34 protein-coding genes, 1 tRNA gene and 3 pseudogenes are annotated in these 47,381 nt (G+C 69.9%); 30 read left to right on the top strand and 8 right to left on the bottom strand.

The features are described 5' to 3' along the window. The first annotated feature begins 996 nt into the window (after window positions 1-996). The 3 genes from IE242_RS36555 (at window position 997) to IE242_RS36545 (ending at window position 3,545) form a co-directional block, all read left to right on the top strand. On the top strand, window positions 997-1,230 hold the full coding sequence (locus IE242_RS36555; protein ID WP_189867263.1) for a hypothetical protein: 234 nt from the start codon (window positions 997-999) through the stop codon (window positions 1,228-1,230). A gap of 8 nt (window positions 1,231-1,238) precedes the next feature. After that, complete coding sequence (locus IE242_RS36550; protein WP_189867261.1) at window positions 1,239-2,015, top strand: helix-turn-helix domain-containing protein; 777 nt, start codon at window positions 1,239-1,241, stop codon at window positions 2,013-2,015. Window positions 2,016-2,144: 129 nt separating this feature from the next. Beyond that, window positions 2,145-3,545 (top strand): HEPN domain-containing protein, encoded by a 1,401-nt coding sequence (locus tag IE242_RS36545; protein WP_189867259.1) that lies wholly within the window; start codon window positions 2,145-2,147, stop codon window positions 3,543-3,545. Between the two features lie 169 nt (window positions 3,546-3,714). On the opposite strand, the gene IE242_RS36540 is transcribed toward IE242_RS36545, so the two are convergent. Continuing rightward, window positions 3,715-5,802 (bottom strand): DNA methyltransferase, encoded by a 2,088-nt coding sequence (locus IE242_RS36540; protein WP_189867257.1) that lies wholly within the window; start codon window positions 5,800-5,802, stop codon window positions 3,715-3,717. A 119-nt stretch (window positions 5,803-5,921) separates the two neighbouring features. On the opposite strand from IE242_RS36540, the gene IE242_RS36535 reads away from it, so the two are divergent. Genes IE242_RS36535 through IE242_RS36520 form a run of 4 tightly spaced genes read left to right on the top strand, consistent with a single transcriptional unit; the run spans window position 5,922 to window position 14,836 of the window. Continuing rightward, complete coding sequence (locus tag IE242_RS36535; protein ID WP_189867255.1) at window positions 5,922-8,420, top strand: DISARM anti-phage system protein DrmE domain-containing protein; 2,499 nt, start codon at window positions 5,922-5,924, stop codon at window positions 8,418-8,420. Beyond that, window positions 8,417-11,977, top strand: a complete 3,561-nt coding sequence (locus tag IE242_RS36530; protein WP_189867252.1) for a helicase-related protein — start codon at window positions 8,417-8,419, stop codon at window positions 11,975-11,977. Before IE242_RS36535 ends, IE242_RS36530 begins: the two co-directional genes overlap by 4 nt. Next, a complete protein-coding gene (locus IE242_RS36525; RefSeq protein ID WP_189867250.1) occupies window positions 11,961-13,775 on the top strand; it encodes a DUF8724 domain-containing protein in 1,815 nt (604 codons plus the stop codon). The genes IE242_RS36530 and IE242_RS36525 overlap by 17 nt, the downstream gene beginning before the upstream one ends. Further along, window positions 13,772-14,836, top strand: coding sequence for a phospholipase D-like domain-containing protein (locus tag IE242_RS36520; protein ID WP_093600474.1), 1,065 nt, complete (start codon window positions 13,772-13,774; stop codon window positions 14,834-14,836). Before IE242_RS36525 ends, IE242_RS36520 begins: the two co-directional genes overlap by 4 nt. Before the next feature lie 149 nt (window positions 14,837-14,985). On the opposite strand, the gene IE242_RS36515 is transcribed toward IE242_RS36520, so the two are convergent. The 3 genes from IE242_RS36515 to IE242_RS36505 form a co-directional block, all read right to left on the bottom strand. Further along, window positions 14,986-16,137 (bottom strand): ATP-binding protein, encoded by a 1,152-nt coding sequence (locus IE242_RS36515; RefSeq protein WP_189867248.1) that lies wholly within the window; start codon window positions 16,135-16,137, stop codon window positions 14,986-14,988. A gap of 125 nt (window positions 16,138-16,262) precedes the next feature. Continuing rightward, on the bottom strand, window positions 16,263-18,614 hold the full coding sequence (locus tag IE242_RS36510; RefSeq protein WP_189867246.1) for a DDE-type integrase/transposase/recombinase: 2,352 nt from the start codon (window positions 18,612-18,614) through the stop codon (window positions 16,263-16,265). Window positions 18,615-18,631: 17 nt separating this feature from the next. After that, window positions 18,632-19,390: a TnsA-like heteromeric transposase endonuclease subunit gene (locus IE242_RS36505; RefSeq protein ID WP_189867244.1), complete on the bottom strand. Its 759-nt coding sequence runs from the start codon at window positions 19,388-19,390 to the stop codon at window positions 18,632-18,634. 685 nt (window positions 19,391-20,075) lie between these two features. On the opposite strand from IE242_RS36505, the gene IE242_RS36500 reads away from it, so the two are divergent. The 10 genes and pseudogenes from IE242_RS36500 to IE242_RS38415 all read left to right on the top strand — a co-directional run bounded on the left by IE242_RS36500 (window position 20,076) and on the right by IE242_RS38415 (window position 28,733). Continuing rightward, window positions 20,076-20,996 carry a hypothetical protein gene (locus IE242_RS36500; RefSeq protein ID WP_229859971.1) on the top strand — a complete coding sequence of 307 codons (921 nt, stop codon included), beginning with the start codon at window positions 20,076-20,078 and terminating at the stop codon, window positions 20,994-20,996. Window positions 20,997-21,062: 66 nt separating this feature from the next. Then, window positions 21,063-21,977, top strand: coding sequence for a hypothetical protein (locus IE242_RS36495; RefSeq protein ID WP_189867240.1), 915 nt, complete (start codon window positions 21,063-21,065; stop codon window positions 21,975-21,977). Window positions 21,978-21,985: 8 nt separating this feature from the next. Beyond that, complete coding sequence (locus IE242_RS36490) at window positions 21,986-23,011, top strand: ImmA/IrrE family metallo-endopeptidase (RefSeq protein ID WP_189867238.1); 1,026 nt, start codon at window positions 21,986-21,988, stop codon at window positions 23,009-23,011. Between the two features lie 144 nt (window positions 23,012-23,155). Continuing rightward, on the top strand, window positions 23,156-23,437 hold the full coding sequence (locus IE242_RS36485; RefSeq protein ID WP_093600492.1) for a DUF3892 domain-containing protein: 282 nt from the start codon (window positions 23,156-23,158) through the stop codon (window positions 23,435-23,437). A gap of 54 nt (window positions 23,438-23,491) precedes the next feature. Then, a pseudogene (locus IE242_RS38425) lies at window positions 23,492-23,738 on the top strand (transcriptional regulator NrdR); the annotation flags it as partial. A gap of 47 nt (window positions 23,739-23,785) precedes the next feature. Beyond that, window positions 23,786-25,102 carry an anti-phage 6A-MBL system MBL-fold protein gene (gene mblB, locus IE242_RS36480; protein WP_189867230.1) on the top strand — a complete coding sequence of 439 codons (1,317 nt, stop codon included), beginning with the start codon at window positions 23,786-23,788 and terminating at the stop codon, window positions 25,100-25,102. Next, window positions 25,099-26,442 (top strand): annotated as a pseudogene (locus tag IE242_RS38420) (ThiF family adenylyltransferase); the annotation flags it as partial. The gene mblB and the pseudogene IE242_RS38420, both read left to right, overlap by 4 nt. A 28-nt stretch (window positions 26,443-26,470) precedes the next feature. Then, window positions 26,471-27,637, top strand: a complete 1,167-nt coding sequence (locus IE242_RS36465) for a Mov34/MPN/PAD-1 family protein (protein ID WP_189867226.1) — start codon at window positions 26,471-26,473, stop codon at window positions 27,635-27,637. Further along, window positions 27,634-27,852, top strand: a pseudogene (locus tag IE242_RS39405) (patatin-like phospholipase family protein); the annotation flags it as partial. The gene IE242_RS36465 and the pseudogene IE242_RS39405, both read left to right, overlap by 4 nt. A 185-nt stretch (window positions 27,853-28,037) precedes the next feature. Continuing rightward, window positions 28,038-28,733, top strand: coding sequence for a hypothetical protein (locus IE242_RS38415; protein WP_229859969.1), 696 nt, complete (start codon window positions 28,038-28,040; stop codon window positions 28,731-28,733). Between the two features lie 89 nt (window positions 28,734-28,822). On the opposite strand, the gene IE242_RS36450 is transcribed toward IE242_RS38415, so the two are convergent. Beyond that, window positions 28,823-29,869 carry a hypothetical protein gene (locus IE242_RS36450; RefSeq protein WP_189867221.1) on the bottom strand — a complete coding sequence of 349 codons (1,047 nt, stop codon included), beginning with the start codon at window positions 29,867-29,869 and terminating at the stop codon, window positions 28,823-28,825. 191 nt (window positions 29,870-30,060) lie between these two features. Between IE242_RS36450 and IE242_RS36445 the strand changes: the two genes are divergently transcribed. The 7 genes from IE242_RS36445 (at window position 30,061) to IE242_RS36415 (ending at window position 36,705) form a co-directional block, all read left to right on the top strand. Next, complete coding sequence (locus IE242_RS36445) at window positions 30,061-30,324, top strand: helix-turn-helix transcriptional regulator (protein WP_189867219.1); 264 nt, start codon at window positions 30,061-30,063, stop codon at window positions 30,322-30,324. A gap of 169 nt (window positions 30,325-30,493) precedes the next feature. Continuing rightward, on the top strand, window positions 30,494-31,342 hold the full coding sequence (locus IE242_RS36440) for a DUF6083 domain-containing protein (RefSeq protein ID WP_189867217.1): 849 nt from the start codon (window positions 30,494-30,496) through the stop codon (window positions 31,340-31,342). After that, window positions 31,339-31,821, top strand: a complete 483-nt coding sequence (locus tag IE242_RS36435; protein ID WP_189867215.1) for a hypothetical protein — start codon at window positions 31,339-31,341, stop codon at window positions 31,819-31,821. The genes IE242_RS36440 and IE242_RS36435 overlap by 4 nt, the downstream gene beginning before the upstream one ends. Beyond that, window positions 31,818-33,287: a UvrD-helicase domain-containing protein gene (locus IE242_RS36430; protein ID WP_189867213.1), complete on the top strand. Its 1,470-nt coding sequence runs from the start codon at window positions 31,818-31,820 to the stop codon at window positions 33,285-33,287. The genes IE242_RS36435 and IE242_RS36430 overlap by 4 nt, the downstream gene beginning before the upstream one ends. Before the next feature lie 998 nt (window positions 33,288-34,285). Beyond that, window positions 34,286-34,573, top strand: a complete 288-nt coding sequence (locus IE242_RS36425) for a helix-turn-helix domain-containing protein (protein WP_138057182.1) — start codon at window positions 34,286-34,288, stop codon at window positions 34,571-34,573. Further along, entirely contained in the window at window positions 34,570-36,129 is a 1,560-nt protein-coding gene (locus IE242_RS36420) for a helix-turn-helix domain-containing protein (protein ID WP_189867211.1), read from the top strand. The genes IE242_RS36425 and IE242_RS36420 overlap by 4 nt, the downstream gene beginning before the upstream one ends. Next, window positions 36,130-36,705, top strand: coding sequence for a transcriptional regulator (locus IE242_RS36415; RefSeq protein WP_189867209.1), 576 nt, complete (start codon window positions 36,130-36,132; stop codon window positions 36,703-36,705). A gap of 68 nt (window positions 36,706-36,773) precedes the next feature. On the opposite strand, the gene IE242_RS36410 is transcribed toward IE242_RS36415, so the two are convergent. Then, entirely contained in the window at window positions 36,774-37,538 is a 765-nt protein-coding gene (locus tag IE242_RS36410) for a hypothetical protein (protein WP_229859966.1), read from the bottom strand. Window positions 37,539-37,727: 189 nt separating this feature from the next. On the opposite strand from IE242_RS36410, the gene IE242_RS36405 reads away from it, so the two are divergent. Beyond that, window positions 37,728-37,801 (top strand) — tRNA-Met (locus IE242_RS36405). A 55-nt stretch (window positions 37,802-37,856) separates the two neighbouring features. Here the strand turns inward: IE242_RS36405 and IE242_RS36400 are convergent. Next, a complete protein-coding gene (locus IE242_RS36400; protein ID WP_189867207.1) occupies window positions 37,857-38,894 on the bottom strand; it encodes a TniQ family protein in 1,038 nt (345 codons plus the stop codon). A 175-nt stretch (window positions 38,895-39,069) separates the two neighbouring features. On the opposite strand from IE242_RS36400, the gene IE242_RS36395 reads away from it, so the two are divergent. From IE242_RS36395 to IE242_RS36385, 3 genes are all read left to right on the top strand, one after another. Continuing rightward, window positions 39,070-41,445: a DEAD/DEAH box helicase gene (locus tag IE242_RS36395; RefSeq protein WP_189867205.1), complete on the top strand. Its 2,376-nt coding sequence runs from the start codon at window positions 39,070-39,072 to the stop codon at window positions 41,443-41,445. Between the two features lie 196 nt (window positions 41,446-41,641). Beyond that, window positions 41,642-42,145: a hypothetical protein gene (locus IE242_RS36390; protein ID WP_189867203.1), complete on the top strand. Its 504-nt coding sequence runs from the start codon at window positions 41,642-41,644 to the stop codon at window positions 42,143-42,145. Between the two features lie 157 nt (window positions 42,146-42,302). Beyond that, the gene (locus IE242_RS36385) at window positions 42,303-44,741 is read left to right on the top strand and encodes a DEAD/DEAH box helicase (protein ID WP_189867201.1); all 2,439 of its coding nucleotides are present in this window, start codon (window positions 42,303-42,305) and stop codon (window positions 44,739-44,741) included. A gap of 26 nt (window positions 44,742-44,767) precedes the next feature. Here the strand turns inward: IE242_RS36385 and IE242_RS36380 are convergent, their stop codons facing one another. After that, complete coding sequence (locus IE242_RS36380) at window positions 44,768-45,034, bottom strand: hypothetical protein (protein WP_093600532.1); 267 nt, start codon at window positions 45,032-45,034, stop codon at window positions 44,768-44,770. A gap of 791 nt (window positions 45,035-45,825) precedes the next feature. On the opposite strand from IE242_RS36380, the gene IE242_RS36375 reads away from it, so the two are divergent. Together IE242_RS36375 and IE242_RS36370 are read left to right on the top strand one after the other, a co-directional pair. Further along, a complete protein-coding gene (locus IE242_RS36375; RefSeq protein WP_143041108.1) occupies window positions 45,826-46,182 on the top strand; it encodes an HNH endonuclease in 357 nt (118 codons plus the stop codon). Window positions 46,183-46,333: 151 nt separating this feature from the next. After that, the gene (locus tag IE242_RS36370; RefSeq protein ID WP_189867199.1) at window positions 46,334-46,849 is read left to right on the top strand and encodes a hypothetical protein; all 516 of its coding nucleotides are present in this window, start codon (window positions 46,334-46,336) and stop codon (window positions 46,847-46,849) included. The last annotated feature ends 532 nt before the right edge of the window (window positions 46,850-47,381 follow it).

Here is a 47,381-nt window from a genome sequence, read left to right as displayed (position 1 = left end):
GCCATCTGAAGTGCGAGTTCAGTGATCGTTCCGGAATCTGGTGATCGTCGCAGGATTCGCTATTGCCGGGTGGATCAGGCGGAGCGAGTCTGTGCTGGTCAGGGGGGTGTGGTGGTGTTGGGGAGTGAGGTGGGCCAAGAGCGCGGCTGCGGCGTGGTCGGTGGTGACAGGCTGTTTGGCTGGCCTCGTGCAAGGAGGTTGATCTCTGTGTATCCGTGATCAGGAGGAGGACCTGGCAAGGTGCCCGTCGGACCGCTTCCCGGTGGGTGTCACTGCCAGCTCCTGGGCTGTGGACATGACGTCAGCGAGGTCCGAGCGACCGGCCGGTGAACTCCTGGGCGATCTCGCCCGGTTGCATCTGGGCGCCTGGGCGGTCGGCGACGCGGCGGGCTTGGACGAGGCATGGACCGACGGCATCCTGCCCGACTTGGGATCCCGGTACGGGGCTTACGAGTTCTGTACGAGTGGGGCTGCGCCGCCCCACCGCACGAGCACCCGCCCGCAACACCGTGCTGTCTTTCACCGTCTCCACGGCATGACAGAGGGCCGACCTGGTCACAGGTCGGCCCTCAGGGTTGGGCCGGGTGCTGCCACGCACGCCGGTGCCCGAAGGTTCTGTCCCGATCGGTAGGGAGGAGTCCGCAGCCGCCGGGGGAGTTGGAACCTGTCATTTGGAGCGTCGCATCCCTACCTGTAGGGGTGCAAGCGCGCCGTGCCGAAGCTGGGTCGCAGGCGCATCAACCGTACGGAGCTCCGTACACCGCGCCAGAACATTGCAGGTCAGCGGGACTGATCCGCGTGGATTGCTTACGGAGCCTGCTAACAGAACTGCCAAGGGGCCCGTAGACGCATCAACTGCTGGGGTCCCTGCAGGCGGTAGGGCACCATGGCACTTAGACCCCTTGGACGTGCCACCGTCCAGGTGTGGTGAGGAGTCCGCAGCCGCCGGCGGCAACACCCACGAGTGCAGCCGCCTGATCACAACAGGGAGTTCGCATGAGCCGCAAACGCCATGCCGCGGGGGGCTGTACGCCCGCCCTGCACCGTCTCACCGGAACCGAGACCGCCGTCATCATCGTCATCGTCCTGACCAGCGTCGCACTCGCGTGGGGCGGCATGGATCCGGGCACCGTCCTCCGACTGCTCGCCGGTGCCGGTCTGATCGCGGTGGGGGCCGTGGTGACACTGCGCTTCGGCCGCCGGGCCCCGCTGCCCCTGCCGATAGTTTGAGGGGCGTCATGGGACGTCCTGAGAAGCCGATCGCCACGCTCAACCTGGGGCTCCTGGCTCTCGCCGGGTGGCTGCGAGAGATCCGTACCAACGCCCAGCTCACGTATGCCGAGCTCGCGGCGAGGACCGGCAACGCGTACTCGGCCACCACGCTGCAGCGCGCTGCGAGCGGTGAGCGCGTCCCGCGCCTGCCGGTGGTGGAGGCGTATGCCGTGGCCTGCGGCCAATCGTTGGAGCAGGCCCGTCGCCGCTGGCGCCACGCGCGTGCCGTGGAGCACAGCATTATGCACGTGCTCGGCAGTGCTCCCCGACCCCGACTGGTCGAGAACGCGGCGGAACTACGTGCCGCTCTGCGCGAGATGTACCACCGGGCCGGTGCGATGCCACTGCGCGAGATGGAACGCCGGGCTGGCCTGGGGCGTCTGCCGCGCAGCACGATGCGCCGCATGCTCGACGGCACCACCATGCTCAGCAAGGACCAGATGCTGTCCTTCCTCACGGTCTGCGACGTGCCCGAGCGTGAGCACCAGGACTGGCTGGACGCTCTGTCCCGGGTGTGGGACAAGAGGCACTCCTGGTACGACAACGAACTCTTCAAGAACCTGAACGAGCCCGCCGAGCAGTTCATCCGGGACGAGCAGAACCACCGGATCAAACGCGAGCCCCCGTCAGGCCGGGGCCGCTCGACGAGCAACGCGGGCGCGCAGCGCTCGCAGTTCGCTCGCGGCGGCCCTACCAACAAGAACGGACAGCGGCTGAAGCTCGGTGTCACGACTACCGGGTAAGAGCGATTGAGCACGCCTGCGGGGGGCCTCTATCCAGAGGCCCCCCGCAGGCGACGCCGAACGCGACCGTCAGCGGTGGCCAGGTGGTTGGGTCTCGCGGGCGGTGAAGGTGCGCTATTTTCGTGCCGCATGGAAGACACCGCCCCACTGCGTCAGGCCGTCCTCGCCTGGCTTGAGCAGGCACGAGACCTGCCCTCGATACCCCAGGCGATCACCGATGCAGCGCTGTCGACGCAGCCGGAGTTCGATGCCGTGGTCAACGCGGTGGTGGGCGCTGCACCGAAATCCGAACACCGCGACCTGTACGGCAAGGCTGATGGTGACTGGGTGCCCCGATGGTCCACGCTCCTGGGCGGATCAGGGCTCGGGGACGCGACCCGTCTGGTTGCCCAGGGGGCGACGGTGCCGGTGGAAGAGGTTGCGGACAGCTTCGTCGCTTTCTGTACGGCGCCCGCGCCGGCAGTGGAGGACTGGCTGTTGCTGAGCGGCGAACTCCCCGAGGGGACACGGATCCCGCTGGGCCGGTACACCCTGCAGACCTTCACCGCCGACGAACTGAGGCAGTTGGGCCCGATGCCCGCCCTCCACGGCCTCCAGCCGGGCGGGCTCGACCTCCGTCTCCTGGCCGGCGCACCGTTCGTCCACGCCCCCGATCCGGACCGTACATCGGACCGCAGCGGCCTACCCTGGTTCGATTTCAGCGGCCCGCGGCCGGAAGCCCGGCACTGGAGGGCGCTGCTGCCACTGATCCTGTGGAGCCCTGAACTCCTCCATGTCGATGCGGTGTTCGACGTCGAGCGCGGCCGCGAGTTCGGGCTGCACCCAAACCACGTGCCCACCACTCTCCAGATCTACGAGAACCACGATGGCGGGTACAAGGAAGTCGAAGTCCGCGAGACGGGCAGCTTCGACGTTACGTGGGGACAACTCCCGCGCCTGCAAGCCTTCTGCGCCGCCGTGACTGCAAAGATCGACGCCGTCATGGACGGCACCACCAGCAGCCGAAGGCTGCCCAGGAGGCGCGCCCTGCGCTTGGAGCGCGCAGCCCGGCACCTGCTGCAGGCATACCAGCGCACCCACAGCGACTACGGCGTGTGGGAGCAGGAGGCCGACGAGCTGCACTTGGACTACGTCATCGCGCTGGAAGCCCTGATGGCCAGTCCTAACGACCAGCATGAGGGCATCAGCGAAAAGATCCGGTCCCGTGCAGCTGCCCTGTTCCTCACCCCGTCCCTGCGCGAGCAGGTCGAGACAAGCGTGCAGGAGGCGTACAGCGCGCGTTCCAAGTACGTGCACGGAGACGTCCTCAAGGATCAGGACGAGGGCAAGAAGCTGGCCGCCCTGCGTGAGCTCAGGCTGATCGTGCGGCAGGTCATCCTGCGCTGGCTCGTCCTCACCCCCTGCGGCACTGAAGACCTTGCACCCTTCCTCGACGCCGCTGCCTCCGGCACCGGCCGCGAAGGCGCCGTCGACGAACCCCTGGACGCCTTCTTCCGCGCAACGCCGCCGCAGGACCGCTTCCGACCCTGAGCCGGACCACGGCGATGGCCGTGAGCAGTGCGACGCGGCCGCCCATCCCTCGGCAGGCGACCGGCAGCAGTGCGAGGGCGGGGAGCCGCCTGGGCGCTCCGCGTGTTGGGGCAGTACCCGGTTCCCCCCGTTGGCCCGGGCGAGGCTGGCTGGCACCGGCTCGCAGGAGTCAGGTGGTGTGGAATTCCGCTACCGCCGCCGTGGCTCGCTGGTCTGCCTCTGCTTGCAGGGTCTCCCAGTCGGCGGCCACCTGGCGTGTTCCTGTCGCCAAGACCGCGGCGCGTACGGCGGTGCGGACATCGCCGGGACCCACCCGCAGCCCGGCTCCCCTAAGGCCCTGGATTTCCGACAGCGCCTGCGCGGCGGCCTGGTCGAGGTCGGGGGCTGCCCCTGCAGACGTGCCCGCGGCGTCCCGGCACAGCACGATGACGTCGATGCGGTTGGGCTCCGCCGCTGCGGTCTTGGAGAGACTGGTCGCCACTTCGGCGATCACGGCGCGGGTGGTGGTAACGGTGAAGCCGGCGTCGGACAGCGACCGCATAAGAGCGCACCAGCCCGTGGTCTGCGACTGGTGGAAGCTGAACAGGAGGCAGCCGCCGGGCTTGAGGACGCGCCGACACTCGCGCCAGACACGGGCTGCGGTGGCTTGGAATCCGTCAGGGGCGGCGTTCTGTACTTCCTGGACGGCCCGGGTGCTGGGCATGTCCGGGTAGCCCTGGTAGGGGCGCATGGCGCTGAGCCACGCGTGGAAGAAGTCGGCCAGTTCCGAGTAGTGGACGTTGTCGACGTAGGGGGGGTCGGTGACGATGAGGTCCACGCTGTTGTCGGGGAGATCCGTCTGTGAGGCGTCGCCGGTGGTGGTGTAGGCCGTTGCGGGATTCCGCACGAACTGCTGCCACGTCGTGCTCAGGGGGCGGGCGACGGGCAGCGAGGACTGGTCGACGGCGAGGATCCGGCCGGCCTCGGCCCTGAAGTCCAACGGGGTGCTCTTGTACTGGGCTGCTTTGTGCAGCCGGGTGAGCACCCCGGAGAACCCGGCCGATCCCCCCTGGGCGCCCCAGGGGTCTCCTTCGACGCTGCACCGCTCCGGTCGCAGTACGTGGTTGTGGAAGACCGAGCGGACCGGGCCGGTGCCCTCCCCCTTGTAAGAGCAGAACAGGTTGTGGTGTTCGACGGTTCTGCCGAACGATGCGATGAGCGCCTCGCGTTCCGCGGACGCCCCGGGGAGATCGCGCAGCGCCGCGCCGATCAGTCCCAGGCTGTAGCGCTGGCGCTCGTTGAAGAACCGCTCCCAGGAGTCGTACCCCCAGCGCAGCGCCTGGATGGTGCTGACGCCTTCCTCCAGCGCGCCGAGCGGGCGTACGAGCTCATCGGGGGATGTGTCGGCGAGGGACTTCGCTGCCTTGTCGTACAGGCAGAGGTCGAAGTCGTCGATCGCCCGGTACTCACGCTGGCCGTCGGCGCGCAGCACCAGCTTCGCGTACATGCGCCGCTCCGGGACGGCGCCGTTCAGCGCGGCAATGACAGGGGTGCGGTGACCGTGACGGCACGTCATGAATCGTCCACGGGCGGCCCCTTGGAACGAGAAGGCCATGCCGCAGGCGGGACAGTGCCCCCTCTCGTCCTTGCTCAGGTCGGTGACGCAGACGCCCCGGCAGCCCGGGCATACGGCCTGGGCGCGCGGGAATCGGCGCGGGTATGCATGGCGGGCGAACACTCGGGTGGTGAAGAGCTCCACGTCCTCGCCGCACTCCGGGCAGTACGCGAGGGCGACCCAGAAGTAGTGCAGAACCGGTTCGTTGGAGGCGGTGCGGTGCAATTCCTGGACGGGACGGGCGCACTTCCTGACGACCTGCCCGAAGAGGTCCGCGAGCACCTCTAGATCCCATGGTTGCAGCGCCTGCCGCTGGGTGAGCGTCGCGACGGGGTTGATGTCGCGACCGACAACGGCGGCCCCGAGTTTGGCCGCCTCGACGAGGGTGGTGCCCGATCCGGCGAATGGATCATAGACGACGAGCCCCCGCAGCCTGGCCGCGGCGTCCGCAACAGAGTCGTCCGGCCCGGACACCGCAGCCAACAGTAAGTGGCGTGCGACGCTGCCCAGGCGCCTCGCCCACCACTTGTGTACGTAGGTCGCGGGCCGGTGCACCTCCTTGCGCCACGACTCGTGCTCGGCGATCCGGCTCCACTCCACTGGCGCCGGCCCGGCCTCGAGAAGTGACACCGGGGGAAGGCCCGCCCCTGGCTTCTCGTTCATGTGTACGCCCCCGGTGGTCCGAACCCGGATCCACCGCCCTCGGATTGGGCAGGAGCAGGTGACGGCCTGTCAACGTGCGTTACTGTAGCGGCAGGTAGTGGGGGGATACCAGGTGGGTGATGGCACGCGTGACGTATCTGGACTGTCTCGTCCCTCCCGACGCAGACCCGGCCGACTTCTTCGAGCGCGTGCAGGCCCTTCGTATGACGGACCGCGGCCGCACCGTCGATCTCGGTCCACTGGACCGCGCCACCCTGACCCTGCTGTCCCGCGCCTTATCGAGCGACCAACACAGCGTGTACCTGGGACTCCCGCGCGGGCGGCACGACCTGGCCGTGCTGATCGGGATCTACCTCCAGCTCATACGGCGCGGCGCAGAGCTGACCGGCGGATCGCCCTGTCCGGTCCCTGACGGACCGGTGGTTGTCGTCGGATTGCGCACCAACGTCACCGTACGGCTGGCACAGCTCGCGATCGGCCGACAGAACCTCTCGCGAGCCCTGCGCATGCAGAGAATCCGCGGTGACGGGCGGGTTGTTGACCTCCAAGGAAGGATCACCAGGGCTGTCGACTCGCCCTCGGGACTGTTCTACCTCAACACCGCGCTCGGCAGGCCCTCGCTGGGGAGCAGCGTCGGCACCGTCGTCATCGACCGCACCAGCATGGCCAACGACCAGTCCTGGGAGCGCGCGTTGGCCTGGGCGAGCGAGCACGACGCCGCTCGCGTCGTAGGCGTCGCCGACCTGGGCACCCAGCCGGGCAGCAGCAGGGCCTGGACCCAATGGCCGTGGACTCCCGCGCTGCGCACCGACGTGCGGCACACCCTCGGACACCGCTCCGCATACGGCCCCCTGACCAGCAACGCCCTCCTCGCCCATCGCCCGGCAGCCGCACCAAGCGTGGCGGTATACCGCCACGAGCAGCTCGCCGAGCTGTACCGGACCGTCGTGGCGGGTGTGGTTGCAGCACGGCGTATCCATACGTCGGAGCCCTGGCCGCAGCCGATCGCCGACGCCGTGCGCCTGCTCAACCTGCTGTGGTGCAGCTGGGGTTCGATCGGAAAGCAAGACGCCTGGCAGGTGCTGATGGGGCGCGGCAGCGGCGCACGGGCGCTGGCCCGGTCGGTGTCCCGCGGGACATTGGAGGGCCGGGCCGGGCCGTGGGGGCTGTTCCGCGAAACCCAATGGCCCGACCTCCGGCGCAGCGTGCTGGACCTGTATGAACTGCTCTACGACGACAACCCCCGCCGGGACCTGCTGCTTGCGCTGATCGCCTGGGCACGGGCCGACCGGGCAGACGTCCCCGTTCTCGTCCGCACCCGCTCCCGCTCTGCCGCCGCCGCTGTCGCCGAGGAGCTGGCCGACACGCTCGGCGGTGACGCCGACTCCCTGCTGCTCGCTCCCCGGTCCGGGCCCGCCGCCAGCAGGGGAGCCGGAACGCTGCATGTGATGCCCTATACGGAACGCCTGCCCTGGGACGCCTCGCCGAGGCTCGAGCTCCACCTCGGTGTCCCCGCGGCCTCACGCACCGGCGTGCTGTTCTCCGGTGCTGCCGATGAACACCTCGCCGTTGTAGAGCAAAGCGAGTACACCTGGCTGGAGCGTTCAGCCGACCGCGCGCTGCACGGCTGGCACGAGCAGATACGCCAGACCGCCGCGGTGCTGAGGCTGGGCGAGGTACCAGAGCGGGTGACGCCCCCGCTGCCCGTCGCGTACGGCCCCGTCGACCTCTCCAGACCGTCCACCGCACCAGAAGAGCCGCCCCAGCACGACAGTCGGCTCGCCCTCGACCTCTCAGCGCTCTTCGAGGACTACGACGCCCCGGCCAGGGCCATCGGCACCTCGGCGGACTCCGGCCGCAGCGCCACAGCGGTGGCGGCTGCGGACGACCCGGTGCCGGCCACGGCCGTGCTCACCGAACCCGAAGGGGCAGTGCTCTGGCTGCGCAGCGACGAGCAGGTCGACGTCCTCATCGGCCAGCGCTACGCCAGGGTGCCCGTGACCGCACTCACCCCCGGCAGCCGGCTCCTGCGCGCACGCGGCGACGGGCAGTCCAGACTCCACGACCGGCTCGTCATGGTGATGCACGACAGCGCCGAAGTGACCGCCATGGACACGATGATCGGCTTCTTCCGCCAGGCCATCACCACCGTGCACGAGCAACGAGGGTCGTGGCCAAACGTGCTCACCGCCCTGAAGAACCTCGGGAGCGAGGTCTCGTCATGGCAGGCCGTGAGCAAATGGGCCGACGGCAGCGTCATCGCCCCGGAGGACCCGCAAGACATCCACCGGGTTGCCCTGCTGGCCCGGGACACCCGCCTGACCGCAGGAGGCACCTGGCAGCGCCTGGCCCGTATGGCGGAGGAACTACGCCGCTTACACCGGGCGCTGGGCCACACCGCGGCGGCGGCGATGACCGAGGCCGCACGGGGCACGGAAGGCCCCGCGCTGCGCCAGCTGAAGACACTGTGCTCCGGGATCGACGTCTCAGAGGTCCTCGAGGAGTTCGACCTGGTCGTCGTCCGCAGCGTCGGCGGCCAGAAGAGCGTGTCCACAACCGTCCTGGGCCGCGTGCCAGGCCCCCGCAGCGCAAGCAGCTCACCACAGGAGGCGCCGTGAACGATGCCCGCAACAACCCGCTGGCGCCGCACCCCGACAGCGCTGCGGACAATCAGCGGGAGACGGCGCTGATCGACCACCTGACGCAGGTCCTCGCCGACAGGCTCGCCGACCGCAGCGGCGCCCCGCACAAACCCCCGTGGACACCACGCGACCACGTCGTCGTCGGCGTGCTGCCCGCCGTCGCGGTACCGCCGCAGCAACCCCCGGCACCAGACGAGGCGACGGCCGACCCGGGCCGCCGGCCCGTCGAATCCCTGCGCGGCACGCAGGCGCCCCCGGTCCTGGCACTCGACTTCCGGGTGCGCACCGCCCCCGGCCGCAGGACCGCACAGCTCGCCGTCCACTGCCGATTCGCCCTGTACCTGGAGGACATCGCCAGCTACGCCGAGCACATGGAGTACCTGCGCGGCGACGAAGGCCCCTCCGGCGCACAGGCCCGGCCGGGAGAGCTGCTGGGCGTCTGGCGCCGCCGCGACGTTCACGTGCCGGACCTGGTGATTGAAGTGCCGCTCGGGGAAGGCGACCTCGATCCGCCCGCGCTCAGCAAGGCCCAGCAGGTGCTGGACCGGGCGGTCCGCCGCGCGGTGGACGCGCACTTCGCCCGCCCCGAGGCCCGTCGCCCGCTCACCGCGGGGCCGCAGGGTCGCCAGGGGCGGCGCAGGCGCAACGTGCTCCCCGCCGAGGCCATGGCCGACGAGGAGGCATTCCACCACCACGTCGCGGCACTGCTGGACCGCGACGCGGCCCCTTGCGCACCCCAGCTGGTGCTGTCCGCGCACGCCCAGGCCCTGGACGGCGGCGACCACCTCATACGCGTCTCCCTGCACAACCAGAGCGACACGGCGCAGAGCGACTGGCAGGACCTCTCCGTGTACGACTGCCGCTTCGCGGTCCTGCCCGGGGACGGCATCAGCATCGTGCCTCAGCGCTTCCACCTCGCCCCACGTGACTACCGCCTGGAGGAACTGGCGGAGGTGATCGGTCGCGGCACCGGCTGCGCAGCAGTTCCCCACGGCGTCGGCCTGCGGACCGAGACCCTGCCCGTCCACGTCCAACGCACCGTCGTGCCTCGCCAAGCCGGGGTGCGGCACCCGCGGTGGCGCGAGCTCGCCGACGACCCGGCCCCGATTCTGGACTCCGTCGAGGTCGCGATGGCCCGCTACGCCCGGGAGTTCGCCACAGCCTGCCGTGCTGCTGAGCAATTGCCGCACCACAAGGCCATCGAAGCCGACCGCGCCCAGTTCGACGACGAGGCCAGGCGGTTCGGCCTCGGCCGCGAGTGCCTGGACCTGGACCCGGACCTCAAGCGCGCCTTCCAGCTCGCCAACGAGGTCTTCGCCCGCGTCAACGACGGCCGCCCATACGACAGTTGGCGTCTCTTCCAGCTGGTCTACATCGTCTCCCACCTGCCGGCACTCGCCGTGCGCGAACACCCGCAGCGGGCAGACCTGCGCGCTGAACTCGACCACACCGACGTACTGTGGTTCCCCGCAGGCGGCGGGAAGACCGAGGCATACCTGGGACTGATCCTCACGGCCCTGTTCTACGACCGGCTGCGAGGAAAACACGCAGGGGTCACCGCCTGGCTGCGCTTCCCGCTGCGCATGCTCAGCGTGCAGCAACTCGACCGCACCCTGCGCATGCTGATCGCCGCCGAAGAACTCCGCGCCGAGCGCGGGATCGGATCCCCCCACGACGACCCCTTCGCGCTCGGCTACCTGGCCGGCGGGGCGGGCAGCCCCAACGACCTCCACTGGGAGCGGGGCTGGTGGCGCGGCTGGGAGACCGAGGCCGCCGCCACCCGGACGGGGACCTTCACCGAAGACCACCTGCGCGACCGGCTCGTGATCACCTGCCCCTACTGCGATCGCGACAGCGTAGAGCTACGCCTGGACACCGACGCGGTCCGTTTGCATCACGAGTGCGCCGCCTGCCAGCGGATCCTGCCCCTGCACGTGAGCGACGTCGAGGTCTATCGCACCCTGCCGGCGATCGTCATCTCCACTGTCGACAAACTCACCGGGCACAGCTGGTTCCCCGAGTTCACCGCGTTCCAGCACGGACCGAGGCACCGCTGCGCCGAGCACGGCTACTTCTCCTTCCCGCGTTTTGGAGCCTGCCTGGCCGGACCGAGCCACTGCACCGCGCCGAGCCAGGGCTACCCGCCGGCCCGCCCGATCAAGGACCCGGTACCGGCACTGACGGTGCAGGACGAGATGCACCTCCTCAAGGAGGAGCTCGGCGCGTTCAACGCGCACTACGAAGGCCTGATCGCCGAACTCCAGTCAGGAGCAGGCAGCGGCCTGCCCAGCAAGGTACTGGGCGCCTCCGCCACCATCGAGCAGTACCAGGACCAGCTCCGCCAGCTCTACGGCCGCCGTCCCCGCGCCTTCCCCGCACCGGGATGGACACTCGGCGAGAGCTTCTACACCACCACCCGGCCCGACTTCCGGCGTGTTCACATCGGCGTGCTCCCGCACAAGCGCCGCAAAGCCGATGTCGCCGCGATCGTGCAGGGCGAGCTCCTCACCGAGATCGCCCGGCTCCAGGAGGAGCCCAAGGCCCTGCGTGAGCGCCTCGCCCTGCACGGGCTACCCGACTCGGACCTCCCACGGCTCCTCTTCCCGTACGAGGTCTCCTTGGCCTATGTGAACAGCAAGCAGCACGGCACCCAGCTCGACGAGGAGCTCGGCCAGCTCTCCGACGACCTGCAGCACGCCGGACTCGACCGCGTCGAGCACGCGGTGCTCACCGGCGAAGTCCCGGTCCCCGACCTCGCCGCGGCCATCGCCCGGGTCCAACGCGAGGACCTGGACACCCCGCGAGGGGAGCGGCTGCGCGCCCTGGTCGGCACCAGCGTGCTCAGCCACGGGGTGGACCTCGAGCGTCTCAACCTCCTGGTCCTGGCCGGCATGCCGCCGACCGCCGCCGACTACATCCAGGTCACCGCCCGGGCCGGGCGCACCCACGCAGGCCTCGTCGTCACCGTCTACGACCCCGTCTCGCGCCGCGAACGCTCCATGTTCTCCAACTTCCTGAGCTACCACCGCCTGCTCGACCGCATGGTCACCCCCGTGCCCGTCAACAAGTACGCCTACTTCGCAGCCCGACGCACCCTGCCCGGCATCGTGCTGGCGCTGCTCCACGACGCCGCCCGCGACCCCGCGCTGAAGCCACCACCGGAAGGAGCTGACTACTCCAAAGACTTCAAGCGCTGGTGGAGCGCCCAACGACCACTTCTCGACCCCTGGCTGGAACGACGCATCCCAGCCTGCTATCGCGAGCGCGTGGAGGGCGTCAACGGGCGCGGCCTGGAGAACGACCTCGTTGCGCGGATCATGGACACCTGGCGGCAGGAGGAACGCCCCAACCTCAACAAGGGCGCAGAGGAAAAGCGCACCGCCTACCTGTTCCTCCAACAGCCGCTCACCAGCTTCCGCGACATTGACAAGAGCACAGAGTTCCAGTCACTGACCAGCAGCCAGGACGCCTTCAAGGCGCTAGCCACCAACACCGCCGACAGCAAGGGGGGCGAGGATGAACCGCAGCCGTAGCCAGGCCATGACCGCCTTCCTGCCCGGTGCGGTCTTCCGCCACGAACAGCGGCTGCGAGGCAGGGTCCAGGCAGTCGACGGGGACGTGGTCAAAAAACTCAACGAAGACGTCATCTACGACGAAATCTCCCGCTACCTGGAGCGCTGGAGCGAAGACGCCAGAGCTGCCCTGCCCGTGCCGCAGGGCCGACTACGGCAGAATTTCGTCCTGGTCAGTCCCGACCTCGTCCGCTTCGAGGTATTCCCGCTCGTCCTCGAATGCGTCCGCCGCTCCTGCCGCCGCGTGCGCACCTACGTGAAGGCCCAGCAACTCGCGGCCGACCCTCGGTGCCGCACCTGCAGCGCACCGCTGCGGCAACTCCCGTACTTCAACGCGCACAACTGCGGACGCATCCGCCCCATGTACGTGCCCAAGTGCCGTGTTCCCGCGCATGGCTACGACCACATCGTGTTCGAGAACACGGGAAGCTTCGTCACCGCCCTCTGGCGCTGCGTCGGGCCAGGCTGCGGCGGCGCGAAGCTCCAGGGCACCTCGCAGTCCCCCTGCGGCTGCGAATGGAAGGACGCCGCCGGCCGAGCCATGATGCGGGCAAGGACGTTCAACGACACCCGTGCCTACCAGGTCCACGCCCTCCAACTCGTCAACATCGACAACTCCGAGTTCCGGCAGTACCAGCGCCACCCCCAGCGCGGCCGGATCGCGGCCGCCCACTACCTCAACCTGATCGACTCCACGGCCCAGGGCCTCGGCGACGCCGCCCAGACCGTCACGGTGTCGCGCCTGTCCCCGCAGGAATGGCAGCAAAAAGAACAACAACTGCGCCAGATCCATATGGGTGAGGAGGCAATCGAGCAGATCCGAAGAATGATGGGCCCCGAGGAGAGCGGCCTGGCTGCTCTGCCCAGTACGGACGCCGACAACGCGCGGTGGGAACTGCTCGGTGCAGACCGCCCTTTCGTGGAACGCGCAGCCGTCTTCGACCCCGCCCAGATCCAGCGCATCACCCTCGACGACCAGTGTGCACGCTTCGCCGAACTCCAGGACCGGCTGGCCCAGCAGACCACGGAACGCGCCCGCGAGCAGGCCCGCACCCTGGGGATCGCAGAGATCGCGGTCACCTGGGAGTTCCCCGTAGCCCGAGTCGCCTTCGGCTACACCAGAGAAGAGCACGAGCCCGAACGGGGCGTCCTGACCGGCTTCCACAACAAGTACCACCACGACGGAAAGTACCCGGTCTACGTCGCAGCATCAGACACCGAAGCCCTCCTGGTCACCTTCTCCGCACGTTCCGTCCTGTCATTCCTGAACGCCAAAGGACTCACCGCCGGGGTGGCCGAAGACGAATCGGCGGCCCGCCGGCGGCTGCTGGAACTGTTCACGGACCAGGACGACCCGGAAGCCGCCCGCGCGGCAGCAACCGTGCACACGGTCATCCACACCCTCGGCCACCTCCTGCTTCGCTCCCTGGACGACGGCCAAGTAGGACTGGCCGAGAACACGCTCGCCGAATGGGTCGTCACGAAGGCACTCACCGTCGCCATCTACGCCGACAACGTCCGTGAATTCACCCTCGGATCACTGTGGACCCTGCTCAGCAACCGCGTGCTCAGCTGGCTGGAGAGCACCGCCGACTCCGTGCTCAGCTGCGAGAACGACCCGCTGTGCCATCAGTCCTCACCACGATGCTGCGAACGCTGCGTCTACCTCACCTTCGGCTGCCAGCTGTTCAACGACGACCTCGACCGGGGCCTCGCCGCAGAGTTCCTCCGCCACACCGCCGCCTTGAGCCACACATGACCGACGAACTGCGACCGCTGGTCCCGCTCGCCCAGCTCCTGGAGCGCCTCGCGGGCAGCTACGCGGCAGCCGCCGAATGGACACGGGAGATCGCCAGAGCCGACACCCTTGACGCCCTCCGCGTCCACGGGGTCGCAGACGATCACGCTACCGCCGTACGCCAGCTCGCCGCCGAGTGCGGCCTACTGGGCTCAGGCCGGCACGCAGGGCTCGTCCCTGCCCGCCTCTCCCAACTCCAGGTGCTCCTGGACGTCTTGGACGGCCTTGACCCACCGCCCGCAGCACCACCATCCGAGCGCCCCCTGGTGTTCACCACCCCCCGAGCCGCCGCCCACCTCGTAGCGCCCCCCGTCCGACGCCTGGACCTGCTAGTCCAGGACGTCATCGCCGGAGCCAACAGCGAACTCCACATCGGCGGCCCCTTCTGGAACCGCCACGGCTGCGACCTACTGCGCGAGGTCCTGCTGCCCGCCGTCGCCGAGCGCCAGGTCGCCGTCCACTTCTACGCCCACGACCCGAGCAGCCGGGCCCAACCCCTGACCGACCTCGTCAAAGACTGCGCCGACTACGGAAGAACGTCCTTGTACTGGTGGACCGGGGCCAACCCCGGCATCATGCACGCAAAGTTCGTGGTCGCCGACCGCGCCACCGGCTACTTCGGCAGCGCGAACCTGTCCTCCCTCGGTCTTCAAGAGCACTTCGAGATCGGCATGGAACTGGGAAGAACCCAGGCATCCTCACTGGTGGACCTGTGCACCCGGCTGCGCCAGGAAGGCTTCTTCGCCCAGGTCACCGAGGGACCGGGACGCGCACCGGACCCGCCCGTGTTCGTAGAGACCGCCGACGGGAAACGCCGCTTCGGCCAGTTGCGATCCTGGCACACCACCAGGGACGGCCGCCGTGAAGCGGACGTGCTGTGCCGCCTCTCGGACGACGCTCCACGGCCGGCCAGGGTCCGCGTCGATGAGAGCCGCATTAGGCTCTTTCCCGGGGTCGACTACGCCAACGTGCCGGCAGACGGCGCTCGTGCGGGCGACGGCGAAACCGGATCCACCGGGTAGTTCATGACACGAGGCGAACGGCCCGCTGCCCGCCATGTTTCAGGGTCGAGCGGGGCCGTTGCGGCGTCGATCTCCTCCAGCGCGATCCGCAAGCAGCCGCAACGCTTTCGGATCGCGATGACGGTGGCGGCGGTGGAGGCCGGCCGGCTTCACCGCACGCCTGCGGCTGGTTGCCAGGGGCCGAGCTGGGCTGTCGCTGCTTTGAGCTCTTTCTCGGTGATGTTCTCGCTGCCGCTGTGGATCGCGATGACGGCGGCGGTGGAGATGACGTAGGTGAGGGCTTTGAAGTAGCCGCCGGTGAGCTGGTGCAGTTGGGCGGCGTGCTTGCTGAGGGCGTTTTCCTCGAGCCGGTACAGGCTCAAGTCAGCCTCGAAGCTAGCCAGTACGCGCCGGAACATCTCCTGTTCCTCGGCCTTGGGGCCCAGGGGCAGGGGGTGCAGCCAGGTCACGGGCAGCAGCGCGGTGGGGGAGGGCGAGACGGGATCCGCCGGGCGGCCCGCCTGTTCGAGCCGTACCCGGTTCTCCGCGCTGACCCGGGTCAGGTCCTGGGCCAGGATGCGGGCCTGGTGCAGGAGGTGGCTGGCGCCGGTGCCGCAGAAGATGAGCGAGATGCCCAGCTTGTCGCGCAGGTAGTCGAAGTAGGGCAGCACGTTGGCCAGTTGCTGTGGCGAGGACCGGTCGATGTCGTCGACGAGCAGCAGACGGGTCTGCGCCGTCTCCAGGACGTAGTTGACCGACAGGGTCACGTCCTGGTGCCTGCGCATCTCCAGGACTTCCGTGAGGCTCTTCGGCTCGGGGTTGAGACCCAGGTAGGAGCCGATCTCCCAGATCCAGTTCACCCTCGGCTCCGGGTCCGCGGGGGTGGTGATGTGCACCACCGGGATCGTGTTGGGCTGCCGGCCGTTCGTGGCGACTTCGATCTCCTGCTGGGCGGTGCGTCCGATCGCCCGCAGCAGGCAGGTCTTGCCAGTGCCCGCGGGCCCGTCGATGACATGGTCCATCAGGCCCTCACGGCTCCCGCTGTTGCGGTGGACCGCCTCGACGACCGTCTTCTGCATGTGCGTCATCGCGTCGGTGGGCACCATCCGCAGGTGCCGGTGGTAGGCGATGGCCTGTTCGTCCGTCTTCCTGTCCTCGGCGGGACTGGTGCCTGCCGCCAGGACGGGCGGGTTCACCTCCTCGTCGACGAAGTGGGTCCAGCCGGTGAGCTGGAACAGCGGCAGAGGCCGCATCGGGGTGTCCCTCAGCTGCTGGCGCAGGCGGGCTTCACGCTTATCACGCAGTTCGACGGATGCCTTCATCACGCTTCTCCCTCATCACGGTTCCTGCCTCGACACCGGCAGACCGGCCCCGGGCCGGAGGACGCATCCGGCCCCCGCGGGGGCCGGATGCGGCTGCGTCGTTCACGGCCCCTGCCCCAGGTCGCCTACACATTCCATACGTCGTTCTCGGCCTCGTCATCGTCCGGATTGGGGTCGTCGAGGAGCTCTGCGTCGACGACCTCGTCTACAGATGCCGGTGCTTCGGCCGTGAGGGCCTGCGGCCCGCTGCCGTCGCCGTCGTCGGGGAAGAGCGCTGCGAGCGGATGCGGAGCCAGCCCGCTGCCCGAAGTCGGCCCCACGTCGTTGCTGCCCGCGGGCAGCAACGACGTGGCGGGTGCTGAGGGGGGTGCCATGGGGGAGATGGGCAGCGCCGGGTAGGGCCGCAGGGTCGACAGGTCGAACTCCTCCAGACCCGCGTACGGGTCCTGGGACGGCTGCTCCGTCTCCAACTCCAGCCCCCGGAAGGGCGGTTCGGCCCCGCTGCGCTTGGGCGGCGGCCTGCGACTGCGACGACGCCGGTCGCGCTGCGCCAGGGACAGGGCGATCGCCTCCTCGTCCTGCTTGCTGCCGCCGGCCGCCAGGTGCCGCTCTGCGTGTTCCTGCCACATGTCTGCGGTCCACGGATCGTGCAGCAGGTGCCGCAGCCGGAAGTCGCAGGTCACCCAGGTGCCGGCGGTGTGGTCGTACAGCCACACCCGCTCGGGGTGGTAAGGGTTGAAGCGGCATTCCCACTGGTCGCCTCGGCCGGGCAGTTTCGAGCCGCCGCGCAGAAGGATCTCGCGGTAGTGACCGGCGTCCTGCGCGATGGGCTGATAGATCCGATAATCGATCATGAAGCCGCCCTTGCCGGGGCGGACCCACTGCCGCAGCAGGAAGGAGCGGTTCTCGGCAGGGGAGAGCGGCACCGCCCGGTAGCCGCTGCGGGCCACCTGGACCGCATACATCTCGTTGGGCGACAGCACGACGTGGGGACGGAACGGGTCACGCAGCCCCGCGTCGGGGGTCTGCTGGTACTCGAGCGCCACCCACTCCTGGGCCATCTGCTGGAGCTCGGCAATCGTGTACAGCGGCATCCGGTCGATGCCGCGGCCGCGTTTCTTGTGGCTGCGGCCCTGCCAGCCGTGCGTCACGTGCTGACTGAAGCGGTGCGCGAGGGTGACGAAGAAGTGTTCGGGGAGCGGTTTGTCGGTCGGGGTCTTCTTGCGCGCCGGGCGGCGGGCGATGCGCAGCCGGTCGCAGACCTCGGTGAAGTGCTCGCTCACATAGGGGCTGCCCTGGTCGTAGATGATCAGCTCGGGGCGGATGACCGGGCGGGCGGCGGTGGCCTCGGTGAACCGCTCGTCCGCGGCCCGCAGCGCCCCGAACGGCAGACTGGAGGCGGCGGCCGCACTGAGCGGGTCCCAGCCGGGCATCACCGGCCAGGGCGCGAATGCCTGGGCCAGCATCAGGGTCAGGTCGATCGCCCGGGTTGCCTGGCCCGCCTGCCCGCTCTCGGCGTCCCGGGGGCGGCTGGGCGTGATCATCAACGCACACACGGTGTGGTTGGCCACATCGATGAGCGAGGTCAGCTCCGTCGCGGTGGGCCGGCCGTCGTCGCCGCGGGCCAGGATCCGCAGCGGCGTGGTGTCGGTCTGGGTCACCTGTCCCGGCCGCAGCACGACCTCGCGCCCGCCATGGGGCAGCGGCGGGGTGGAGGCCAGGGCGGCCCGGGACCGTGTCGGCTGGCCCAGGGCATCGGCCAGGCCGGACTCCTTCATCCGCAGGTAGAAGGTGGAACGGGAGGGCAGCAGAGCCGCCACGCCAGCCGAGCCGAGTTCCTTGGCGTACCGCGAGTGCAGCAGGTCCTCGACTTCCTCGCGGATCACGTCGATGGTCACATCCGACGCGTGGGCCCGCCGGGCCACCACCTCCTGCATGGCGGACAGGCACCGCGGATCGGTGAAGCCACCCGGCCGTTTCTCCCGCCCTGCGGGCAGCAGCACAACCGGGTTCTCCCCGGCCGCTTTCCACTTGCGCCGCTTGTCGGCGAGGGTGTGAGCGGAGCAGCGGATGCCGTCGGCGGCCAGCCGCGCCGACATCGCGGCGCACCGCTGGGCCAGCGTCGTGTCCGGCCCGAATCCCCGCGCATGCTCGCTTCGGCCCGGCGCCAGACCGGTATCGATCTCCACCATGCGGGCCTGCCACAGCTCGGCCTCCTCCTGCCCCTCCAGCCGCCCTCGCCCCTCAAGTGCCGCCCCGCCCGCGGCCGGTGCCGCACCGCCGCTGACAACAGCGAAATCCTCCGCGCTCACCAGCCACCGGAAGGACACCGCCCGGGGCGCCTCCGCACCGTCCTGCGGCACCAGCGTGACCAGCGGCCCCTGCCACTCCGCCACCTCCCACTCGCGCTGGTGCCAGCGCACCAGCGCCCCGATGAATAGCGATCCCGCAGACCGGCCCTCGTCTGTTCCCGCCATGCGCTCCTCCCGGTCGTTCAGGCCGTCCAGGCCATGGCATCGGGCAGCAGCGGATACGCGGTATCGAACAGCAGCCGCCGTTGCCAGAGCATCCGGTAGGCAAGGTCCAGCCCGGTCAGCTCGTCCAGTCCGCTCGCCGCCACCCCCGCCCGCAGACCCGTCGGCTGCCTGAACGCCTCCAGCAGCGCCTGTCCTTGGCCCTCCTCGTCGCCTTCGGGGAAGCGGTAGCCCGCCAGCCACCCGAGATTGCGCGCGCGCACCCCCGACGGCTCGCGGACCTGCCGCACCCGCCACCCTGCCGGCCGGGCCACCTCCTCAAGTACCTGAAGCCGCGCCGCGGGCAGGCTCTCCTGGCCGGACGGCTTCAGCACCAGCACCTCACGTACACCATCGGCCGTGCGCGCCAGGAAATCGGGGCGCCAGCGGCGAAGGCGGCCTCCTGCCCGCCACCGCAGTTCCACCGGGCCGGCACTGAACGCCGCCCAGACCGGCTCGAAGTCCAGTTCCACCGCCAGCCGCCACTGCCGCAGGCTGCCGCACACCACGGTCGCCTCCCGGGTCGCCACCGGCCAGTAGGTGATGATGCCCCTGCGGCCCCGATAGGGCACCGGCTCGCTCACCGGCCCGAATTCCTCCAGCGCCACGCCCTGAAGCCCGTCCGCGGTGCACGAGTACACCGGCCCGTACGGCTCGCGGTACAAAGCCACGACACCCTGGCCCGCCTTCGGCACGGCCTCGCCTTCCAGCAGTCCGCCGGCGACCTCCACCGCACTCATGCCCACCCCCTGCCGTGCCGCCGCACGGCCCCGCAGACCTGTCCGCCCGTCAACTCCTGCATCTTCGGTCCCTGGCCGTGCGCCCAGCCGGCCCACACCGCAGCCCGGTACCCCCATGCTGCTGTGCGCCGCGCCGCGAGAACTTCCCCGCCCGCCGGATACGCCTGAAAGGGTGAATACGGTGGTGACAAGGAAGTCGGACACCCCCTTCCCGCGCGGACCACGGCGTCCTGCGCGCCGCCTTTGCTGTTGAACTCGCCCGCCACGCGGCCCGGTTCGGCCCGCTGAACATCCGCTGCATCGATCAGTCCCAGGAAGGGGAGGGAGCGAGGAGACCCACCGCGGCCCGCCGGGATCCGATCACCGGTGGGGGAAGGACCCTGGCGCCGCCAACCGGCCCCGGCACCCCGCGTCCGGGGCGACGGGTATCCGGCAGCTGCCGGGCCAGGACGCACCAGACCGTCTGCGCCTCCGGCCGACGAGCGGTGTCCGCACCACGGCGATCCGCGGGGACGGTCCGCGTGACGAACAGGCTCGCGGTTCCCGCCTTCGGGCGTGTTGCCTGGCGGGCCTGAGACGGCAGGTGTATGCAGGCAGGAAGCCTGGGACCGTCCGTTCCAGGCGGGTCGGGGGTGGTGAGCTGGTGGCGGGTGGAGCGTACGAAGAACTGTCACACACGGGCCAGTTGGGGCCGGAGACGTTCGAACTGCTGCGACGTCTGGTTCATCAGGTCCGCCAGTCGTCCGGATTCCCGCCGCCCGAGGGGTACGCAGAGTGGAATGACGACGCGGCCTACGACGTGATCACGGCCATGCTGACCCGCGAGGGCGCCGGGCAGCACTTCGTGACCAGCTGCTTCGCCCTGGCCGCCGACGAGGCCTCACTGGAGCGGCTGTTCCTCACGTCGATCAAGAACTTCCTCATCGATGAGGCGAAGAAGACCCCGCGCGGCAAGCTGCGGCGCCGCATCGCCCGGCTGATGGGCACCGACGCGTCCTTCCGCCGGATCCCCGGGCCTCCGCCGCGGTGGGCGCTGAGTGAACATCCCGAAGGCGCGGTGTGGCAGGGGAATCTAGATGATTTCGTTGCCGGGGCCTGGCGCGTACGCGGGGTGGGGATCACCCGCTGGAACCATTCCGGCCCGACCCCCGCACAGACGGTCCGGGCCCTCATGGCCATCGTGACGCAGGTCCTGCGGCACGCCCGGGGCGCCGTGCGGGAGGAGGACCTGGCCAAGGTCCTCGAGTCCCGGTTCGAGCTTCTGACACCGGCCCGCTTCACCCCCCTCTACGCCGACGACGGGACGCTCGCCGCTGCGGTTGAGGCGAGCGCGGCGTCGGAGGCTGACCCCGCGGGCGCTGGCGGTGGCGCCGCCGACATCTGGCAGCGGCTGACCGACACCGAGCGTCTGCTGCTGCCCTACCTGGATGAAGACGCCCAACACGCGGCGCAGTTGCTGGAGATCGGACAGGCACAGGCCGGGGCCGTTCTGGCAGGTCTGAAGGCAAAACTCCTGCTTGCCCTGTCCGAGGACAGCGACCGGGAAGCGGTCATGGGAGCGCTGCTGCGGCGCTGCGCGGATCCGCCCCCTGAGCCGCCCCTGTGACGTCGTCCGTATCCAGTGAGAAGAGAATGCGCTGATGGATCACAGCCGAGGAGAGGGGGAGACAGGATGAAACCCGCCCAGGGCAGCAGCGCCTACCAACGGCTGGTGGCCGCCGCAGCGGGGCTGAAGGTGCCCGACGCCGTCCGGGAGGTCGCCACCGCGCCGCCGCGGGATCCCGAACCCGGCCAGATCTGGCGGGCCGTGTGGGAGCAGACCATCCAGCTGCTGGTGATCACTACGGTCGACGACGACACGGTGCACGCCATTCCGGCCTCCTTGGAACGCTACGCCGACGCCCACACGCTGCTGCTGCCTGCCGAGGCATCCACGCTGGAGCAGCCGCTCGCCCTGTGGTGGGGACTGAAACAACCTCTGCCCTGGTATGTGCTGGACCGTCAGGTCAGCCAGCTGACGGTGCCGCTGCCCGCCTTTCTGCACCTCGATCTCGCGCACGACCCGCCGCCAGGGGCACGCTGGGGCAGCACCGCGCCGTCACCCGCCGCGGCGGCCGCCGAGTACCGGGGTGTCCTGGCCGACAACCTGGCGAGGCTGAGCGCCGCACGATGGGTACCGGAAGGATCCGGCGCGCTGCCGCAGCTGCTGCAACAGCGCGGTGTCACCCCCCAGCAACTGGGATCACAGCTGCAGCTCCCGCCCGCCCAGGCCCTGCCGCTGTGGCGCGGCCACCACCCCCTCACAGCCGACCAGGCCGAGAAACTCGCCGTACTCCTCGGCCTGGGCGCGCAGGAGGTCCTCGCCGCCAATCCCGCGCCGCCGCCCGCCGTGGTGCACGAGCTGAACCGGCCGATGCGCCGCCAGCACCTACGAGCCCTCGCTGCCCGGCACCTCGAAAACGAACAACAGGCCCGGCTCCGTGCCGCCTACGGCATCCTCACCCTGGCGGCCCGCCAGGACGACCGCACCAACACGGACTGGGCGGCACGCGCGGACACCTACTTCGAACTACATCTGGGCCAGTAGGGGCTGCCATGGTCAACTACGTGCTCGCGGCCGCCGCCCGCGCCCAGGCGACCGCCATGATGGCGGAACTGGACGCACACAGACCCGGTGCGACCCAGCGCCTGGCCCAGGACGCCCTCGCCGAGATGCAGACATGGCCGGAGCTGACCGTCCGGCGCGTTGCCGAGGCCCAGAGCGGCCCGCGCTGCAGCGTCGCCGGCGCCTACGCACCCGGCCCGCCCCCGCAGATCGTCGTCGCCGACTCCACCAGCCCTGCCCGGCAGGACTTCACCGCCCTGCACGAACTGGGCCATCACCTCCAGCAGAACAGCTTCGCCCTGATGGATGCCTTCGCACGCCAGCCCGATCGCGGCGTGCTGCTGGAAGACGCGGCCTGCGATGCGTTCGCCGCCGAGATCCTGCTGCCGGCACCGCTCGTGGAGCATCACCTGGCCTCCGACGGACCCACCGCCCCCGACATCGTGGAATTGTGGCGTGCCAGCGGCGCCTCCCGCATGGCCGTGTGTGTCCGTGCCATCCAGCACCTGCCCGCCCCCGGACACATCCTCCTCCTCGACACCGGCGGACAGGTCGTCTTCGCCGCCTCCCACGGCCTCCGGCCGCTGCAGCGCGGCAGCTTCCAGGGCGACATCCCCACCATCGCCCAGGCCCGGGCCGGCCAGGGCCGCGCGCAGGGACGCACCCAAATCCGCTACCGCGACGGCATCCTGGGGCGAGAACTGCACGCGCAGACCGCGCCGATGGACGGCTACCTGGTCGCCGTCCTCGTCACCGACTCGGCGCCCTGGCGCGCCTTTACGCCGCCCACGAAGGACACCGGCCCCCAGGCGCGCGAGTACATCTGCGAACACTGCGACGAGGAGTTCCGCTCCTTCGAACCCGCCTGTTCCGTCTGCGGCGTCCCCCGCTGTCCCGAATGCGACCGCTGCGCCTGCCCGGCGCGCGTGACCGAACGCCTGTGCCAGGGATGCTTCATTCGGCATCCGCCCGCGATGTTCGCCGACGGCGCCGACCGCTGCCTCGACTGCTCCTGACGCCCCGCCAGTGCCTTCAGGACACCCTCGTTTCTCTACCCGCGAGTTACGTCGTCCGTCCCGGGCGAATCACCCCACACCGGGGTGACGGGACCCGGCGCCGGCTCCGGGACCCCGTCGGGCAAGGCCGGCAGAAGAAGAATCATGGCCATCCAGATCACCGCGGTACGCCTGTCCGGCGGCACCACGCACCAGCACATCACTCGCTTGTGGTGGACCAACCCGGCGACCGCCAAGACCGGCGACAACACCCGGGCGGAGATCGTCACCTGGATCGAAGACGAAAAGGGCCAGGCCTACACAAGCGACGCCGGCGGGCACCGGGCGGAGGTCGCCGTGGTGACCCCGCCGCGCGGCGAGAAGTACCTGCAGACCCGCGCCGATGGCGTGTGGACCAACAACCTGCTGGCTCTTCCCCGCCGCTGAGCAGTCCTGCCCCCGGGTGAGCAGAAAGGCGGCCGCCGCCCTTCCTGCTCACCCGGGCGGCGGATCGCGGAAGCGGTGCGGGCCGCCGGAAGGATCGGGCCGGCCACCCACGACGTGGGGCTGACCATGCCCGGCCCGCGGCAGGGGCACGGTCTCCTCGCCCCTGCGGTTCGCGTCCGTCTGTCGGGCGTTCGACATGCTCGAGGACTTCGAGGCGGCGATCACGGAGCTCCGGGAGCAGAGACCGAACACCCTGCCGTCCGATCGCGGCGGCGTTGTCAGTGGCGCGTGGTACATCTGACCCTCAAGTGAACTTGTGTGCTTTTCCCGCTAGTTGATCAATATCGAGTGAAGAGGCAGGACAGGGTCGAGACGGAACTTCCCGAGCAGGGGGTGGTGTTCTGGCCGGTGGACACGGGTGACTCCACCACGATCGTGCTGGGCGGCGACCTGGTGGTGCAGGTGGACCTGCGGGACATGAAGGCGGCCGACGAGGACGACGCGGTGGTCGCCGCCGTCATCGACCGCCTGGAGGAGACCCTTCCGCAGCCCGACGGCAAGACGCCCTACCTTGCGGTCTTCGCGCTGACCCACGCCGACAAGGATCACTGCTGCGGCTTCGGCGACCTGCTGGAGAGCTCCATCCTGATCGGGGAGATCTGGGCGACGCCCCGGCTGTGGCGCGAGCTGTCCGAGGACAAGCCCATGTGCGAGGACGCCCGCCGCTTCCAAGAGGAGGTCGAACGGCGTGTAGACGCCACCCTCCAGGCCATCAAGGACGGCAAGGAGCCCGCGAGCGGGGACCGGGTGCGGATCATCGGCTACGACGAGGACCGCGAGGGCCACTCCTACGCGCAGCTGCCGGACGAGTACTTCACCTTCCCCGGGAAGCCCATCACGACCGTCGACGGCGTGGAAGTCTCGGACAAGTTCGAGGCCTTCGTCCACGCCCCCTTCAAAGACGACTGCGCCGGCGACCGCAACGACACCTCCCTGGCCCTGCAGGTGCAGCTGCACACGGACGACGGCACGACGGGCCGGCTGCTGTTCCTGGGCGACCTCGCCTACCCCACCATCAAGAAGATCTTCGACTACAGCGAGTCCCACGACCGCACCGACCGCATCGAGTGGGACGTGCTGCTCTCCCCGCACCACTGCTCCAAAAAGGCCATGTACGCCAAGGGCGAGGACGGCGAAGAGGAGCTCAAGCAGGACATCCTCGACCAGCTTGAGGCGCATGCCAACGCGGACGCCCGGGTGATCTCCAGCTCGCGGCCCTTCCGCGACAAGGACGACAAGGGCAACGACCCGCCGCACCTGCTGGCCCGCACCGCCTATGAGTCGATCATCGACTACCCGGTGCTGTGCACGGGGGAGTACCCCTCCAAGGAGGAGCCCCGCCCGGTGGTCTTCGCCCTGGAGCCCGGTCTGGGCCTCGAACTCGTCGACGTCACCGACCTGGAGAACAAGGGCCAGGTGCTGAAGGCCGCAGGCGGGGGACGCCGGCTGCTGGCCACGCTGGGCACCACGCGCTTCCCGGCCGCCGCCTTCGCCGCAGCCGGCCTGCCGCACCAGCGCGGCACGGACGCCGCCCGCGCCGGTGTGCAGCAGGCCAGGGGTGACAAGGCCGAGCCGGCGGTACAGATCGGATTCGGTGCCGCGTGAAGGACAGCGCCACCCTGGAACTCACTGAAGGCCAGCAGCTCGCCCTCGACCAGCTCCACCGGATCGTCCAGGCCTCTCACGGAGCGGTGGCGGCCACGCACGTGGCCGCCACCGCCAACCGGCCAGGGTACGTCGAGGCCCGCATCAGCGTGGGCTGCGCCAACTTGCCGCGCACGGAGGGCGGCCTGCGGCTGCGCAGCGTGGAAGCGGTCACCCTGCTGATCCCCCCAGATTTTCCCTTCAGGGCTCCCAGCGTGCGGACCCGGCACACCCGGTTCGCCGGCGCCCCGCACGTCAACTGGGGCCGCCACCTGTGCCTGTACCGCTCGACGGCGACCGAGTGGGATCCGGCCGACGGCATGTACGGGTTCGTCAACCGCCCCCTGGACTGGTTCGAGGCGGCCGCCGCGGGAGAACTGGACCGGCCCGGTGACCCCCTGCACCCCCCGAACGCCCTGACCGACCACACGGCGGGGCTCCTCGTGATCCGCCGCGACGCGCCCGTCGCCCTGCCGGACCGGTCGTGGCTAGGCGCCGCCGTACTGCACCAGGTCAACGAGACGCGATGCGACGTGGTGGGCTGGCTCGCCATCGAGGACCCCTGGCCCGCAAGCCCGGAGCAGCTGCGGGAGAGCGCCGCGCTCCCGGCCGACGCCCACGCGTTTCTCGCCCCCGCCGTCGTCACCACGAAGCACCTGACGTTCGAATACCCGCTCACCGCGCGGGAACTGGTCGATGCCCTGGCCCGCGACCACCTCACGCCACGCCTGCTGCTGGGGCTGACGGGAATCGTCGCGGACCATAACCGCACCCTGCTCCACCCCGGCGGCGACGCGCCGGCCGACGAGGAGGACACCCCGGCCGCGCCGGTGCACCTGTTGCTGGGCACCCCCTCGCGGGGCATCGCCGGTGACGGGCCGCGCCAGACCCACTTGGTGGCCTGGCACCTGCCCGACTTCGCCGACAGGGTCGGGCGCCTGGCCGCCGACACTGCCTTCAGCGGCCGCCCGCAGCTGGCCGAACTCGGCGACGCGGTCATCCAGTTCGGCACCGAGTGGCTCGACCGTCTGCCCACCCGGTGGATGCGCATCTACGAGGCCCGCCCCGAGGTCACGGTCCGCCGCGACCACGCCACCCCCGCGGCCTGGCTGCGGGGCAAACGCATTCTCGTCCTGGGCGCGGGCGCCCTGGGCGCCCCCGTCGCCGAAATGTGCGCACGCGCCGGTGCCGCGCACCTCACCGTCGCCGACCAGGCGCTCGTCCACCCGGGCATCGTGGCTCGCCAGCCCTACACGGACGCCGACATCGGCCACTTCAAGGCGAGCGTCCTGGCCGACTGCCTCAACCGGATCGACCCCCACACCACCCGTGTCGAAGCACTCGTCGGCGACATCCACCCGGCTGTCCGGACTCGACCTGCACACCTTCGACCTGATCTGGGACTGCACCGCCAACCGCATCGTCCGTGCCCGACTCGAACGCGCCCGCCGCACCGATGCCGCCCCCTGGCCCTACCTGGCCACGCTGATGATCGGCCACCACGCCACCCGCGGCCTCGCCGCCCTCTCACCCCGCGGCGCCACCGGCGGCGGCGCCGACGTGCTGCGCCGCACCGCGCTGGCGGCGCACACCGACGCCACGCACGTCTTCGACGACCTGATCGAGGACTTCTTCCCCACCCAGCCCCCGACCGAGCTCTTCCAGCCCGAACCCGGCTGCTCGGACACCACCTTCACCGGATCGGCTGCCGACGTCACCGCGCTGGCCGGACAACTGGTGGCCGGCATCCTCCACGCCCTGGCCGCCCCCGCAGACCGGTGCACCATGGCTACGCTCATCGTGCGCATGCCCGTCGGCCCCACCGTGGCCCAGCCCGCCGGGCCGCGCTGGCTGACCTGGCCCGACGACACCCTCGTCACGGACGAGGCCACCGGCTACGACGTACGCATCACCCCCGCCGCGCTGGCCGAGATGCGCGCGGAGGCCCGCCGCGGCGCCCGCGTCCGCGGCCCGCGCGTGGAAACCGGCGGCACCCTGCTCGGCGTCGTCGACGACGCCACCGGCGTGATCTTCGTTGACGAGGCCACCGGCCCGCCCCCCGACTCCCTGCTGACGGAGGCCTACTTCCGGCACGGTCTGGACGGCGTCAGCAATCACCTCGCTGCCCGCCGGGAGGCGACCGGCAACCTCAGCCGCTTCCTGGGCATGTGGCACACCCACCCGCACACGGCCGCGCAGCCCAGCGCCACCGACCGAGCCGCTATGACCAGCCTCACCCTGCCGCTGGACGACGCCCCCGCCCGCGCCCTCGTCCTCATCGCCGGAGGACCCGGACCCCTCTGGCGCAAATGGCTCGCCACTGGCGACGGCCCCGACTTCTACGCTCACCTCGCCGCCCGCACCGCCCCCGCCGCGACCGAGCCCCCCGCGCCGGAAGTACCCGCCCACCTCGGCCCCGTGACGTGGTGGCCCGGCGGCTACGCCATCCGCCCCCACCGTTCCGTCCCCGTCCCACGCAAGGGCTCCCGCTCATGACCCGCACCCTCGGCCTCGCCCTGTCCGGCGGCGGCTCCCGCGCCGCAGCCTTCCACCTCGGCTGCCTGCGCGCCCTTCACGACCGCGATCTCCTCGACCGCATCCGCGTCGTCTCCGGCATCTCCGGTGGCTCCCTCCTCGCCGCCCTGTGGGCCTACGGACCGTCCGACTTCGCCGACTTCGACATCCGCACCACCGACCTCCTGCGCCGCGGCCTCCAACTGGACATCGCACGCCAGGCGTTCAAGCCCTCCGCGGCCGCGCGCAACCTCACCGCAGCCGCCCGCGCAAGCACCCGCCAACTGTTCTCCCGCCACAGCGACGTCAGCGTCGCCCGCCCCGCCAACCGCACCGACGCCCTGGCCGCCGTCCTCACCCACAAGGCGTTCGGCCCCAGACCATGGCCGATGTCACCCACCCGGGCCTCGACGTCGTCCTCACCGCCACCGATCTGGCCACCACCAATGCCGTGCGCTTCGGCAGCACCCGCAGCGGCTGCTCCCGCTACGGCACCATCACCGAGCCCATCCACGTCGCCACCGCCGTGGCCGCCTCCGCCGCCTACCCCGCGCTCCTGCCCGCTCTGGAACGCACCTTCACCTTCCAGCACCCGGGCGGACACAACCAGCAGCACACCGTGCTGCTCACCGACGGCGGCGTCTACGACAACCTCGGCCTGTCCGTCCTCGAGCCCGGACGCTCACCGCACCACACCCAGCATGTCTACGACGTGCCCTTTATCATCTCCTGCGACGCCGGCCTGGGCGAACTCGTCCTGAAAGCACCGCACTTCATGCCCGGACGACTCAACCGCTCCTTCGCCACCATCCACCGCAAAGCCCAGGACTCCGCCCGCTCCCGCCTGCACGAGTGGGCCGCGAGCGGACGCATCGACGGCTTCGCCCTCGCCTACCTCGGCATGAAGGACAACCGGCTGCCCACACCGCCCGCCGACCTCGTCCCGCGCAGCGCGGTCGCCTCCTACCCGACCAACTTCGCAGCCATGACCCGCAGCGACCTCGAGGCCATCACCACCCGCGGCGAACAGATCATGCGCACCGTCCTTCCGATGTACCTGCGCCGGGCACACCGCTGAGACAGCAGCGAAGCAAGCGGTGTGGTGCCCCTCCGGCACGCGCAGCGGCAGGATGACCGGGGCCCGGCAAACGGGCCACAGTGCTGCCTTTACGCGCCAGCCTCTCTGGCGGCGTCTTCGCTGGGCGGCGAGTGCGCGGGCAGCTCCCACCGGACCTCGCCGCTGTCGTGATGATGGTGCCAGGCCGTGACGAGGCGGGCGCGGACCAGTTGGTCGAGGAGGTCTTCCAGCTGCTGGGGCGGCTGTCCGCACTGGCGGGTGAGGGCATCGAGCTCGCCCCCGCCCGCCCCGGCGGTGCTGTGGGCGGCCAGGGCGAGTGCGGTCAGCCGCAGAGCGCAGGGCAGGCCGGGCGAGGCGGCCAGCGGGGCGGGGCGCAGCGCCCATTGGGCGGCGCGGATGCGCGCGGTGCGTCCGGGGGCCTGGTGCAGGACGGCGGCGTCGAGCAGCTGTGCCTGGACGGGCGAGCATCTGCGGCTGAGGCGGTGCAGCCAGCCGGCGTGCTCCAGTTCGAGCCACAGCTCCGCGCGGCCGTGCAGCCGCATGCCGCGCAGGAACCCATGGGGCAGGCGGATCTGCCCGTGATGGTCGGCGCGCAACGCGCACTGCAGGGCGAGCAGCCGGGCTGCGGGGGAGGAGAAGCGGGGCAGCGCTGTGGCGAGGTAGGTGAGCATTTCGCGTACGCGCTGCTGCTCTGCCGGGCCGAACGGAGGCGTGGTGCGCGCAGGGCGCGCCATGCCGGCGGCCGGCTGGGCGCGGCCGGTGCCGAGCAGGGTGGGCGGCACGACGGCGGTGCGGCTCATCGCCGCCGCGCAGGCGGCGCAGGCATCAGCCAGCCGCCACGCACGGCCGCCGCGGTCGCAGGTCAGGGCGAGCAGGACGGGTCCCGCGCAGCCGCGGTGGCGGGGGTGCCAGTGGCAGCCCAGTGCCTGGCACTGGCAGATGCGCAGGTGCCCGGGCAGCGTGTCGGCGCGGGCGTGGCGGGCCAGATGGGTGAGGGCGGCCGAGCGGGCGGAGGCGGCCGGCAGGACGGGGCTGTGTGCGCAGCGGGGACAGGTCAGGGCCGGCCCGCCCGTCTGCGGGCGCAGGTGCACCGTCCAGATGCGCTGCACCGCAGCGTGTGTACTGGCAAGCCGCATCGGCTCGTTGTCCCTCCGTTCTGGTCCGCGTCGGCCTCGCGCGGTGGCCTCCCGGTACGTACGTGGGAGCCGCCCGCACCGTAGTGCAGATACCTGCACTCGCGCAGTGCGAGTGCAAGGCGCGCTCACCTGCACTGATAGTGCAGAAATCCGCACTGACAGGGCAGGTGTCTGCACCGTCGGATGGTGGGGTGACGATCTTGCCGCCCGACCCGGACCGCGACGCCCTGCGTGTGACGCTGGTGCGGCTGAGGAACGCGCGCGAGTGGACCTTCGACGAACTCGCCGGCCGCAGCGGCCTGGCCCGGCGCACGCTGATCGACCTCGAACACGGCCGGGCCGCAGGCACCGTCACCACCTGGCATGCCCTCGCGCACGCCTTCGATGTCCCCATCGAGCAGCTGCTCGGCTCGCTCTGCGACGACCACACCCCGCCCGGATCCAAGGGCGCCTGACTCCGGCCGCGTCAGGCCTGGCGCGCCGCGCAAATCACCCGAACCGGCGAGCATGCATAGAACGCACACCCGCCGACTCGCGTTGCCGTTCGACAGGGCTGGGCCGCCCGGGGGACTGCCCGTCCGCCATCCCCGCCCTCCGGGCGTGTCACCTGGCACGGTCCTCGCCATGCGCCCCCACTCCATCCCCGGCTGCCACTGGGACGGCAGCCCTCGCACCGCCCCGGCGCGCCGTCCCCTGCGGGTGGCCGCCACCAGTCCCAGCCGCCTGCTGCGCGCCGGCCAGAGCGGCCGCTGCCGCCACTGCGGCAACCGCATCGACCTCTACCCGCGTGCCGACGGGCGTCCCATCGCCCTGCATCCCGCCGAACTGGCCACCGCCCACGCCCCTGCCTCCTGCCACTGGCACCTGAGCTCCGGCATCGCTCACCCGCACGGCGACGGCAGCGCCTGGTGCCGCATTCCGCACGCCGTGCTCTGCCCGCAGCGCACTCCCCTCTGCCGGATCAACCCGTCCCTCACGTCGGTGCGCCGCCAACTCGCCGTACGAACCCGTCGCCTGATCGACACCGGTGTCTTCATCCCCACGGCTGCCCCCACCAGCGCAGCGCCTGACGGCCCCGACCGCCCTCTCGTACGGATGCTGCTGGGCTACTACCTCGCCGACGGCCCCGTGGAGGCCATCCGCTGCGTAGCCCAGACGAGCCACCGAACCCGCTGCCCCCGTCCCGTCCTGGCCCCGGACGCCCCGCCCGGATCCTGGAGACTGCTGCATGTCGGCACCCAACGCGGCCAACTCGCCCTGTCCGAACAGGTGACGGCCGTCTACGACCTCAGCCAGCTGCCCCATGCCGAACAACGGCGCTGGCGTATCCAGCGCTGCCCCGCGCACGCCACCACCCACGGCGCCGCCGACCTGGCCCTGGCCGGATGGCAGGTCTTCGATCCCCTCCTGCACGCCCAGCACCTGCGTACCGGTCTGCCATACCCACCGGCACCCGGCAGCAAAGAGAGGTGACAATGCCGCACCACGCCCTGGAAATCCTCCTGACGCGCCCGCTGGTCCCGGCGGAGCTCCGTGACGCCGCCCGCGTGCTGCCGCTCGCGACCAACCACGACACCACCCGCCTCATGGCCCTCGTACGCGCCAAAACCCCCGGCCGCGCCGCACACCGGCTGCGCCAGCACCTCGCCACTCGGCTCCCCGTGGACGTGATCACCACCCACTACCCGGACGCCGCAGGGCAGGTCCTGCTCAACCTCGCCTTCCCGCCCACCGTCCACGCCACGATCCCCCACGCCGCCCATGAAACGGGGCAGAGCCCGGAACTCTTCGTGAAGCTGGCCCTGCACCGCGCACTGGCCCAGCACGCCAGCGACGAGGCCGACCGGCTCGACCGGGCCGTGCAGCACCTGCTCGCCGGCACCACGGCCGCACACCTCCTGGCAGCCGTCGGCCACGCCCTGACCCGCACCCCCGGAGCAGCCCCCGCATGAACCCGACCGACGAACAGACGGCCGCGGCCGACGCCTTCCACGCCGGCCACCACCTCGCCCTGCAGGCCGGCGCGGGTACCGGCAAGACCACCACCCTGACCCTGCTCGCCCGCACCACCAAACGCCGCGGCCGCTACCTCGCCTACAACCGGGCCATCGCCCAGGACGCACGCACCCGCTTCCCCGACACCGTGCAGTGCAAGACCGCCCACGCCCTGGCCTACGCCGCCGTCGGCCACCGCTACACCCGCCGCCTGAACGCCCCCCGCCGCCCGGCCTGGCAGACCGGACAGGCCCTCGGCATCACCAAGCCGATCCGCATCGGCGACCGCGACATCTCACAAAAGACCCTCTCCAACGCCACGCTGCGCACCGTGGCCGGCTTCTGCCACACCGCCGACGAGACGATCACCCGCCATCACGTCCCCCGCCTGCGCGGTCTGGAAGACAAGGACCTGCACACCCAACTCGCCGCCCACATCGTGCCGTTCGCCCGCAAAGCCTGGGCCGACCTGCAGCACCCCGACGACGGGGCCGTGCGCTTCGACCACGACCACTACCTGAAGATCTGGGCTCTCAGTCAGCCGAAGATCGACGCCGACTTCCTGCTGCTGGACGAGGCCCAGGACACCAACCCCGTCGTCGAACAGATCTTTCTCGATCAGCGCGGCCACGCTCAGCTGGTGATGGTCGGCGACTCCGCCCAGGCCATCTACCAGTGGCGCGGCGCCAAAGACGTCATGACAGGCTTCGAGGGCACTCAGCTCGTCCTGTCGCAGTCCTTCCGCTTCGGCCCCCACCTGGCCCAGGAGGCCAACCGCTGGCTTTCCATCGCGGAGGCACCGATCCGCCTGACCGGCACCCCCGCCGTGCCTACCGAACTCGGGCACCTCGTCCGGCCCGACGCCGTGCTGTGCCGCACCAACGTCGGCGCCATGGCCCACGTCATGGACCTGCTGGCCGCCGGATACCGCGTGGGGCTGGCCGGGGGAGGGGACAGCCTGCGCGCCCTGGCCCTGGCCGCCCGTGACCTCAAGGAGGGCCGCCGCACCTCCCACCCCGAGCTGGTGCTGTTCCCCTCCTGGGGCGAACTGCAGGACTACGCAGCCCACGACCCGGCCGGACGTGACCTGCAGCCGCTGGTCGACCTCGTCGACACCCACGGCACCGACGCCATCCTGGCCGCCCTCGCTCACCTCACTCCGGAGCAACAGGCCGAGGTGACCGTGTCAACGGCCCACAAGGCCAAAGGCCGTGAATGGCCCTGCGTGAAGATCGCCGACGACTTCACCCCGCCGAAGGACACCGACAAGCACGACGACACCGGCCGCCCCGTCCCCGGCCCGATCAGCGACAGCGAAGCCCGTCTCGCCTATGTCGCCGTCACCCGCACCCGCCGGCGCCTCGACCTCGGCGGCCTCTCCTGGATCCACGAGCACCCCGACGGAAACCCGCCGGCACGCTGACCGCCCTGCGGCAAAACGGGAGCCGTCGGTGCGAGTGAACCGAAGCGCGGGCGCGGAAGGACCTCAGCAAAGGTGATCGCTTCCCGGCCGATGGTGACGAGCTGTCGTCGTTGATGGCCGCTGCCGGATGCGACCTTTCTTGCGCGAGCCCTCTGAAGGATGCGTGTTTACACAGGCCAGCCACAGTTCTGGAGCATGGTCCGTAGACTGACGTCCCCTTGGAGGCCGCTTCCCCTCGTCGCCCGTTGCAGAACCGGCCCGTTGCGGAAACCAGGGAGAGCGTGGCGTACGCGGCGTTCTCCGCAACCGGGGCGCCGGCTGAAGCGGTACGGCGGACAGGCTCGACGCGCTGCCCGAACGACGGCGGGCGGGAGGGGGGCTTGGGCGGAGTGGTCTGCCGAGAACTGCCGTAGGCCTTCAGGCCGGCCGCTGTCCACAGACGGCCCGGGGCAGGCTCCTGAAGCCATGAACACTAGCTCGCCGGGCCCCGCCCGCAACAACAGGAAGGCGCCGCGCTGCGAGCGCCACGATGCCCTCCTCCATCCGGAGGAGCAGGCCGAGCTGGCCGCACGGTTCCCGGCCGGCCACCAGGCGCAGATGGCATTCCTCCTGGCCGCCTACACCCGCAACGCCTCCGCGGTTGCCGCGCTCTTGGGCACCCGCGCGCGTACGGTGCACCGTTACTGCCGCGGTTGGTCGATGCCTCCCGGGCCCCGACTGCGCCGGGCCCTGCGCCGCCGTGTCCTGGACCTCGTGTGCCCACGGTGTCTGTCCGACCGGGCGGTTGAAGAGGCACGCCAGGCGAAGCGGGACGCCCGGCGCGCGGCCCGCCGGATTCCGCGTGAACAAGACGGTCCTCATCGCTGACTTGCAGGCCTGAGCAGAGACTGCCATAGCAAGGGCCCGCGCAGATCATGATGATGAAGCTTCTGTGCATCATTGAAAGCAATTGGCTGATATCCATGCGGAATTTGCATCGACTCGGATACAATGAGGGCGTGGGATTGACCTTGGAAGAGTCGCTGCGGTTGACGGTGGCCGCGTTGATGCAGGTGACGGGTGACTCGCAGCGGTCGGTCGCGGCAGTGCTGGGGCTGACACAGACGCAGGTGTCGCGCCGGCAGTCGGGTGCCGTTTCGTGGAGCCTGCGCGACGTGGATGTCCTGGCCGAGCATTACGGCATCGGCGCCCTGGACTTGCTTGCGGGTCCGACCAGAGCATGCGAGGCGCTACACGCCGACCGGCGCCGTTCCGTCCGGGCCGAGACGAAGGGGGCGAGCCGGTGAGTGACTTCGACGCGATCGACTCGCTCCTCGACGCCGTCGGCCCGCAGGCCGAACTCCCGCCCTGCCAGGTACGCCGCGAGCTGCGGGAGCGAGCCCGGCTGTCCAAGGCGCAGGTGGCCCGTGCGCTCGGGGTGAGCCCGTCCACCCTCAGCGGATGGGAGAGCGGCCGGGACCCGGCCGGTGAGGTCCGCACCAAGTACGCCTATCTGCTGGACGGGCTGAACGCCAAGCTCGCCACCGAGACCGAAACCAAGACCATGGCGGAGCCGGCTGCGGAGCGGCCTGTGGCATCAGGCACTGCTGCGGCGGCCGTCACCTGTACGTCTTCGCCGGAAGTCGGCCAGGACGAGGACGAGGTGGAGCTGCTCGCCGTGCCCGAGCCGTGTGTGCTGTGCGGCCGTCCCGCCGAACAACGCGTGGCGGGATTCGCTCAGCACCTGGACCCCTCCGACTGCCAAGCGACCCCTGTCGAAACCCCGAAACCCGAGCCCGCCGCGCCATCTACCCAGGCCCACGAGCCGCGTACAGTACGCCCGCCTCGTCCGGCCGGCGGGAAAGGCACGGCCCCGCGCGGGCGGGCGTTCCAGGAGCCGTCCGGGCCGGCCGACTTGATCCACGAAGCGGTGCACGCCGTGCTCGCCGAGCACCGGGGCGACGTCGAAGCCGCGAGCGCCGTACTGCTGAAGCGGGCCATCCCGGACGCGATGCGCCTGCTGGACGAGACCCGCAAGGGCGCCCGCTACGACGTGATCGCCCACCCCTGGATCCCCGACATCCTCAAGAAGCAGACCTCCAGGGGCGCCGACCAGATCTGGGAGGCCCGCCCCAAGTGGACGCGGCCCGAGCTGCCGCCCGGGAAGCACGAGGTCACCGCACTCGACATCAACGGCGCCTATTTGAGCGCTCTCAAGACCCACCTCCCGCTCGGCCAGCTGGAACATTCCACGGGCTTCGCGCACGACCGGCGCCGCGCCGGAGTCCACCTGATCACCCCGCCCGCCTGGGAGCACGACGCGGTGCTGCCCAACCCGATCGGCCAGCGCGACGAACCAGGCCCCCTGTGGGTCACCGAGCCGACCCTGCGCCTGCTGCTGCGTCTGTCCGGACCGAAGCACGGCCTGTGCGAGCCGCCCCAGATCCACGAGTCGTACACCTCGGGAGCCACCGAGAACCTCCTGGAGAAGTTCCGGATCGCCCTCAAGGATGCCCGCGACACCGCGATCGCTGACGGCGACGGGCTGACGTTTGAGTACGTGAAGGCGATGTACTCCAAGTTCGTGTCCACGATGGGGGAGTCGAACTACAACCGGGAGCTCTACCGCCCGGACTGGATGCACATCATTCGCTCCCAGGCATTCGCCAACCTCTGGATGAAGGCGCTCAAGGCCCACGACGCGGGACTGACGGTCGTGCGGGCGATGGGAACCGACGAACTTCACGTCATCGGAGACTGGCGCCGTGTCTTCCCCGAAGGCCGCTCGGTTACCGAGGTGAAGGTCAAGGACACGTACACCGCCGGGACCGGCACCGAAGCCGGCACAGGGCAGGAGCAGTAGATGCCGGAGAAGAACATCGACTTCGGGAAGTTTGGTGCGAGCGGGATCAAGGGCAGCGAAGCCGTCGCCCGCCAGCTCGACTGGCTCGCCGCTCACATCGCCACCCCGGTGACCGCCAGGCGTGGCCTGATGGCCCGCCTGCACTACCTGACGACATCGGACAGGGCCTGGCAGGCGGCCAAGGACGCCGGACTGACCGTGAGCGACCGGACGCTGAAGGCATGGCTGGAGGGCACCCGCCGTCCCTCGAAGGCCAACCTGGAACGCATCGACGCCGCCTACCGGGCGGTGCGGCGCCGCAACGTCGCCCGCCACCTCATCGCCCGCCTCAACCGCGAGGGTCGCGGCACTCGCGTGGAGATCCACCCCCTCGACCAGTCCGGCGTGGCGCGCCAGCTCCAGCGGGTGGTGGCACACCGGACGATGAACGTGCGCCGCTGGGACAAGATCGTCGCGTCCTGGGCAGCCGGTGACCACCAGGGCCTGGACGACGCCTGGACCGCCGATGTCCTGCCCGATCTCGGCTCCCAGTGGGGCCAGTACGAGTACGTCAAAAACATCGGCTTCGCCGCGTAGACGCTGCCCATCTCTCGGGCCAGGGGGAGGGATGCCGGACACTCCACCGGGGCGACCGGAGCGGTCAATCAAGCGGTGGGCAGGCCCCAAAGCCGGTCGTAGGCGGGATCGCCGGGGAAGACGACGGACTCGACGTGCTGCGGCGGGATCGCGTTGCGGTAGAGGACGTCGGCGTTGGCAGGGGCGTAGCCGATGGCCTTGCCGACGAAGGTGTGCACCACCGATTTGAAGACGAGGTGCCTGCCGGAACTGGCCAGGTCCACGTAGGCGGTGACCAGTGCGGGCCGGCCCAGGCTGCGCAGTCTCTGAGCAACACCGGCAGGGTCGTCGCAGTGCTGCCAGTAGATCGCCTCGCCGCCCCAGAAGGACAGCAGCCGCCACGCCCCGCCGATGTCGTGAGAGGTGGCCTCGGCCGAGAGGGTCAGGCAGATCTGACCCTCTCGACTGCCCATCCTCTGCCTCCCCGGGGCGACCATGCTCTGGGAGCGCAGTACCTCCCGCTCAGCGGCGGTCAGATAGCCCCGCTCATGGGCCTGATCCAGGCGGTCATCAACGAGAGCGGCATCCAGGGGTCGCAGGCCATGGGCACGAATCGCATCGGCCTCATGGTCGAGCAGCCTGGTGCAGTGCTGCGCCCGCAGAAGGTGGCCGCGGAGCAGGTCGAGGACCTGCGCCTCCCTGTCCTCCAACTCCAAGTCGACGTACAGCTCCGGCTCGTCCAATTCGGCTTCGTGGGCGATCTTGTAGATGAGATCTGCCAGCGGCCGGGGCCACGTGGCGGGGTCGTCCACGTCCACGACGGGCCGACTGGTGGCGGCGTGAGCCAGTGTCATGGCGGGCCAGTATTCCACTGCCGGACAACAGGCTCCGGACCGGGAAATGGTTCACGGCCAGCGCGCCGGACGCCGCACCTACGGCCAGGTCAGGCCGACCTCGAGGGCCACAAAGATCCGGAACATACGACCCCCGGCCCATAATGGTCTCCAGCGCCCGCCGCTATGACGTACGGTGGTGTTCACCGACGCGGGGTGGAGCAGCTCGGTAGCTCGCTGGGCTCATAACCCAGAGGTCGCAGGTTCAAATCCTGTCCCCGCTACTGCAAGGTGGAGGGCTCGCAACCGTACGGTTGCGAGCCCTCCACTCGATGACGCCTACATGTCGGCGGCCGCCATGCCCAACTGCCAGGTCAGGCACGAGCGTTGGCTCACCGGACCGGTCCGGGACGCGATCCGGTTGTGCCCCGCCCCAAGTAGCAGCCCGTTTCCGCCCGCCGGACCGGACGGCGCGGGCACCCCCCTACGGTGGCGCCCCAGCCACATCAGCAGCGCCTGACGCCCTTCAGTCACGTCCACCCCCCACCCGGCCATCAACTGCTCCACGCCCGCAAGCCATCGGGACCGGTCCGCCGTATCCCGCCGCCCCGCGCATTCGTAGTCCACCATGGCGTGCGCGAGTTCCGCGGCCTCCGGGTAGATCACCAGTGGGGCCGCCCGCATCTCCCGCGCGTCCAGTCCAGCCGTCCAGGCCCGCCGCACCCAGCACACGGTGTCCGGCATCCGCGTCCACCAGTACACCGCCACCTGGAAGGCATCGGCGAACAACTCCTCGCCGGCCGGCCCCCACCGTTCGGCCAGCTGCTGCCGCACCTGGTGCGCCGTCACCGTCTCGGGCAGCTCGGCCAGCTGCACGAAGTCCGGACCACGGCCGCGGGAGTCGTCCGACCAGTAACCGTGCCGCAGACAGACCTGCCAGCTGTCCGGCGACATCAGCCACACCGTCTGGCCGACACCCAGGGCATCAGCGCACAGTGGGCAGTACCGCACGAGGTGCCCCGCCACGGGCTCCCAGCGCCACCACCACTCCGCCGCCTCCTGGCCTGGCAGCAGGTGCTCCGCGCCCAGGCTGGGCAGATCCTGCTGCAGAAGACCAGCCGCACGGTCAGCAAGGACAGCCAGATAGCGCAGCCCCGCCTCGTTCATGTACATCTCGGTGGACTGCGGGTACTTCTCCACCCGTTCGGTGTACGCGGATGCCTCGCCCTGTCCGACGCGGTCGAGGAACGCCGCCGGGCTCAGGCCGTTGGCGTGCGCGAGCCGGTTCACGAACGACCCCGTCGACTCACCCGGCACCGGCCGCACACGCAGCGGCAGCGGCCGGCGAGGCCCGTACAGACCGGGATCGTCCAGCACCGCTGCCCTTCCGCCGAAGCCGTCACCACGGGTCACCGTGACCGGCCCGCCAGCAGGCGGTCAAGAGCACCGACACTCGTTCAGGTGAACCCAGGCGAACGCCCAGCCACGGCCTCGCACACTCCTTCCACCCTGTGAACCAGGTGCCTGTGCACACCGTCACCCGGGGAGGACCATGGCCACGACGACACGCATCCGCCCGGACACGACCGCCCCCGCCCCCGCGACCGCCTCGCGCCTGAAGACCCGCCTGCGCGGAGGCCAGCAAATCGCCGTCGACACCTCCGCGAGCAGCTTCATCGAGGGCTACCGCCGTGTCAGCGTTTACATGGCCACCGGCACCGGAAAGACCCTGGTGGCCCTGCACGTCGTCCAGGAAACCGCACCCGAAGGCGCCTCCCTGGTGGCAGTCCCCTCCCTGCGACTGCTTGAGCAGACCGCCGCGAAATGGCACAGCGAAGGAGGTCCCGGCCGCTACCTCGGTGTCTGTTCCTCAAGCCACCCCGCAGACCCGTACCTGGCCGACGTCCTCACCATGGTCAACACCGCCGACGACCTGGCCTGGCAGGCAGCCGACACCCCAGGACCGCTCAACGTGTTCTGCACCTACGACTCCCTGGACAAGGTCGTCGAAGCCCACCGCGACTTCCACCTGCCCCGCTGGGACGTCGTGGTCGCCGACGAAGCCCACCGCACCGCCGGTGACTACGACAAGCCCTGGGCCCGCATCCACCACGACGACCAACTGCCCGCCCGCCACCGCCTCTACATGACCGCGACGCCCCGCGTCTTCGACGAAAAGAAAGCCCGCGAAAAGGGCATCAGCCCCAACACCGTCATCGCCTCCATGGACGACGTGAGCATCTACGGGCCCGTCGTCTACCGCATCTCCCTGAGAGAGGCGATCGACGAGGGGCTCCTCGCCGACTACCGCATCGCTGGCGTCGTGATCAGAGACGAAGACCTGCGGGGCCTCCTGAACCGGCTTCCCGCGAACACCTGGACCGGCGAAGCCTTGCGTGCCGCAGCTGCCCAAGTGGCCCTGCTGGTCGCGCAGCACCGCTATGACCTGCGCCGCACGCTGACCTTCCACCCCTGCATCGCCGCGGCGGACGTCTTCGCCGAAACACTCCACGAGACCGCGGCCCTCATGCCCCCGGCCTACCACGCCCCCCTGCAGGTCGGCACCGTCAACTCCAGGCAGATCCCCTTCGAACCCCACAAGAACTACGCCGACTTCGCCTCCGCGCCCCTCAACACCCCCGCCTCACAGCAGCCGCCCCGCCGGGCCGTCCTCACCAACTGCCGCTGCTGCGCCGAAGGCGTCGACATCCCCGCCATCGACTCCCTGCTCTTCGCCCACCCCAAGACCAGCAGCATCGACATCATCCAGTCCATCGGACGCGCACTGCGCCAGACCCCAGGCGACAACAAGATCTCCACCATCGTCATCCCCATCTACATGGCACCCGGCGAAACCCTCGAGGAGGCCGTCAAGAAAACCGCCTTCCACCTGATCTACCGGGTTCTCATCGACCTCGACGTCTACGACGAGCACACCTTCCACCTCGTTGACCACTTCCGGTACCCGAGCGACCCCACCGCCACCCCCCAGATCGCCCCGCGCCCGGAACGCGCCGACGAGATCATCCCCGTTCTCGACCTGAACGATGTCATGGCCCCCAACCGCGTATGGGAGGCCGCCTTCGAGGTCGCCACAGACTTCTACCTCCAAAACGGCCACCTCGACGTCCCCAGCCGCTACCTCCACGACGGCCGCTTCTACCTCGGCTGGTGGATCGGCGCACAGCGCTCCATGCGCAAGAACGGCCTGCTCCTACCCGAACGCATCGCAGCGCTGGACACCCTCGGCATGATCTGGGAGCACCCTCCGCACAGCATCGAGCGCAAGCTCCTCATCGCCCGCGACTACGTCACCCGCCACGGACACCTCGCCCCCCGGTGGGTCGAACACCACCAAGGCCTGCACCTGGGCCGCTGGCTCGCCGACAGCCGAAAGGAAGCCAACACCCGCCGCCTGCCCCACTGCTACCAGCGGGCCCTGAACGAGATCTACCCCTGGTGGAACACCAAAGGCAGAGCCGAATGGAAACGCACCTACGCCCGCGCCCACGCCGCCGCACGCGACAAGACCCTGATCTTTCCCGGCCCGCACCAACTCACCGGCGCCGCCCCTGTGCTGACCCAATGGCTGGCCGAGCAGATCGACAACCTCGCCGGGCTCGAGGACTACCAGCGCCACCTCATGGGCGACCTCCCCATCGAGCACCCCCTGGCCCTCCTGCTGCGCCGCCCGCGAGGCTCTTCCCAACGGGCCTTCGCCCGAGGATTGAAGGCCGCCTACGCCTACCGCTGCCGCCACCAACACCTCGACGTTCCCTACAACTACACCTGCGAAGACGGCTTCGCCTTGGGAAGGTGGCTCGCCGAGAAGCGGCGTTTTCCGCAGGCCCTCTCACGAGAACAACTGGACGCCCTGGAAGCCCTCGACATGCGCTGGATCTCACGCCACCGGCACCGCACACCCTGAACCGCCGACCAACCGGCAGACCACGGGCGCGCCCCTGCGCTCCGCCCCCCGAACGAACAGCTGCACCAGATCCTCCCGGCAGCGCCCGCCGCCCCCGCCCAACAGATGCGGAACCCGAGCCCGGCAGACATCACCAGACGTACCGCAGCCCAAAAGCACGAAAGAACCGAACGACCTCAACCAGGAGCACGGCATCATGACGACACCGCCCCACTCGCCCGGCCTGCTGCCTGCCTTCAACATCGGCCTCACCCACGTCACACTCCCCACCTCACAGATACAGCTCAACCGCCTGACCGAACTCATCAACGAAGTCACTCTGGGCACCGACGTGATCGTGATCGTGGTGAGCCCCGCCACCCACCTGGCCGAGACCGACGTCGATCCAAGCCGCTTCATCTGGCCGACCTGGCAGGGAGAGACCATCCCCGAGGCCCACCAGAAGTGGAAGGCCGTCTTTGCTACCCAGGACCGCACCTTCAGGGGCATCTACTACGAGGCCCCCACCCTTGAAGAGACGCAGACCTTCCGCGTCCCGGCCACCGTTCTGTCCGACGCGATGTGGAAGATGACCCAGAACGAGCCGCCCTGCGCGGTCCTGTGCACCGGCCTCACCGGAGACCCCTCCGCAGCCGAAATCACGACCGCCCTAAAAGAAGGAAGGCTCCAAGCAGTCCTGGTAGAAGCCCTGTTCGCCTAACCGCAGACCAGCCCCATGCCATCCCCTAACGTTGCACGGACACAACCCGCACCCACCGACCCGGCCCGCTCCTCTCACAACACCACTCAGCGAAGGACACCCGACACGATGGATCCCGCCGGCCACCGCTCCATCGCGCACTGAGGATCTTGTTTCAATGCCCTCTGAGGAGCCCATCGCCGAGATCTCCGCCGTCACCGCCTCCCGCACCCGCCCCGCCAGGCTCTCACTACGCCCGGACCAGCAGCGGGCGGTCGACAGCGCGGCACGTCACCTGGCACGCGAACACACCCGCGGACATATGGTCTCGGCCTGCGGCACCGGCAAAACGCTCACCGCGCTGCGGACCGCCGAAGCCCTCGACGCCCGACACCTGCTGATCGCCGTGCCGAGCCTGGACCTCATCTCGCAGTGGGCCAGCATAGCCCGCAACGACGGACGCCCAGAACCGATGATGGCCGTCTCATCCCTGGCCGCAGCCAAGCACCCGGTCCTGGCCGGAGCAGCCGTCCACAGCACCAACAACCCAGAGTTCCTGGCAACGTGGCTGGCCCGGCACGAGCACGCCACCGTCTTCGTCACGCTTGACTCCCTCCCGAGAATCGAACAGACCCAGCACACCCGTGCTCCCGTGCCGACCTTCGACCTCCTGATCGTCGACGAGGCACACCGCACCGCGGGAAGCTGGGACAAGGACTGGACCGTCCTGCACGACCACACCCGCATCCGAGCCGACCGCCGCCTCTACCTGACCGCCACCCCCTACGAATGGGACCCACCCCGCCTAACCGAAGCACCCACCACCCGCCCCCAGCCCAAACGCACCGCAGCCACCGCCCCCGCCTGGGACACCCCCGCCCTCGTCGCCTCCATGGCGGACCCCAAGACCTTCGGCCCCCGCCTGCACACCTACAGCCACGCCGATGCCATCGACGACGGAGTCCTCGCCGACTACCAACTGGTCGTCCCCACGATCACCGACACCCACCTGCGCACCGTCCTCACCACCCCCGACACCTACTCCGGCTTCGGCCCGACCGCACGCCGCACCACCGCCCTGCACCTGGCAGTCCTCAAAGCGATGACCGAACACGACCTCCACCACGTGATCGTGTACTTCCAGCAGGTCGCCGACGCCACCGACTTCGCCTGCCAGTTCCCCCACACCCTGCGCACCCTCACCGACGACCAACGTCCCGCCTGGACCAGCGACCTGGTAGTCCAGTCGATCAACGGCACCCACAGTCCCGGCCAGCGCCACGACATCCTCACCGACTTCGCTACCGCCGACCGCGCCGTGCTGACCAACGCCCAAGTACTGGGGGAGGGCGTCGACCTGCCGGCCGTCGACGCCGTCGTCTTCGCCGACCGCACCGCCAGCGTCCGCCGCATCGTCCAGGCCCTCGGCCGCGCCCTACGCAAACCCCCCACCCAGACCGCAAAGACCGCCAGCCTCGTCGTCCCCGCCTACATCCCTCACGGCGCCGACCCCACCGACCTCCTCGGCACCCCCTACGAAGCCCTCTGGCTCGTCACAGCAGCCCTGCGCCACCACGACCAGACCATCGCCGCCCGCGCCCCCCGCACCACCGCAAAACGCCGCCTGGAACAGGGCACCCGCACACTCCTGGCCCGCCGCTTCCGCTTCGACTTCACCCTCGACCCCGACAGCATCGCCCGTGCCATGGACCTGATCGCCTGGCCCGCCGACGCCGCCGCCCTTTCCGCCCCCCGCCGGGCAGGCCTGGCGGCCGCGACCCGCTTCCACGCCGAACACCGCCACCTGCGCGTGCCCTCCGACTACGAAGACGCCTACGGCTACCGGCTCGGCGCCTTCATTACCAGCCAGCGCACCGCCCGCAGACAAGGCATCCTCACCGAGGACTGGATCGCCGAACTCGACGCACTCGCCATGATCTGGGACGACCACGAAGCCGCCTGGCAGGGCAACCTCACCACCGTCACCGCCTTCCACACCGAGTATGGCCACCTCGCCATCCCCGACCACCAGCCCGGCGGCCGCTTCCTCGGCATCCAGCGCACCCTCGCCCGCGACAACCGCCTCGACCCCGACCGCCACGTCCAGCTCGCCGCCCTCGACCCCGACTGGACCCTCCCGCACGGCCCCGACTGGCATCGCAAGTACCACCTCCTGCGCCGCCACATCGAGGCCGGCAACAGCCCGGCTGCCCTGCACCGCGACACAGTGATCGACGAGGTGAAGGCGGGAAGCTGGCTGCACCGCCAGCTCTCCACCTGGGACCGCCTCGCCCCCGCTCAGCAAGCTCTCCTCACCCGCCTGCAGCTGACCCCCGCAAACCCCCTGACCCCTGCCAGGCCGGCGAGCCCGCCCACAGCGAAGCGGCGACGTCGTTCCTTCGAGCAGAACGCGCAGATCCTCCAGCTCTTCGTCGAGCACTGGAACCGCCCGCCCGGTGCACGGGAATGGATCGAGATCGACGGAGAACGCATCATGATCGGCCCGTGGCTGTGCAAAGCCCGAACCAGACGTGACGCTGGTCAACTCGCACAAGAGCGGGATAACTTGATGGCCCGGATCCTCCAGGAAGCCTGGACCGCCCCAGTACCGGAGTAACGCACCAGGCTCGAAAGGCTACGCGGTCACTGTTCTGGCCCCTCGGTGACGCCGAAGCTGAAGCCGACCTCGAAGGCGGGCGATTCGTCGTACGCGGAGTGCCTCATCTGCTGGTCCTGTATGTCGAAGAAGCCGTCCTCGACGAGGGCGCCGCCGTCCCAGTACCAGCGGGCCAGACGATCGGCGGCTCCGGCGAACTTCGTCGTCCACGAGCCCGAGCTCACGCTGATCCTGCCGATCGACGCTTCAGCGGCCATGGCGGACACCGACTTCATGCTCGGCTCGTTCGGCATGGGCGCCCAGCTCCACGACCGCGAGTCCGTCTCCGTGCGCGTAGCGCTCGAGATTCCCCGACCCGAAAGGTTCGTTATCGGTAAATGGATCGAGTCGACTCCATTAGGTTCAACCCGCTTTGGATCTCGCCAGCCCTGATACGATCTTGGTTGCGAGATGGGCGGCCCGGCAAGGTGTTACCGCACCTTGCCGGGCCGTTTTCTTTGGCGAACTCGATGGGAGCGAGTCACCAATGGCAGAGCCTAAGTGCTCCGTAGAAGGCTGCGAGAAGCCGCAGAGGTACAAGGCGAGCGGCTGGTGCGGGATGCACTACGCCAGGGCGAGGAAGTACGGCACCCCCGATGCAAAGGTGCGTGAATACACGGCACAGACCGGTACCTGCCGGGCGGAGGGGTGCGACCGTCCGGCTCAGCGCAAAGGGTGCTGCCAGGCCCACTACGTGCGACTGTTCCGTGGGGAGAAGGATGCGCTCGCAACCCCCATCAGTACTCAGACGAAGAAGACTTGCACCCTGGACGGCTGCAGCAGAACGCACGTTGCCCGCGGGTACTGCGATCTGCACTACAGCCGGATGCGGCACAAGGGAGATCCTGGGGGCCTGGACTTTCAGGAGAAGACCCCTCGCCCCGACAAGTGCCAGGGGCCGGAGTGCGACTCGCCGGTTCGCGCTAAGGGGTACTGCTCGGCCCACTACCGGCAATGGCGCGAGGGTCAAGAGCTGGTCCCTAAGTTGTCCTTCGCCCCGGCAGGAAGCGGACACACCAACAAGAACGGCTACAGGGTCTTGTCAGTGACCGTCGATGGCGTGCGGCGCAGCGTGTTCGAGCACCGTGTAGCTGTTGAGGAGGCGCTCGGCCGCCCGCTGTTGCCGACGGAGACGGTGCACCACGTCAACGGCATACGCCATGACAACAGCACCGACGGCCCGCTCATCCTGGATGAGCGGGGCCGACTGCGTTCGGGGAACCTCGAGTTGTGGTCGCACGCGCATCCGCGCGGTCAGGAGATCGGTCCGAAGCTGGATTACGCGCGGGGCCTGCTGGCGCTGTATGGGTCGACTGAGGAGCGGCAGCGGTTCGCTGAGTTCGCGCGGCATGTGGTGGAGAACGAGGGCGGCGAGGACGGTTCTGACGGGCAGGCGACGTAAGAGCGGGGCGGACTTTACGGTCCGCCCCGTTCGTTGTTCAACGCCGTGCCGCTGGAGCCTCCGGCCGACTCCGGAAGCGCCGGAAGTCCCGCTCGATCCGGGCTACGTCTCGCCCGTTGAAGCGATCCCGGCCGAGGAGAACCTCGCGGACGTGATCCTCGACGACGCGACGAAGGAGCCGCCCGCGGACCCGGACGCCGTGTTCGTTCCGGAGCTGCCCTACGGCTCCAACCGCGTGTGTCAGTACCGCCTGGTGGAGCGCACGTTCCTCGGCCCGCACAGCAGCCCGATCGAGCGTCTCCTTCTGCCCGAGGGCGATCCCACCCTGCTCGGACAGGCCCCAGCCCGCCCCGACCGAATGCACGCCGCGCACGGGGCGCTGCTCGCCAGCACCGCCCCTGAAGCGCGGACACTCGGACCACAAGCCCAACTGGCGAGCGTGTACCTCGCGGCGCACACCGACCCTGCAACCGGCAACGGCCTGGAAGAACTCGACCAGATGGCACGCTCCTGCGATATCAGGCCTGCAGAGCTGGCCCGCACCCTCGATCAACTGACAGCCACAGCACTGCTCGAGACATGGCAGGCATCCCCGTACTCCGGAGACCTGCACTGGACCCTTGCGCGTACACACAGAAACGCCCCACGCATCGCCGGTGAGCAGTAGTTAAAAGCCCCTACCAAAGCTGCCGTAGCCAGCCACCAGCTCACCCCGGCACCGAACACAGCCTCGCAGCAGTAGTTCTGAAAGGCAATCAAGTAGCGCTAACCCAGAGGGTGAACGACGCGACCGATCTCTGCTCCAAGCCGCAGTCTTTCGCCAACCACCCGGCGTCGCGAGAACGAATCGCGGTGGGAAGCCGGCCCGAACAGGGGGAGGCCCATGTTTCAAAAATGTGGGGAGTTTTCTGCTTCCTTAGACGAAGAGAAAGCTCGACCGCCCCACCGTCCCCAGCCCGGAAGACCCCCGCTACGCAGCCAGCCTGAAGGCGCACCGCGGAGCGGGGCGCCTTCCCAACTTCTCTCACTACGCAGCCAGCTGAAGGAAAGTCAGCAGGCAAGGTGCATGGGAAGCTGATCGCGGAGCGATCGTGTTCCCATGCACCGTACCCACCTCATGCTCCACGGAGTGGAGCACACCGGCCACGGAGTGGCCGGCAGGATGCGGAGCATCCTTGCTTTCCCGCCGCGTAGCGGCG

The organism is Streptomyces poonensis (assembly GCF_014650915.1).
Classification (GTDB): domain Bacteria; phylum Actinomycetota; class Actinomycetes; order Streptomycetales; family Streptomycetaceae; genus Streptomyces; species Streptomyces poonensis.
The sequence above is the reverse complement of the archived record's forward strand: the minus strand, read 5'-3'. Positions and strand labels throughout refer to the sequence as shown.

Excerpts from the sequence above, each read along its gene's own strand:
- IE242_RS36555 (WP_189867263.1), top strand. The coding sequence starts at position 997 with ATGAGCCGCAAACGCCATGCCGCGGGGGGCTGTACGCCCGCCCTGCAC.
- IE242_RS36550 (WP_189867261.1), top strand. The coding sequence starts at position 1,239 with ATGGGACGTCCTGAGAAGCCGATCGCCACGCTCAACCTGGGGCTCCTG.
- IE242_RS36545 (WP_189867259.1), top strand. The coding sequence starts at position 2,145 with ATGGAAGACACCGCCCCACTGCGTCAGGCCGTCCTCGCCTGGCTTGAG.
- IE242_RS36540 (WP_189867257.1), bottom strand. The coding sequence starts at position 5,802 with ATGAACGAGAAGCCAGGGGCGGGCCTTCCCCCGGTGTCACTTCTCGAG.
- IE242_RS36535 (WP_189867255.1), top strand. The coding sequence starts at position 5,922 with ATGGCACGCGTGACGTATCTGGACTGTCTCGTCCCTCCCGACGCAGAC.
- IE242_RS36525 (WP_189867250.1), top strand. The coding sequence starts at position 11,961 with ATGAACCGCAGCCGTAGCCAGGCCATGACCGCCTTCCTGCCCGGTGCG.
- IE242_RS36520 (WP_093600474.1), top strand. The coding sequence starts at position 13,772 with ATGACCGACGAACTGCGACCGCTGGTCCCGCTCGCCCAGCTCCTGGAG.
- IE242_RS36515 (WP_189867248.1), bottom strand. The coding sequence starts at position 16,137 with ATGAAGGCATCCGTCGAACTGCGTGATAAGCGTGAAGCCCGCCTGCGC.
- IE242_RS36510 (WP_189867246.1), bottom strand. The coding sequence starts at position 18,614 with ATGGCGGGAACAGACGAGGGCCGGTCTGCGGGATCGCTATTCATCGGG.
- IE242_RS36505 (WP_189867244.1), bottom strand. The coding sequence starts at position 19,390 with ATGAGTGCGGTGGAGGTCGCCGGCGGACTGCTGGAAGGCGAGGCCGTG.
- IE242_RS36495 (WP_189867240.1), top strand. The coding sequence starts at position 21,063 with ATGAAACCCGCCCAGGGCAGCAGCGCCTACCAACGGCTGGTGGCCGCC.
- IE242_RS36490 (WP_189867238.1), top strand. The coding sequence starts at position 21,986 with ATGGTCAACTACGTGCTCGCGGCCGCCGCCCGCGCCCAGGCGACCGCC.
- IE242_RS36485 (WP_093600492.1), top strand. The coding sequence starts at position 23,156 with ATGGCCATCCAGATCACCGCGGTACGCCTGTCCGGCGGCACCACGCAC.
- IE242_RS38415 (WP_229859969.1), top strand. The coding sequence starts at position 28,038 with ATGGCCGATGTCACCCACCCGGGCCTCGACGTCGTCCTCACCGCCACC.
- IE242_RS36450 (WP_189867221.1), bottom strand. The coding sequence starts at position 29,869 with ATGCGGCTTGCCAGTACACACGCTGCGGTGCAGCGCATCTGGACGGTG.
- IE242_RS36440 (WP_189867217.1), top strand. The coding sequence starts at position 30,494 with ATGCGCCCCCACTCCATCCCCGGCTGCCACTGGGACGGCAGCCCTCGC.
- IE242_RS36430 (WP_189867213.1), top strand. The coding sequence starts at position 31,818 with ATGAACCCGACCGACGAACAGACGGCCGCGGCCGACGCCTTCCACGCC.
- IE242_RS36415 (WP_189867209.1), top strand. The coding sequence starts at position 36,130 with ATGCCGGAGAAGAACATCGACTTCGGGAAGTTTGGTGCGAGCGGGATC.
- IE242_RS36410 (WP_229859966.1), bottom strand. The coding sequence starts at position 37,538 with ATGACACTGGCTCACGCCGCCACCAGTCGGCCCGTCGTGGACGTGGAC.
- IE242_RS36395 (WP_189867205.1), top strand. The coding sequence starts at position 39,070 with ATGGCCACGACGACACGCATCCGCCCGGACACGACCGCCCCCGCCCCC.
- IE242_RS36390 (WP_189867203.1), top strand. The coding sequence starts at position 41,642 with ATGACGACACCGCCCCACTCGCCCGGCCTGCTGCCTGCCTTCAACATC.
- IE242_RS36385 (WP_189867201.1), top strand. The coding sequence starts at position 42,303 with ATGCCCTCTGAGGAGCCCATCGCCGAGATCTCCGCCGTCACCGCCTCC.
- IE242_RS36380 (WP_093600532.1), bottom strand. The coding sequence starts at position 45,034 with ATGCCGAACGAGCCGAGCATGAAGTCGGTGTCCGCCATGGCCGCTGAA.